General features: G+C 70.9%; 55 protein-coding genes and 1 rRNA gene. 30 read left to right on the forward strand and 26 right to left on the reverse strand.

Going from position 1 to position 54,660, the window contains the following annotated elements; all coding sequences use genetic code 11:
- From rrf to ACFZBT_RS15075, 9 genes are all read left to right on the forward strand, one after another.
- Positions 1 to 88 (forward strand): 5S ribosomal RNA (gene rrf / locus ACFZBT_RS15035); the annotation flags it as partial.
- A 62-nt stretch (positions 89 to 150) separates the two neighbouring features.
- Positions 151 to 795, forward strand: a complete 645-nt coding sequence (locus tag ACFZBT_RS15040) for an HAD-IA family hydrolase (RefSeq protein WP_391102982.1) — start codon at positions 151 to 153, stop codon at positions 793 to 795.
- 75 nt (positions 796 to 870) lie between these two features.
- Positions 871 to 2,100: an MFS transporter gene (locus ACFZBT_RS15045; RefSeq protein ID WP_391102985.1), complete on the forward strand. Its 1,230-nt coding sequence runs from the start codon at positions 871 to 873 to the stop codon at positions 2,098 to 2,100.
- Positions 2,051 to 3,226: an acetoin utilization protein AcuC gene (locus ACFZBT_RS15050; protein WP_391102987.1), complete on the forward strand. Its 1,176-nt coding sequence runs from the start codon at positions 2,051 to 2,053 to the stop codon at positions 3,224 to 3,226. Before ACFZBT_RS15045 ends, ACFZBT_RS15050 begins: the two co-directional genes overlap by 50 nt.
- An 87-nt stretch (positions 3,227 to 3,313) precedes the next feature.
- Positions 3,314 to 4,129, forward strand: a complete 816-nt coding sequence (locus tag ACFZBT_RS15055) for a phosphatase (RefSeq protein WP_391102990.1) — start codon at positions 3,314 to 3,316, stop codon at positions 4,127 to 4,129.
- Positions 4,130 to 4,258: 129 nt separating this feature from the next.
- Positions 4,259 to 4,471, forward strand: coding sequence for a helix-turn-helix domain-containing protein (locus tag ACFZBT_RS15060; protein ID WP_004984898.1), 213 nt, complete (start codon positions 4,259 to 4,261; stop codon positions 4,469 to 4,471).
- 154 nt (positions 4,472 to 4,625) lie between these two features.
- Complete coding sequence (locus tag ACFZBT_RS15065) at positions 4,626 to 4,724, forward strand: 30S ribosomal protein bS22 (RefSeq protein ID WP_003948845.1); 99 nt, start codon at positions 4,626 to 4,628, stop codon at positions 4,722 to 4,724.
- A 212-nt stretch (positions 4,725 to 4,936) separates the two neighbouring features.
- Positions 4,937 to 5,998: an NAD-dependent epimerase/dehydratase family protein gene (locus ACFZBT_RS15070; protein ID WP_391102992.1), complete on the forward strand. Its 1,062-nt coding sequence runs from the start codon at positions 4,937 to 4,939 to the stop codon at positions 5,996 to 5,998.
- Positions 5,999 to 6,012: 14 nt separating this feature from the next.
- Positions 6,013 to 7,068 carry a 1-acyl-sn-glycerol-3-phosphate acyltransferase gene (locus ACFZBT_RS15075; RefSeq protein WP_391102994.1) on the forward strand — a complete coding sequence of 352 codons (1,056 nt, stop codon included), beginning with the start codon at positions 6,013 to 6,015 and terminating at the stop codon, positions 7,066 to 7,068.
- A 49-nt stretch (positions 7,069 to 7,117) separates the two neighbouring features.
- Here ACFZBT_RS15075 and ACFZBT_RS15080 read toward each other — a convergent pair whose 3' ends face one another.
- The 3 genes from ACFZBT_RS15080 to ACFZBT_RS15090 all read right to left on the reverse strand — a co-directional run bounded on the left by ACFZBT_RS15080 (position 7,118) and on the right by ACFZBT_RS15090 (position 10,640).
- Positions 7,118 to 8,365, reverse strand: a complete 1,248-nt coding sequence (locus ACFZBT_RS15080) for a DUF5667 domain-containing protein (RefSeq protein WP_391102996.1) — start codon at positions 8,363 to 8,365, stop codon at positions 7,118 to 7,120.
- Positions 8,366 to 8,602: 237 nt separating this feature from the next.
- Complete coding sequence (locus ACFZBT_RS15085) at positions 8,603 to 9,373, reverse strand: ECF subfamily RNA polymerase sigma factor, BldN family (protein ID WP_391102998.1); 771 nt, start codon at positions 9,371 to 9,373, stop codon at positions 8,603 to 8,605.
- 349 nt (positions 9,374 to 9,722) lie between these two features.
- Positions 9,723 to 10,640 (reverse strand): HAD-IB family hydrolase, encoded by a 918-nt coding sequence (locus ACFZBT_RS15090; protein ID WP_391103001.1) that lies wholly within the window; start codon positions 10,638 to 10,640, stop codon positions 9,723 to 9,725.
- A 127-nt stretch (positions 10,641 to 10,767) separates the two neighbouring features.
- Here ACFZBT_RS15090 and ACFZBT_RS15095 point away from each other — a divergent pair, with 127 nt between their 5' ends.
- The 5 genes from ACFZBT_RS15095 (at position 10,768) to ACFZBT_RS15115 (ending at position 16,480) form a co-directional block, all read left to right on the forward strand.
- Positions 10,768 to 11,046 (forward strand): glutaredoxin family protein, encoded by a 279-nt coding sequence (locus tag ACFZBT_RS15095; protein WP_391103004.1) that lies wholly within the window; start codon positions 10,768 to 10,770, stop codon positions 11,044 to 11,046.
- A 313-nt stretch (positions 11,047 to 11,359) separates the two neighbouring features.
- Positions 11,360 to 12,124: a redox-sensing transcriptional repressor Rex gene (locus tag ACFZBT_RS15100; protein ID WP_391103007.1), complete on the forward strand. Its 765-nt coding sequence runs from the start codon at positions 11,360 to 11,362 to the stop codon at positions 12,122 to 12,124.
- Positions 12,121 to 13,821 carry a glutamyl-tRNA reductase gene (locus ACFZBT_RS15105; protein WP_391103009.1) on the forward strand — a complete coding sequence of 567 codons (1,701 nt, stop codon included), beginning with the start codon at positions 12,121 to 12,123 and terminating at the stop codon, positions 13,819 to 13,821. Before ACFZBT_RS15100 ends, ACFZBT_RS15105 begins: the two co-directional genes overlap by 4 nt.
- Positions 13,818 to 14,777: a hydroxymethylbilane synthase gene (gene hemC, locus ACFZBT_RS15110; RefSeq protein ID WP_391103012.1), complete on the forward strand. Its 960-nt coding sequence runs from the start codon at positions 13,818 to 13,820 to the stop codon at positions 14,775 to 14,777. The genes ACFZBT_RS15105 and hemC overlap by 4 nt, the downstream gene beginning before the upstream one ends.
- Complete coding sequence (locus ACFZBT_RS15115) at positions 14,774 to 16,480, forward strand: uroporphyrinogen-III synthase (RefSeq protein ID WP_391103015.1); 1,707 nt, start codon at positions 14,774 to 14,776, stop codon at positions 16,478 to 16,480. The genes hemC and ACFZBT_RS15115 overlap by 4 nt, the downstream gene beginning before the upstream one ends.
- 45 nt (positions 16,481 to 16,525) lie before the next feature.
- On the opposite strand, the gene ACFZBT_RS15120 is transcribed toward ACFZBT_RS15115, so the two are convergent.
- Positions 16,526 to 17,914, reverse strand: coding sequence for an FAD-binding protein (locus ACFZBT_RS15120; protein WP_391103017.1), 1,389 nt, complete (start codon positions 17,912 to 17,914; stop codon positions 16,526 to 16,528).
- 263 nt (positions 17,915 to 18,177) lie between these two features.
- Here ACFZBT_RS15120 and hemB point away from each other — a divergent pair, with 263 nt between their 5' ends.
- Positions 18,178 to 19,176 (forward strand): porphobilinogen synthase, encoded by a 999-nt coding sequence (gene hemB / locus ACFZBT_RS15125; protein ID WP_391103020.1) that lies wholly within the window; start codon positions 18,178 to 18,180, stop codon positions 19,174 to 19,176.
- Between the two features lie 13 nt (positions 19,177 to 19,189).
- Here the strand turns inward: hemB and ACFZBT_RS15130 are convergent, their stop codons facing one another.
- The gene (locus ACFZBT_RS15130; RefSeq protein ID WP_391103022.1) at positions 19,190 to 19,831 is read right to left on the reverse strand and encodes a DUF4232 domain-containing protein; all 642 of its coding nucleotides are present in this window, start codon (positions 19,829 to 19,831) and stop codon (positions 19,190 to 19,192) included.
- Positions 19,832 to 20,058: 227 nt separating this feature from the next.
- Between ACFZBT_RS15130 and ACFZBT_RS15135 the strand changes: the two genes are divergently transcribed.
- Positions 20,059 to 21,429 (forward strand): helix-turn-helix domain-containing protein, encoded by a 1,371-nt coding sequence (locus tag ACFZBT_RS15135; protein ID WP_391103024.1) that lies wholly within the window; start codon positions 20,059 to 20,061, stop codon positions 21,427 to 21,429.
- 27 nt (positions 21,430 to 21,456) lie between these two features.
- On the opposite strand, the gene ACFZBT_RS15140 is transcribed toward ACFZBT_RS15135, so the two are convergent.
- A complete protein-coding gene (locus ACFZBT_RS15140) occupies positions 21,457 to 21,822 on the reverse strand; it encodes a hypothetical protein (RefSeq protein ID WP_391103026.1) in 366 nt (121 codons plus the stop codon).
- Between the two features lie 135 nt (positions 21,823 to 21,957).
- On the opposite strand from ACFZBT_RS15140, the gene tnpA reads away from it, so the two are divergent.
- The 3 genes from tnpA (at position 21,958) to ACFZBT_RS15155 (ending at position 24,631) form a co-directional block, all read left to right on the forward strand.
- Positions 21,958 to 22,401, forward strand: a complete 444-nt coding sequence (gene tnpA, locus ACFZBT_RS15145; protein WP_391103028.1) for an IS200/IS605 family transposase — start codon at positions 21,958 to 21,960, stop codon at positions 22,399 to 22,401.
- A complete protein-coding gene (locus ACFZBT_RS15150) occupies positions 22,398 to 23,606 on the forward strand; it encodes an RNA-guided endonuclease TnpB family protein (protein WP_391103031.1) in 1,209 nt (402 codons plus the stop codon). The genes tnpA and ACFZBT_RS15150 overlap by 4 nt, the downstream gene beginning before the upstream one ends.
- Before the next feature lie 122 nt (positions 23,607 to 23,728).
- A complete protein-coding gene (locus tag ACFZBT_RS15155) occupies positions 23,729 to 24,631 on the forward strand; it encodes an SAM-dependent methyltransferase (RefSeq protein ID WP_391103034.1) in 903 nt (300 codons plus the stop codon).
- A 24-nt stretch (positions 24,632 to 24,655) separates the two neighbouring features.
- On the opposite strand, the gene ACFZBT_RS15160 is transcribed toward ACFZBT_RS15155, so the two are convergent.
- Positions 24,656 to 25,441, reverse strand: a complete 786-nt coding sequence (locus ACFZBT_RS15160) for a DUF4253 domain-containing protein (protein ID WP_391103036.1) — start codon at positions 25,439 to 25,441, stop codon at positions 24,656 to 24,658.
- Between the two features lie 79 nt (positions 25,442 to 25,520).
- Between ACFZBT_RS15160 and ACFZBT_RS15165 the strand changes: the two genes are divergently transcribed.
- On the forward strand, positions 25,521 to 26,021 hold the full coding sequence (locus ACFZBT_RS15165; protein ID WP_391103039.1) for a DUF664 domain-containing protein: 501 nt from the start codon (positions 25,521 to 25,523) through the stop codon (positions 26,019 to 26,021).
- Positions 26,022 to 26,079: 58 nt separating this feature from the next.
- Here the strand turns inward: ACFZBT_RS15165 and ACFZBT_RS15170 are convergent, their stop codons facing one another.
- Positions 26,080 to 26,910, reverse strand: coding sequence for a DUF2690 domain-containing protein (locus ACFZBT_RS15170; RefSeq protein WP_391103041.1), 831 nt, complete (start codon positions 26,908 to 26,910; stop codon positions 26,080 to 26,082).
- Entirely contained in the window at positions 26,907 to 27,680 is a 774-nt protein-coding gene (locus ACFZBT_RS15175) for a peptidoglycan-binding protein (RefSeq protein WP_391103043.1), read from the reverse strand. The genes ACFZBT_RS15170 and ACFZBT_RS15175 overlap by 4 nt, the downstream gene beginning before the upstream one ends.
- A gap of 308 nt (positions 27,681 to 27,988) precedes the next feature.
- On the opposite strand from ACFZBT_RS15175, the gene ACFZBT_RS15180 reads away from it, so the two are divergent.
- Entirely contained in the window at positions 27,989 to 28,372 is a 384-nt protein-coding gene (locus ACFZBT_RS15180; RefSeq protein WP_391103045.1) for a peptidase inhibitor family I36 protein, read from the forward strand.
- A gap of 87 nt (positions 28,373 to 28,459) precedes the next feature.
- Here ACFZBT_RS15180 and argS read toward each other — a convergent pair whose 3' ends face one another.
- Positions 28,460 to 30,214, reverse strand: a complete 1,755-nt coding sequence (gene argS, locus ACFZBT_RS15185) for an arginine--tRNA ligase (RefSeq protein ID WP_391103047.1) — start codon at positions 30,212 to 30,214, stop codon at positions 28,460 to 28,462.
- A 295-nt stretch (positions 30,215 to 30,509) separates the two neighbouring features.
- Between argS and lysS the strand changes: the two genes are divergently transcribed.
- Positions 30,510 to 32,252 carry a lysine--tRNA ligase gene (lysS, locus tag ACFZBT_RS15190; protein ID WP_391103049.1) on the forward strand — a complete coding sequence of 581 codons (1,743 nt, stop codon included), beginning with the start codon at positions 30,510 to 30,512 and terminating at the stop codon, positions 32,250 to 32,252.
- Positions 32,253 to 32,295: 43 nt separating this feature from the next.
- Here the strand turns inward: lysS and ACFZBT_RS15195 are convergent, their stop codons facing one another.
- The 3 genes from ACFZBT_RS15195 to ACFZBT_RS15205 form a co-directional block, all read right to left on the reverse strand.
- A complete protein-coding gene (locus ACFZBT_RS15195) occupies positions 32,296 to 33,513 on the reverse strand; it encodes a DUF2637 domain-containing protein (protein WP_391103052.1) in 1,218 nt (405 codons plus the stop codon).
- A 112-nt stretch (positions 33,514 to 33,625) separates the two neighbouring features.
- A complete protein-coding gene (locus ACFZBT_RS15200; protein WP_391103054.1) occupies positions 33,626 to 34,504 on the reverse strand; it encodes a DUF3558 family protein in 879 nt (292 codons plus the stop codon).
- A gap of 134 nt (positions 34,505 to 34,638) precedes the next feature.
- Positions 34,639 to 35,484, reverse strand: a complete 846-nt coding sequence (locus ACFZBT_RS15205) for a DUF3558 domain-containing protein (protein ID WP_391103056.1) — start codon at positions 35,482 to 35,484, stop codon at positions 34,639 to 34,641.
- 171 nt (positions 35,485 to 35,655) lie between these two features.
- On the opposite strand from ACFZBT_RS15205, the gene ACFZBT_RS15210 reads away from it, so the two are divergent.
- A complete protein-coding gene (locus tag ACFZBT_RS15210) occupies positions 35,656 to 36,849 on the forward strand; it encodes an RtcB family protein (protein ID WP_391103058.1) in 1,194 nt (397 codons plus the stop codon).
- Here ACFZBT_RS15210 and ACFZBT_RS15215 read toward each other — a convergent pair.
- Together ACFZBT_RS15215 and ACFZBT_RS15220 are read right to left on the reverse strand one after the other, a co-directional pair.
- Entirely contained in the window at positions 36,759 to 37,280 is a 522-nt protein-coding gene (locus ACFZBT_RS15215) for a hypothetical protein (RefSeq protein ID WP_391103060.1), read from the reverse strand. The two genes, ACFZBT_RS15210 and ACFZBT_RS15215, sit on opposite strands and share 91 nt — an antisense overlap.
- Before the next feature lie 49 nt (positions 37,281 to 37,329).
- Positions 37,330 to 38,109, reverse strand: coding sequence for an SDR family NAD(P)-dependent oxidoreductase (locus ACFZBT_RS15220; RefSeq protein ID WP_391103063.1), 780 nt, complete (start codon positions 38,107 to 38,109; stop codon positions 37,330 to 37,332).
- Between the two features lie 141 nt (positions 38,110 to 38,250).
- On the opposite strand from ACFZBT_RS15220, the gene ACFZBT_RS15225 reads away from it, so the two are divergent.
- Positions 38,251 to 38,688, forward strand: coding sequence for a nuclear transport factor 2 family protein (locus ACFZBT_RS15225; protein WP_391103065.1), 438 nt, complete (start codon positions 38,251 to 38,253; stop codon positions 38,686 to 38,688).
- Between the two features lie 19 nt (positions 38,689 to 38,707).
- Here the strand turns inward: ACFZBT_RS15225 and ACFZBT_RS15230 are convergent, their stop codons facing one another.
- A complete protein-coding gene (locus ACFZBT_RS15230) occupies positions 38,708 to 39,043 on the reverse strand; it encodes a YnfA family protein (protein WP_391103067.1) in 336 nt (111 codons plus the stop codon).
- A 5-nt stretch (positions 39,044 to 39,048) separates the two neighbouring features.
- The gene (locus ACFZBT_RS15235; RefSeq protein WP_391103069.1) at positions 39,049 to 39,915 is read right to left on the reverse strand and encodes a DUF6597 domain-containing transcriptional factor; all 867 of its coding nucleotides are present in this window, start codon (positions 39,913 to 39,915) and stop codon (positions 39,049 to 39,051) included.
- A gap of 62 nt (positions 39,916 to 39,977) precedes the next feature.
- Between ACFZBT_RS15235 and ACFZBT_RS15240 the strand changes: the two genes are divergently transcribed.
- The 4 genes from ACFZBT_RS15240 (at position 39,978) to ACFZBT_RS15255 (ending at position 44,044) form a co-directional block, all read left to right on the forward strand.
- Complete coding sequence (locus tag ACFZBT_RS15240) at positions 39,978 to 40,610, forward strand: TIGR03086 family metal-binding protein (protein ID WP_391103071.1); 633 nt, start codon at positions 39,978 to 39,980, stop codon at positions 40,608 to 40,610.
- Between the two features lie 22 nt (positions 40,611 to 40,632).
- Positions 40,633 to 41,733, forward strand: a complete 1,101-nt coding sequence (locus ACFZBT_RS15245) for a CE1758 family FMN-dependent luciferase-like monooxygenase (RefSeq protein ID WP_391103073.1) — start codon at positions 40,633 to 40,635, stop codon at positions 41,731 to 41,733.
- A gap of 73 nt (positions 41,734 to 41,806) precedes the next feature.
- Complete coding sequence (locus ACFZBT_RS15250) at positions 41,807 to 42,601, forward strand: response regulator (protein WP_391103074.1); 795 nt, start codon at positions 41,807 to 41,809, stop codon at positions 42,599 to 42,601.
- Positions 42,602 to 44,044, forward strand: a complete 1,443-nt coding sequence (locus ACFZBT_RS15255) for an ATP-binding protein (protein WP_391103077.1) — start codon at positions 42,602 to 42,604, stop codon at positions 44,042 to 44,044.
- A gap of 1 nt (position 44,045) precedes the next feature.
- Here ACFZBT_RS15255 and ACFZBT_RS15260 read toward each other — a convergent pair whose 3' ends face one another.
- The 5 genes from ACFZBT_RS15260 to ACFZBT_RS15280 form a co-directional block, all read right to left on the reverse strand.
- A complete protein-coding gene (locus ACFZBT_RS15260; protein WP_391103079.1) occupies positions 44,046 to 44,630 on the reverse strand; it encodes an antibiotic biosynthesis monooxygenase in 585 nt (194 codons plus the stop codon).
- Between the two features lie 85 nt (positions 44,631 to 44,715).
- Complete coding sequence (locus tag ACFZBT_RS15265) at positions 44,716 to 46,356, reverse strand: alpha-amylase family glycosyl hydrolase (RefSeq protein ID WP_391103082.1); 1,641 nt, start codon at positions 46,354 to 46,356, stop codon at positions 44,716 to 44,718.
- 27 nt (positions 46,357 to 46,383) lie between these two features.
- Positions 46,384 to 47,217, reverse strand: a complete 834-nt coding sequence (locus tag ACFZBT_RS15270) for an ABC transporter permease subunit (protein WP_391103085.1) — start codon at positions 47,215 to 47,217, stop codon at positions 46,384 to 46,386.
- On the reverse strand, positions 47,214 to 48,200 hold the full coding sequence (locus tag ACFZBT_RS15275) for an ABC transporter permease subunit (RefSeq protein WP_391103088.1): 987 nt from the start codon (positions 48,198 to 48,200) through the stop codon (positions 47,214 to 47,216). Before ACFZBT_RS15275 ends, ACFZBT_RS15270 begins: the two co-directional genes overlap by 4 nt.
- A gap of 11 nt (positions 48,201 to 48,211) precedes the next feature.
- Positions 48,212 to 49,486, reverse strand: coding sequence for an extracellular solute-binding protein (locus ACFZBT_RS15280; protein ID WP_391103090.1), 1,275 nt, complete (start codon positions 49,484 to 49,486; stop codon positions 48,212 to 48,214).
- Between the two features lie 273 nt (positions 49,487 to 49,759).
- On the opposite strand from ACFZBT_RS15280, the gene ACFZBT_RS15285 reads away from it, so the two are divergent.
- Entirely contained in the window at positions 49,760 to 50,773 is a 1,014-nt protein-coding gene (locus ACFZBT_RS15285; RefSeq protein WP_391103632.1) for a substrate-binding domain-containing protein, read from the forward strand.
- Between the two features lie 141 nt (positions 50,774 to 50,914).
- On the forward strand, positions 50,915 to 51,151 hold the full coding sequence (locus tag ACFZBT_RS15290) for a hypothetical protein (RefSeq protein WP_391103093.1): 237 nt from the start codon (positions 50,915 to 50,917) through the stop codon (positions 51,149 to 51,151).
- A gap of 31 nt (positions 51,152 to 51,182) precedes the next feature.
- Here the strand turns inward: ACFZBT_RS15290 and ACFZBT_RS15295 are convergent, their stop codons facing one another.
- From ACFZBT_RS15295 to ACFZBT_RS15310, 4 genes are read right to left on the reverse strand one after another with little or no spacing between them, the layout of a single operon-like run.
- Positions 51,183 to 52,496 carry a cation:proton antiporter gene (locus tag ACFZBT_RS15295; protein WP_391103095.1) on the reverse strand — a complete coding sequence of 438 codons (1,314 nt, stop codon included), beginning with the start codon at positions 52,494 to 52,496 and terminating at the stop codon, positions 51,183 to 51,185.
- Positions 52,497 to 52,525: 29 nt separating this feature from the next.
- On the reverse strand, positions 52,526 to 52,945 hold the full coding sequence (locus tag ACFZBT_RS15300) for an SHOCT domain-containing protein (protein WP_391103098.1): 420 nt from the start codon (positions 52,943 to 52,945) through the stop codon (positions 52,526 to 52,528).
- On the reverse strand, positions 52,945 to 53,292 hold the full coding sequence (locus ACFZBT_RS15305) for a carboxymuconolactone decarboxylase family protein (protein WP_391103100.1): 348 nt from the start codon (positions 53,290 to 53,292) through the stop codon (positions 52,945 to 52,947). Before ACFZBT_RS15305 ends, ACFZBT_RS15300 begins: the two co-directional genes overlap by 1 nt.
- A gap of 1 nt (position 53,293) precedes the next feature.
- Positions 53,294 to 54,592 (reverse strand): hypothetical protein, encoded by a 1,299-nt coding sequence (locus ACFZBT_RS15310; RefSeq protein WP_391103103.1) that lies wholly within the window; start codon positions 54,590 to 54,592, stop codon positions 53,294 to 53,296.
- Between the last annotated feature and the right edge of the window lie 68 nt (positions 54,593 to 54,660).

Consider the following 54,660-nt stretch of genomic DNA (forward strand, 5'->3'; position numbering starts at 1 on the left):
CGGTTACATTCCGAACCCGGAAGCTAAGCCTTTCAGCGCCGATGGTACTGCAGGGGGGACCCTGTGGGAGAGTAGGACGCCGCCGAACAATCATTCAAAGGAAACCCCGCATCTTCGGATGCGGGGTTTTCTGCGTTTAGGGTCGTGCCTGTGAACTACGATCTCGTCATCTTCGACAACGACGGCGTCCTCGTCGACAGTGAGCCCATCTCCAACCGGCTGCTGGCCGCGTATCTCACCGAGCTCGGGCACCCGACCTCGTACGAGGAGTCCATTCGGGACTACATGGGGTCGGCGATGCACCGCATTCATGAGCTGGTTCTCGAGCGGACGGGACAGCGGTTGCCGGAGAGCTTCGACGATGTCTTTCACGCGCGGGTGTTCGCGGCCTTCGAGCAGGAACTGGTCGCCGTGGCCGGGGTATCCGGCGTTCTGGAGAAGCTCGCCGCGGACGGGGTGCCGTACTGCGTGGCCTCGTCCGGGAGCCATGAGCGGATTCGGGTGGGGCATCGGACGACCGGGCTCAGCCAGTGGTTCGACGAGCGGCGGATCTTCAGTTCGCAGGACGTCGGAAGGGGCAAGCCGGCTCCCGATCTGTTCCTGTATGCCGCCGAGCGGATGGGGGTCGCGCCGGAGCGGTGTGTTGTCGTCGAGGACAGCCCGTTGGGGGTGCGGGCGGCGGTCGCGGCCGGGATGGACGTGTACGGGTTCACCGCCATGACTCCGGCGGAGAAGCTCGCCGACGCCACCCGGCTCTTCTCAGACATGGGGGAACTGGCCGATCTGCTGGTGTGAGCCCGTGGAAGATGAGGCAAATTCATCTTTGGCTGGATCTACCCACGGGTAAGCCGGGGCCCTACGCTCGCCGCCATGACTGATGTGCTGCGGCGCGGCAGAGGTTCGTTGGCGTTCAGCTTCTTGGTGCAGGGGGTCGCCTTCGCTCTGCTCGTGACGCGGATCCCGGCCATCCAGGACCGGTACGGGGTTTCTGACGCGCTGCTGCCCGCCTTCCTGGCTGCCGTGCCGATCCTCGCCGGCGTCGGGAGCGTCAGCACCGAGCGGCTGGTGAAGCGGGTGCCGCCGAGCCGGCTGCTGCGGTGGTCCCAGCCCGTGGTGCTGCTGGCGCTGCTCGGGGTCGGGGCCGGGGAGCGGATGGTGGAGCTGGGGGTCGCGCTCGCCGCGTTCGGGCTCGCCGTCGGGATGCTGGACGCATCGATGAACATGCTCGGGGTGAGTCTGCAGCGGTCGTACGGGCGCAGCATCATGCTCAGTTTTCACGCGGCCTACAGCCTGGGCGGGATCGTCGGGGCCTCCCTGGCATGGGTGGGGGCGCACTGGGATCTGGCGTTGTGGGTGTCATATCTGCCGGTCGTGGTGGTGCTGTTGCCGGCTGTGCTGGTGGGGAGCCGGTGGTATGTCGATGGCGGCGATGCGGGGCCGGCGGCGGAGTCCGGGGTGGGAGAGAAGGCGGAGGAGGGGCATGCCCTCGCCTTCAAGTTGCTGTTGCCGCTCTGTCTGGTGATGACCGTCGCGTACATCGGGGACTCGACGGTCTCCAACTGGAGTGCGAAGTATCTGCAGGACGTGCTCGGCAGCTCGGAGCAGATGGCGACGGTGCCGTACAACGTGTACATGGTCACCACGCTGGTGGGGCGGGCCCTGGGGGACTTCGGGGTGCGGCGGTTCGGGGCGGTCGCGGTCGTGCGGGCCGGGGCGCTGGTCGCGGCGGGTGGGTTCGCGGTGGTGGCGGGGGCGCCCGGGGCGTGGGTCGGGATGCTGGGGTTCACGCTGCTGGGGCTGGGGCTGTGTGTGCTGGTGCCGCAGACGTTCGCGGCGGCCGGCAGGTTGTTCCCCGGGGCTTCGGATGCTGCCGTCGCGCGGCTGAATGTCTTCAACTATGTGGGGTTCTTGATCGGTTCGCCGTTGGTGGGCGCGCTCGGGGATCTGTGGAGCTACCGCGGGGCCATGCTGGTGCCGATGGTGTTGGTGCTGGTGACGCTGGTGTACGCCCGGTCGTTCGCCGCTCAACCGGACCGATACGGTGGCGGTCATGAGCGGCCGCGCACAGCTGATGTGGGACGAGGCAGTAACGGGCTATGACTTCGGTCCCGGGCATCCGATGGACCCGGTCCGGCTCGCGCTGACCCGGAGACTGGTCGACGCCTTCGGGCTGGACCGTGAGGTTGAGGTGGTCGCCGCCAAGGCGGCCGGGGAGTCGACGCTGCGGCTCGTCCACCGGGAGGACTACATCGAGGCGGTGAAGGCCGCGTCGGCGGCGCCCGGGGCGGCGGACCAGTCGTACGGCCTTGGGACGATGGACGATCCGGCCTTCGCGGGGATGCACGAGGTGTCGTCGCTGATCGCCGGGCAGTCGGTGGGGGCGGCGGAGGCCGTGTGGCGCGGGGAGACGTCGCACGCGGTGAACTTCGCGGGCGGGCTGCATCACGCGATGCCGGGCGGTGCGTCCGGGTTCTGCATCTACAACGACGCGTCCCTGGCGATCGCCCGGCTGCTGGAGCTCGGGGCGGAGCGGGTCGCCTACATCGACGTCGACGTGCATCACGGCGACGGGGTCCAGGCGGCGTTCTGGGACGACCCGCGGGTGCTGACGATCTCGCTGCACGAGCATCCCCGGACGCTGTTCCCGCAGACCGGGTGGCCGGAGGAGACCGGGGCGGACTCCGCGGAGGGTTCGGCGGTGAACGTGGCGCTGCCGGCCGGGACCGGGGACGCCGGGTGGCTGCGGGCGTTCCATTCCGTGGTGCCGGAGCTGATCGCCGACTTCCGGCCGCAGGTGCTGGTGACACAGCACGGGGCCGACACGCACTTCGAGGATCCGCTCGCGCATCTGGCCGTGTCGCTGGACGCGCAGCGGGCCGTGCAGGTGACCTGTCACGACCTGGCGCACGAGTACGCCGACGGCCGGTGGGTGGCCCTGGGCGGGGGCGGCTACGCGGTGGTGGACGTCGTGCCGAGGTCGTGGACGCATCTGGTCGCAATCGCGGCGCACCGGGAGGTCGAGCCCGAGGCGATGATCCCCGAGGGGTGGCGTCAGGAAGTGTTCGCGCGGACACGGCAGTTGGCCCCGGCGCGGATGACGGACGGGCGCTGGCCCGTGGAGTGGACCGGCTGGGAGGCGGGGTACGACCCGGCGGACCGGCTGGACCAGGCCGTGCTGGCGGCCAGGCGGGCGGTGTTCCCGCTGCGGGGGCTGCTGCCGGGGTGAGGCGCCTTTCGTGGTGGGGGTAGGCCGACCGAGCGGTGTTCCGCGGTTCCCGGGACAGGTGAGGAGCTGGTCGCGGACGATCTTCTCGTGCTGACCCCCGAAGTCCTGCGTACGCACCTGGTGGGTGCACGCCTCGCCGGTACCGTGGCCACATCGCGTGAGGAGAGCCTGCGCAGCTACCGGCTCTTCGCCGCCCGGGACCCCCGGGTACTGCTCGGCATCGATCCCGAAGGGCCTTGGAAGCAGCGGGAATTGCTCGAGCTGATGGCGGACAGGTGCGGGGTTTCGGCCGATTCCAGGTGTACTTCCGGCCAGGACGTGATCGATCCGCTGCGGACCGTGGCGGCGCTGGACGCCTTCGCGGACCGTCTCGCCGATGCCGCCAGGCGGGGTGCTCCGGTGCTTCTCGGTACCGGGCACCCGCACCGGCTGCTCGGCTTCTACGCCGCTCTGGCAGACGCGCTGTCGGCGGCGGGGTGTGCGGTTCTCACCCCCGCGCAGGGTCGCTGTGTCGACATAACGACCCGGTTCGGCCTACGCACGTACAACCTCGACTACGTACGAGGAGTCGCGCTGGTGCGGGCGCCCGCGGCGGAACGCCCCGGTTGTGAGCCCGGCGCACATACCCACTCGCCGCTCCCGGTTCGTACCGCGCTGGCCGCGGCGGCGGAGGCCGGCGGGCCTCTGCCCGAGCTGGTGATCGGGGATCACGGGTGGGTCTGCGGGGCAGGTCAGCTGGGGTTCGAGGCGATCGGGCCGGCCGATACGGACGACCCCGCCCCGTTCGTCGGGCAGGCGGAGGGGCATGTGTCCGTCGTCGTTCCACTTGATGACGGCGTGCGATCTGATTACTACCTGCCGCTTACCCGCTACGTACTCAATCGGGCGTGTCTGTCACAGTAGGCCGTTGATGGGTGCACCTCTTCCCCACTCGCATCACTGGCACCTACATTGGGGAGTGAGCACGCAGCGACGAAGAGTCACCGGAAGGGGAAGCCGGTGGCCGTCGAGTGCGGAAGGTTCAGGTGTGTCATGGCTGCAGCTGGCGAGAGGCCTCTGAACGAGGTTCAGTTCCTTACCGTGGCGGAAGTCGCCTCGGTGATGCGAGTGTCGAAGATGACCGTGTACCGGCTGGTGCACAGCGGTCATCTGCCCGCGATCCGTGTGGGGCGGTCTTTCCGCGTCCCGGAGCAAGCGGTTCACGAGTACCTTCGCGAGAGCTACGTGGGGGTGGAAACCGCCTGACGGCTGGGGCGGGGCGATCCCTCTCAGGGCACTCGGGATCACCCTGGCCCCCTCGATTACGACCTCAGCGCTCGGGCGGGTAGGCTAGCCCCTCGTAGGTCGTATGGGCCCATGGCGCCCAGCACCGAGTGATGAGAAGTGAGCGAGGGTAGTCGTGGGCTCTGTTATCAAGAAGCGGCGCAAGCGGATGGCCAAGAAGAAGCACCGCAAGCTGCTCAAGCGCACGCGCGTTCAGCGTCGCAACAAGAAGTAAGTCTGCGACGCGGACGCCGCGAGAGCGTCGTTGTGGCCCCCCACTCAACGGTGGGGGGCCACACGTGTATCGCCAGGTACGTCCCCGCGTCCCGTCGGTGTTCCCGTCACATCGCGCATCGGGCGGTCATCACAGCGCAACACCGAACCGCTAGGTTGGCCCCACGGGGGAACGCGGCGGGGACAAGAGGCTGTGGAAGGAAGGCGCTGATCTTGGGCAAGGTCGTGCTCGTGACCGGAGTGGCCCGCCAGCTGGGGGGCCGGTTCGTGAGGCGGATCCAGCGTGACCCCGAGGTGGACCGGGTGATCGCCGTGGACGCGGTGCCGCCCGAGCACCATCTGGGCGGCGCGGACTTCGTCCAGGCCGACATCCGGCAGCCCACGATCGCGCGGGTGCTCGCCGAGACGGCCGCCGACACGATCGTCCACCTGGATGTGACGGGCACGCCGCTGGGCAGCGGCAACCGGGCCTCCCTGAAGGAGACCAACGTCATCGGCACCATGCAGCTGCTCGGTGCCTGCCAGAAGTCACCGGCCGTGCAGCGGCTGGTCGTGAAGTCCAGCACCAACGTCTACGGTTCCGCGCCCCGCGACCCGGCCGTCTTCACCGAGACGACCCCGCCCAAGTCCCTGCCCAGCGGCGGCTTCGCCAAGGACACGGTGGAGGTCGAGGGCTACGTGCGCGGCTTCGCGCGCCGGCGGCCCGATGTGGCGGTGTGCGTGCCGAGGTTCGCCAACATCCTGGGCCCGACCGCGGACACCCCGCTCGCCTCGTACTTCGCGCTGCCGGTCCTGCCGACCGTGTTCGGCTACGACCCCCGGCTGCAGTTCGTGCACGAGGACGATGTGATCGAGGTGCTGCGGATCGCGTCCCACGAGCCCCGGCGGGGCACGCTCAACAGCGGCACCTTCAACATCGCCGGCGACGGCGTGCTGCTGCTCTCCCAGTGCTCCCGGCGCCTCGGGCGCCCGACCATGCCCCTGCCGCTCCCGGCCGTCACCTGGGCGGGCTCGCTGGTGCGTACGCTGGGGATGTCGGACTTCTCGCCCGAGCAGATCCGGCTGCTCACCCACGGCCGGGTCGTCGCCACGGGCCAGATGCGCGAAACGCTGGGATTCCAGCCCAAATACACGACCGCGGAGACGTTCGCGGACTTCGCCCGCAGCCAGGGGCCCGGACTTCTTCCGCCGGAGGCCCTCGCGGGGGCCGTCGACCGGATCGCCGCACTGCCCCTCGCGGGCGACGGCCACCCCCCGACGCAGAGCGCCAACTGAGGAGCGCATCAACGATGGCGGATGCCAAGGTCATTCCGTTCGACGACGACCGGTCCCGCGGAAGCGCCGTGCAGCGCCCGCAGCGGCGCCGGAGCGCGGGCAACCGTCGCTCGGGCACGGAGTCGGCGCCGGTCGGTGAGGTGCAGCCCCTGCCCACCAGGGCTGTTCCGCAGGATGATGTTCCTGTGACTTCTGAGGAGCAGCCGCCGGAGCGGTCCCGGGACGGCGACGGCGGTCTGGAACGGCGGATCGCGGGCGGGCTCGCGTTCCTGCGCCGGCGCCTCACCGGGGACTACGAGGTCGACGACTTCGGCTACGACGAGGAACTCACCGACCAGGTCCTGATGTCCCTGCTGCGCCCGCTGTACGACACGTACTTCCGGGTCGAGGTGAAGGGCATCGAGAACATCCCGTCCGAGGGCGGGGCGTTGATCGTCGCGAACCATTCCGGGACGCTGCCGATGGACGGCCTGATGATGCAGGTCGCCGTGCACGACAACCATCCGGCGGGACGGCATCTGCGCCTGCTCGCCGCCGACCTGGTGTTCATGCTGCCGGTGGTCAACGAACTGGCCCGCAAGCTCGGCCACACGCTGGCCTGTGCCGAGGACGCGGCACGGCTGCTGGAGCAGGGCGAACTGGTCGGGGTGATGCCGGAGGGCTTCAAGGGCCTCGGCAAGCCCTTCGCGGACCGCTACAAGCTGCAGCGCTTCGGTCGCGGGGGGTTCGTCTCGACGGCCCTGCGTGCCGGGACGCCGATCGTGCCCTGCTCGATCGTCGGGGCCGAGGAGATCTACCCGATGATCGGCAACGCCAAGACCATCGCCCGCCTGCTGGGCTTTCCGTACTTCCCGGTCACGCCCACGTTCCCCTGGCTCGGGCCGCTCGGCGCGATTCCGCTGCCGACCAAGTGGACGATCCAGTTCGGCGAGCCGATCCCCACGGACGGCTATCCGCCGGAGGCGGCCGAGGACCCGATGCTGATGTTCAACCTGACCGACCAGGTCAGGGAGCAGATTCAGCACACGCTGTACAAGTTGCTGGTGCAGCGGCGGTCGGTGTTCTTCTGATGGTTCGGCTACGACGCTGGGCGCCCCGCACAGGGGCGCCCAGCGTCGTCTAGCGCGCGGCGTCCTCGCCGTCGATGCCCAGGCCGGGCAGCAGGCCGGGCAGGAGCGGTGGGAGCGTCACGTCCGGCTTGGGGACGGCCGGGCTGCCCTCGGCGGACGGGGAGGTGCTCGCCTCGCTGTCCTTGGGTGGGTCGAGCAGGCCGCCGGTGCTGCCGCCGAGCAGGCCGTCGCTGTCGCCGCCGGAGCCGGCCGAGCGGCTGGGGCTGCCGCTGCTTCCGCCGGTGCCGCCCTTGTCGGTGCGCCCGCCGCCGCTCTTGCCTGGCTGGGCGGACCGGTCGGTGGCGGAGGAGCCGGTGGAGGCCGACTCGGAGGCGCCCCGGTGCTTGCCTTCGCCGCCGTTCTTCGCCGGGGGCTCGGGGAGCAGGGAGCGCAGCGGGGCGACGTCCTCCTCTATGGCGTCGAACACCGACGACACCTGCTCACTGACGTCCCCGAGCTGGACGGGGAGCCTCTCGCGCAGTTCGCCCCAGGCCTCGCGGTGGGAGCGGGAGAACGCCGACAGGGCCTGGATGGGGCCCAGGGAGTCCGGGTCGTGTGCGTAGGCCTCGCTCAGCAGCCGATGGCCTTCCGACGCGTCGTGCCGCATGCCGGACAGGGCGCGGCGGATCTCGCCGAGGGCCTCGTGATCCAGGGGGCCGCTGCGGCCCCGCTCCATCAGGCGGCGGGCTTCGCCGAGCCGGGTGGAGGCCTGGTCGAGGTAGGCCCGGCCCCGTTCGTCGGAGCCGTCGGCGAGGCCGAGTTTCACGTCCTCGATGCCGCGCTTGAGGCCGTAGAGCGAATCGCCGGGCAGGGCGTCGGAGCTGGCGGCGGAGACCCCGCCGAAGGCGCTCGCGGCCACTCCGACGCTGAGCCCGCCCGCGGTGAGGCCCTTGGCGAGCCGGGAACGCGGCCGGAGCTTCTTCAGTGAGTCGGCGCGGTGGGCGCCTCGGGAGCGCTGTCCGGGGACCGCTCGGTCTGTCGCCTCGCCTCCCGCGGTGCCCTCCTGGAGCATGGCCTCGAAGGCGGCCACCAGCTGGGCCCGCTGGACGACCTTGACCTCAGGGTCGAGCTCCGGCTTCGGCAGCGCGTCCAGACCGGCGGCGATCGCCGTCAGGCGTACCGGTTCGGTCTGTTCCGCGGGTGCCGGGGCCGGTGCCGAACCTTCGGACTGCTCGGCCGCCGTGCCCTGCTCGGACTGCTCCTCCAGGGCTTGGGCGAAGGCGTTCGCCCGCCGGTGTGCCGATACGTTCGCGATCACAGGCGGCACCTCCTCTCGTCATGACGGTCGACTCCCCAGGGGGTCCTGAGGGTTGCACACCATGACCACAACCACACGATCGAGTGATCGGGGTCGGCCAGGGGGTGACCACAGGGAGCCTGCATCCCTCACAACGAGCAGTGCGGCACTTGGGTTACGGACGTCGGCCGATCGGATGCCGAAGCCAACGGACTGTCACGGAACGTGAGTTGGGAGTCGCCGAGAGTGCGGGTCCGGTCAGCGGGCGTCTTCCGGGAGGAGCCGGGCGAGGGTGCGGACGGCCCGGTACTGGAGGGTCTTGATGGCGCCCTCGTTCTTGCCCATCACGCGGGCGGTCTCGGCGACGGAGAGGCCCTGGAGGAAGCGGAGCGTCACGCACTCCTGCTGCTGGGGGTTGAGCCGCCGTACGGCGTCGAGCAGGGCGGCGTTGGAGAGGGACTCCAGGACGGAGTCCTCGGGGGAGCGCTCGACCTCGTTGGCGTCGAGCATCTCGCCGGTGGTGACCTCGAGGCGGAAGCGGCTGGACTTGAAGTGGTCCGCGACGAGGTTGCGGGCGATGGTGACCAGCCAGGCGCCGAAGTCGCGGCCCTGCCAGGTGAACGTGCCGATCCTTCTGAGCGCCCGCAGAAAGGTCTCGCTGGTGAGGTCCTCGGCGGTCGCCTTTCCTCCGACCCGGTAGTAGATGTACCGGTAGACGGTGTCGCTGTACTGGTCGTAGAGGCGGCCGAAGGCGTCGGCCTCGCCGGCCTGGGCGCGCTCCACGAGGTCCATCATGCGGGCGCTGTCGCTGTCCGCCGCGGGCCGTCGGGCGGTGGCCCCGCCGGACGGGCGCCCTCGTCTGCCGACCGCGGCGCTGCCGTCGGCCAGTGCGTAGCAAGGGCCTGCGGGTGCGGCGGTGGCGAATGCGGGGACGGTGTACGCGGTGGGGACGAGGCCACGCAGCAGGTCGAGGACCGTTGCGCGCAGCGTAGCCAGGCCCGAGGCGTCAACCCCGACGTGTGGGTACACGGGACTCCCAGAGGCAGAGCTTCCATCACGTGCAGTGCGGGACCTTTCACCCGTCGTAGCGACGGAGGGGTACCGGTTTGCGTCTGAGGAGAATAACGCTTCGTGCAGGCTCTGCTACACCGAGTTGCTCAAATCATCGATTACGTCGCTTCCGTAACCGATTGACGCCGGATCAAGTGCCGAATTGTGAACGGTTGTTGATCGGGAAGGTTCGGATTGCTGCTGAGTCCAGGGCGTGTTGTGGCCGTGTGCAGCCAAGAGGACTGGATACGGGGTTTTGGGGGTACGCCAGTTGGATTTACGGGGGTTGTCATCCCGTAGACGCCGGTGTCCCGGATTGATCGGGTCGTCAGCGGCGACGGCGGTGCAGGGCGATCGCGGCCGCGGTGCCGCCGGCCACGGCTCCCACGCCGGCCGCCGCGGGGATGCCGACCTTGGCCGCCTTGCGGCCCGTGCGGTAGTCGCGCAGGCGCCAGTCCAGCTCGCGGGCGTGCCTGCGCAGCTTGGAGTCCGGGTTGATGGCGTAGGGGTGGCCGACCAGGGACAGCATCGGGATGTCGTTGTGCGAGTCGCTGTAGGCGGCGCAGCGGGTCAGGTCCAGGCCCTCCGCCGCGGCCAGCGCGCGGACCGCCTCGGCCTTCGCGGGGCCGTGCAGCGGTTCGCCGACGAGCTTGCCCGTGTAGACGCCGTCGACGGACTCGGCGACCGTGCCCAGGGCGCCGGTCAGGCCCAGGCGGCGGGCGATGACCTGGGCGATCTCGACGGGGGCCGCCGTCACCAGCCAGACCTTCTGGCCCGCGTCCAGGTGGGCCTCGGCGAGGGCGCGGGTGCCGGGCCAGATGCGCTCGGCCATGTACTCGTCGTAGATCTCCTCGCCGATCGACTGGAGTTCGGCGACACGGTGGCCCTGGACGATCGACAGGGCGGAGTCGCGGGCCTCCTGCATGTGCTCGGGATCCTCGACGCCGGCCAGCCGGAACCACGCCTGCTGCCAGGCGAACCTCGCGAGGTCGCGGGTCTCGAAGAACTTCCGCTTGTACAGGCCCCGCCCGAAGTGGAAGAGCGCGGCGCCCTGCATGACGGTGTTGTCCAGGTCGAAGAAGGCGGCGGCCCGGTCGTCGCCGTGGACCGGGAACTGCGGTTCCTCGGTCGAGGCGGAAGCTTCCTGCGTGGATTTGCGGGCTGCCTCCGCCGAGGCCTCGCCTGCCAAAACGCTCCGCGCCGTGGCGGAGCGCCTACGGGGAGTGAGCCATCCGAGAGCGGCCATGGCGTGAGCATAGCCAGTTTGTTCGGGGGTTCCGGAGTCGAGAGGTTCGGAGCCTGTGAACTCTCGGCGAGCGTGTCGTTAAAGATGCTCCGGAGGAGTGGGGCGAGTGGGTCCCGGGCGCGCGAGAATGGCCGGCATGAGTCCCCTCTTTCGTCGTACGCCCCCTCGGGAGCGGCTCGTCACCCTGATCCGGAAGCCCGGGTGTCATCTGTGTGATGACGCACAGGTCGTTGTGGAGAAGGTGTGCGGTGATCTCGGGGTCCCCTGGGAGCAGAAGGACATCACCGAGGACCGGGAGCTGCACGACCGGTACTGGGAGCAGATCCCGGTTGTGCTGGTGGACGGCAGGCAGCACACGTTCTGGCGCGTGAACGAGGGCCGCCTGCGCAAGGCCCTGACCGGCTGAGGCCGGCCGTCGGGCGACTGACCGAGCAGTCCAAAGTGGCCGTAAGGGTCGCTTAGGATCGAGGGTGACTGGTCTCGGGGGCGGGATTCACAGAGGAGAGTGTGCGGTTTTGCCCCGAGAAGCGAAGGAACGGCGGTGCTTGTGCGCCGGTTCCCCGGGAGTGCGCCGGGGGCGCGTGAGCCCGGTCACGTTGGGCGGGCAAAACGGACACCATCTTTGTGCACGCGTTCACAAAGACATAGCCTGCTTTCGACGGGGCGGTCATGTAGGGACGTATGGCCGCCTACAGCCCCGCTCTACCCGCAGGAGCACCGTGGCAACTGGCCGAACTCACCGACCGGCGACCCGCAGCCGAGGGATTCCCGAGGCCACCGTCGCCCGGCTTCCGCTGTATCTCCGCGCTCTGACCGCGCTGTCGGAGCGCTCGGTACCCACGGTCTCCTCCGAGGAGCTCGCGGCCGCCGCGGGGGTCAACTCCGCGAAGCTGCGCAAGGACTTCTCCTACCTCGGCTCCTACGGGACCAGGGGTGTCGGCTACGACGTCGAGTATCTCGTCTACCAGATCTCCCGCGAGCTGGGCCTCACCCAGGACTGGCCGGTCGTGATCGTCGGTATCGGTAACCTCGGCGCCGCGCTCGCCAACTACGGCGGGTTCGCCTCCCGCGGTTTCCGGGTCGCCGCGCTGATCGACGCCGACCCGGCCATGGCCGGGAAGCCCGTCGCCGGGATCCCCGTGCAGCACTCCGACGACCTGGAGAAGATCATCCAGGACAACGGCGTGTCGATCGGTGTCATCGCCACCCCCGCCGGCGCCGCCCAGGCCGTCTGCGAGCGGCTCGTGGCCGCCGGTGTCACCTCCATCCTGAACTTCGCGCCGACCGTGCTGTCCGTCCCGGACGGGGTCGACGTGCGCAAGGTCGACCTCTCCATCGAGCTGCAGATCCTCGCCTTCCACGAGCAGCGCAAGGCCGGCGAGGGGGCCGCCGCCTCCGACGGTGGCGTCCCGGCCGCCGCCGCCCGCAACGAGTCCGCCGACCAGGGGCCTGACGGGGACATGCCCGCCGTGATGCCCGCATGAGCCTCCTCGTCGTCGGACTCAGCCACCGCAGCGCCCCGGTCAGCGTCCTGGAACGGGCCTCGCTGAACGCGGACGCGCAGGTCAAGCTGCTCCAGGACACGGTCGCCGCCGAACCGGCCGGCGAGGCCGCGCTGCTCGCCACCTGCAACCGCATCGAGCTCTACGCCGACGTGGACAAGTTCCACGCCGGTGTCGCCGAGCTGTCCACGCTGCTCGCCCAGCACAGCGGGGTCGGCCTCGAGGAGCTCACCCCCTACCTCTACGTGCACTACGAGGACCGGGCCGTCCACCACCTGTTCTCGGTGGCCTGCGGGCTGGACTCGATGGTCGTCGGCGAGGGACAGATCCTCGGCCAGATCAAGGACTCCCTGGCCCGGGCACAGGACCTGCACTCCGCGGGCCGGCTGCTGAACGACCTGTTCCAGCAGGCCCTCAGGGTCGGCAAGCGGGCCCACTCCGAGACCGGCATCGACCGCGCGGGCCAGTCCCTGGTCACCTTCGGCCTGGAGCAGCTCGCGCGGGGCGGTGACATACAGGAATGGGCCCGGGGTAAGACGGCCCTGGTCATCGGGGCCGGATCGATGTCCTCCCTGGCGGCGGCGACGCTCGCGCGTGCCGGTGTCTCCGAGGTCGTCGTCGCCAACCGGACCTTCGACCGGGCCGAGCGCCTCGCCCAGATCCTCATGGAGGGCGACGACACGGACGTGGCGGCCCGCGCGGTCCCGATGGAATCGGTGCCGGCCGAGCTGACACGTGCCGACGTCGCCGTCTCCTGCACCGGCGCGACCGGCCTGGTCCTGACCGCCGAGGCCGTCGCCGCCGCGGTGGAGGGACGCACCGGACAGCCCGCCGCCGAGATCGAGGACGACCGGCGCGCGGAGCCCCGGCAGGCCGAACCGCAGCCCGCGTCCGTCGGCAACGACGAGAACTGCCCCCTCGACCTGGCCGCCGTGCAGCCCGGCTTCTCCGTCATGGGGGAGGCCGCCGTGGCCGGTATGGACGCCGCCACGCTGGAGCAGCACGCCGCATGGGTCGCGGGCGGCACCGTCGACCGCCGGGAGGGCGCCCGCATCGGCCCCGAGGCCGACGCCGAGCTGATCGGCGCGCTCGCCGCGACCGCGGCCACCGTCGGGCGGATCCCCGAGCGGCGCAGGCCCGAGCCCGTCGAGGAGCCGCAGCGGCCGCAGCCCGTGCTCTTCCTGCTGGACCTGGCGATGCCGCGCGACATAGACGCGGCCGTGCACCGGCTCGCCGGGGTGCGGCTGGTGGACATCGAATCGCTGGCGGAAGCCTCCGCGGGCGCTCCGATGGCTGCCGATGTGGACCAGGTCCGGCGTATCGTCTCCGACGAGGTCGCGGCCTTCGGGGCGGCACTGCGGGCCGCGCACATCACGCCGACCGTGGTCGCCCTGCGCACCATGGCCGCCGATGTGGTGGCAGGCGAGATCGCCCGGCTGGACGGACGGCTGCCCGGCCTCGACGACAAGCACCGCGCGGAGATCACCCAGACCGTGCGGCGCGTGGTCGACAAACTGCTGCACGCGCCGACCGTACGGGTCAAGCAGCTCGCGGCCGAGCCCGGCGGCGCCGGGTACGCGGACGCGCTGCGGACCCTGTTCGACCTCGACCCCGAGACGGTGGCCGCCGTCTCCCGCGCCGAGGACAGCATCACCGAGAAGAACCGAGGGCCGGCATGAACGACAAGGCACTACGGCTCGGTACCCGCCGGAGCAGGCTCGCCATGGCCCAGTCCGGGCAGGTGGCCGAGGCCGTGACCCGGGTGACCGGGCGGCCCGTGGAGCTCGTCGAGATCACCACGTACGGCGACACCTCGCGCGAGCAGCTCGCCCAGATCGGCGGCACCGGCGTGTTCGTGACCGCCCTGCGCGACGCGCTGCTCAAGGGCGAGGTCGACTTCGCGGTGCACTCGCTGAAGGACCTGCCGACCGCGCAGCCCGACGACCTGGTCGTGGCGGCCGTACCCGTGCGGGAGGACCCGCGGGACGTGATCGTCGCCCGGGACGCGCTGAAGTTCACCGACCTGCCGAGCGGGGCCCGCATCGGTACGGGTTCGCCGCGCCGCATGGCCCAGCTCAACTCGTACGCGCGCGGCCACGGACTGGACATAGCGACGGTCCCGATCCGCGGCAACGTCGACACCCGGATCGGATACGTGCGGGGCGGTGAGCTCGACGCCGTCGTGCTGGCCGCCGCCGGACTGAACCGGATCGGCCGCGGTGACGAGGTGACCGACTTCCTGTCGGTCGACACGGTTTTGCCCGCCCCCGGCCAGGGGGCACTGGCGATCGAGTGCGCCGCAGGCAATGCGGACCTCGTCGCCGCGCTCGCCGAGCTCGACGACCCGTTCACACGGGTCGCCGTGACGGCCGAGCGGTCACTGCTCGCCGCCCTGGAGGCCGGCTGCAGCGCACCTGTGGGCGCGTTGGCCGACCTTCTGGCCGACGGGCAGACTGTCAAGGAAATGCGCCTGCGCGCCGTCGTCGGTACGACCGACGGCACGCGCATGGTGCAGCTGTCCACCACCGGTCCCGTGCCCGAGACGCACGACGGGGCAATGGCGCTCGGTCGCGAACTCGCGGCCGAGATGCTCGCCCAGGGCGCGGCCGGTCTGATGGGGGAGCGAGCACATTGAGCCCCACCACCCTTTCCGCCGGTCCTGAACACGGGCACGTCACCTTCCTGGGTGCCGGACCCGGAGATCCGGGACTGCTTACTCTGCGCGCCGTAGAGGCGCTGGCGAGCGCGGACGTCCTCGTCGCCGAGCACGAGGTGCTCGACGTCGTACGTCAGCACGCCAGGCAGGGCGTCTCCGAGGTGCACACGGATACGGATCCTTCCCAGGAGCCGGCTCCGGGCACAGGAACGCCCCAGCTGACGGTAGTTGACGGCACGTCAACCGCCGCCGCTGTCCCCGCGGTGCGGGATGCCGCACATCTTGTCATGGAGGCCGCACGGGGCGGCAGGCGGGTCGTGCGTGCGGTGTCCGGTGACCCGGGCCTCGACACGTACGCCGCCGAGGAGATGCTGGCGTGCGCCGCCGCCGGGGTGCCCTTCGAGGTCGTCCCCGGCATCGCGAGCGCCGTCGGTGTGCCCGCGTACGCCGGTGTGCCGCTGCGTGACGCGCAGGGCGCGGACGTGCGGTTCGTGGACGCGCGGACGGCGTCGGACCGGTGCTGGACGGAGGTCGGGGCGTCGGACGGCACGGTGGTCGTGTCCACCACGCTGGACTCCGTCGCCGCGGCGGCCGGCGAGCTGGTCTCCGCGGGCCGCAAGCCGGACACGCCGATGACGGTCACCGTCGCCGGTACGACCACCCGGCAGCGCACCTGGACCGCCACGCTCGGCACGATCGCGCAGACGCTGAAGCAGGCCAAGGTGCTGCCCTCGCCCGACGGCGGCCGGCCGGTGATAGCCGTGGTCGGTGATCGTTCCGCCGCCGCCCAGCGCGACCAACTCGCGTGGTTCGAGTCCAAGCCGATGTTCGGCTGGAAGGTGCTCGTGCCGCGCACCAAGGAGCAGGCGGCGTCGCTCTCCGACCAGTTGCGCTCGTACGGGGCCGTACCGCACGAGGTGCCGACCATCGCCGTGGAGCCGCCGCGCACGCCCCAGCAGATGGAGCGTGCGGTCAAGGGGCTCGTGACGGGCCGCTACGAGTGGATCGCCTTCACCTCGGTGAACGCGGTCAAGGCCGTGCGGGAGAAGTTCGAGGAGTACGGGCTCGACGCCCGGGCCTTCGCCGGGATCAAGGTCGCGGCGGTGGGCGAGCAGACGGCCAAGGCGCTGATCGCCTTCGGCGTGAAGCCGGACCTGGTGCCGAGCGGGGAGCAGAGCGCCGCCGGGCTGCTGGAGGACTGGCCGCCGTACGACCCGGTCTTCGACCCGATCGACCGGGTGTTCCTGCCGCGGGCCGACATCGCCACGGAGACGTTGGTCGCCGGGCTGATCGAGCTGGGCTGGGAGGTCGACGACGTCACGGCCTACCGGACCGTGCGGGCCTCGCCGCCGCCGGCGGAGACGCGCGAGGCGATCAAGGGCGGCGGGTTCGACGCCGTGCTGTTCACGTCGTCGTCGACCGTGCGGAACCTGGTCGGTATCGCCGGCAAGCCGCACAACGTGACCGTGATCGCGTGTATCGGCCCGGCCACGGCGAAGACCGCCGAGGAGCACGGGCTGCGGGTGGACGTGATGGCGCCCGAGCCGTCCGTGCACAAGCTGGCCGAGGCGCTGGCCGACTTCGGCGCGAAGCGCAGAGCTGCCGCTGTCGAGGCCGGGGACGCAGTCACCCGGCCGAGCGAGCGGCGGCCGGGGGCGCGGCGGCGGCGTTCGACGACGTGAACCTGGGCCGGTAGGGCGACGGCGGACCGAGGATGTGGGCTGCGGCTACGCGGGAGTCACCGCGTGGCCGTAGCGCAGCAGGTTGGCCGGGTCGTAGGTGGCCTTGTCGTGGCGCAAACGGTCGTAGACCTCCGGGGTCCAGGCGCGGGCGATGTCCTGTTCGTCGCCCGGGGTGCCGTGGATGTTGACCATGGTGTGGCCCGTGCCGTAGGGGGCCATCGCGGTGTAGAGCCGGGCCGTCGCCTGTTCGATGGCCTCGGCGGCGGGTGGGGCGGCCAGGATGCCGACCGAGTCGACGAAGTACCGGGCGTCGCGGGAGCAGACCGCGTCTTCGACGGCCGACGGGCGGGACATCGCGCCGCCCATGTGGCGCACCTCGACCATCAGCAGGGGGTAGTCGGCACCGGCCGTGGGGCCGGCCTGGTCCAGGAACGTGCGGATGGCGTCGGGGGACAGGTCGCGCAGCAGCAGGCAGGACTCCCTCGCGGGGAGCGGGTCCTGCGGTTCCATGTGGATACGGTCCAGGGCCGCGTGGTCCATGACCTCGACCGTGTCGACGGCCACGGGGACGGCTTCGCGGAGCGGTGCGATCAGGGCCTCGCCCTCGGCCGGGAGGCCGGGCCAGGCGAGCGCCACGCGGGCCCAGAAGCCGCCGCGCAGGGGCTCCGGGATCTGCGGGATGGGCGGCAGTCGCAGGATCGTGAACGCGCTGCACATCTCGTCCGGGACGGTGCGGGTCCAGTCGGCCCATGTCCGCAGCAGGGTCTCGGTGTGTTCGCCCGGGGTGTAGATGCCGCCGCCGTAGAGGCGCGGGAGGGGGAGCAGGTCCGTCATGAGTGAGGTGACGACGCCTACGTTGCCCTTGCCTCCGCGCAGGGCCCAGAACAGTTCCGGTTCGTGCCGGGGGTCCGTCTCGCGCAGGTGTCCGTCCGGGGTGACGACCTGGAAGGAGCGGACCAGGTCGGCGGCGTAGCCGTAGGCGCGGCCGAGGACCGGGAGCCCGCCGCCGAGGGTGTAGCCGATGACGCCCGCGTCCGTGGAGGTGCCGCTGAGGCCGGCCAGGCCGTGCGGGGCGGCGGCGGCCATGACGTGGCTCCACTTCGCGCCCGCGGCGACGGTGGCCGTGCGGGTGGTGGGGTCGACCTGCACGTCGGTCATACGGGCGGTGTTGATCAACAGGCCCTGGTCGATGGGGAAGTTGGCGCCGTGGCCGGTGGCCTGGACTGCTACGGGGGTGCCGGTGGCCTTCGCCCAGCGCATGGCGGTGACGATGTCGTCGGGGCCGGTGGCTCCTATGACGATGTCGGGGGTGTGGAGGGCGGCCAGGTTGAAGCCGGTGACCTCGTCGGCGTAGGCGGGGTCGCCGGGGCGTAGGACCGGGCCGTGGATTTCTGACAGGGCGAAGAGGTCGGGGGTGTGGTGAGGGGCGGTCATCGCGTCCTCCGTGGATGGGCGTACGGAGGGACGGCGGCGGCGGGGTCGTAGGCCTGGGCCTGGGCCGTCGGGGTCCTGTCCTTTGGTTTCAGGATGGACCTGGGTGGGTGGGGGCGCATTGTGGGGCTGTGGGCTTCGGAGGTGCTCGGCGTGGGTGGCTGGGTGCGGGGGGTTTCGCAGCCCGGCGGAGCGGGGTGCCTGAGCAGCTTCGCTCCGACATCGCGTCGGCATCGGGAGGTTTCGGGCGGGCGTAGCGTTGGGGTATGACGACGTACGGATCTTTTCCCGGTACTCGGCCGCGGCGTTTGCGGAGTAGCCCCGTCATGCGTCGGATGGTGGCCGAGACCAGGCTGCACCCCGCCGATTTCATTCTTCCGGCCTTCGTGCGCGAGGGCGTCAGTGAGCCGGTGCCGATCGGGGCCATGCCCGGGGTCGTGCAGCACACGCGGGACAGTCTGAAGAAGGCCGCCGCCGAGGCGGTCGCGGCGGGGGTCTCCGGGATCATGCTGTTCGGCGTGCCGGAGGAGTCGAAGAAGGACGCCCTCGGGACGCCGGGGACCGACCCGGACGGGATTCTGCAGGTCGCCCTCCGGGACGTGCGGGCCGAGGTCGGGGACGACCTGCTGGTCATGTCCGATCTGTGCCTCGACGAGACCACCGACCACGGGCACTGCGGGGTGCTGGACTCCGAGGGGCGGGTCGACAACGACGCGACCCTGGAGCGGTACGCCGAGATGGCCCAGGTACAGGCCGATGCCGGGGCCCATGTGGTCGGGCCCAGCGGGATGATGGACGGGCAGGTCGGAGTCATCCGTGACGCCCTCGACCAGATCGGGCGGGAGGATGTCGCGATCCTCGCCTACACCGTGAAGTACGCCTCCGCGTTCTACGGGCCGTTCCGGGAGGCTGTCGGCTCGTCCCTGCGGGGGGACCGGAAGACGTACCAGCAGGATCCCGCGAATGTGGGTGACGCGCTGCGGGAGCTCGCCCTCGATCTCGAGGAAGGCGCCGACATGGTGATGGTCAAGCCCGCCGGGCCCTACCTGGACATCATCGCCCGGGTCGCGGACGCCGTGGACGTGCCCGTCGCCGCGTATCAGATCTCCGGCGAGTACTCGATGATCGAGGCTGCCGCCGAGCGGGGCTGGATCGACCGGGACCGGGCGATCATGGAGTCCCTGACCGGCATCCGGCGGGCCGGTGCGCGGAACATCCTCACCTACTGGGCCACGGAGGCGGCCCAGAAGCTGAACCGTCAGTAGGACTCAGTAGGGATCAGTAGGACAGCGCGTCGTCCATGTCCCGCAGCCAGTACGTGGCCGCCAGCGAGCTGTCGTAGTACACGCCCTCGGCCGGGAGGGACGGGAGCGCCGAGGGGCCGCCGCTGCTGTTGGGCGTGCGGCCCTGGAAGCCGACCGTGAGCTTGCGGGCGGTGGTGCCGCCGTCGCCGCTTCCGTCGGCCGCCGACAGCGTCACGCCCGCGTAGCCGGACTCGCCGGGGGCCAGGGTCGTCACCGCCTGCGGCTTCGAGTCCTCGACCGGCCGAGGGGCCCACTGCATCTCGTCGAAGCGCAGCACCGGGTAGTAGGTGAGGTCGCACATCTTCGAGCCGGTGTTCTTGACCGTGATCAGCATGTGGTTGAGCGGGCGGCGGACCGGCTGGGCGGTGACGGTGGTGTTGGTGCCGTTGCAGGAGACACCGGCGGCGGGGGCCGCTTCGGACTTCGTGCCCTCCTTCCTGCCCTCAGTCGTGCCCCTCGCGTCGGCGGCCGTCTGTTCGGGGGCGGTCGTCGCCGTAGACGATGACGTCACCTGGGGCTTGGCAGCGCCCTCGTCCTGTGTGCCCGTGCCGTCCTCGCACGCCGTGAGGGCGAGGACGGCCAGGAGGGCTGCGGGGAGGGCGTGGTGCTTGCGCATGGGTGGGTTCCCTTTCGGACAAAGGCGGTTGGCGAGAAGGCCCGAGCGAGCCGCCGGCCGTCCGGCCGGGAGCGGCGTGCTTGGATGACCAGAGCTTGTGCGGTGAGCCGTCCCGGCCGCCGCACCCGGCGGACCATCCGGGACGCTGGAACGCCCGTACACGCTGTGAACTGGGGAAACGTCCCTGCTCTGGAACGGGTGAACGGGACATGGGGGATGGAGGAAGGGTGTCGGAAGGCACGGCCGCGGCGGAGTTCGCCGCGCTGCTGGGGGAGTTGAAGGAGCGTTCCGGGCTGAGCTACGGGGTGCTCGCCAAGCGGCTCCACATGAGTACGTCGACGCTGCACCGGTACTGCAACGGAGATGCCGTGCCCGCCGACTACGCGCCGGTGGAGAGGCTTGCCCGGCTGTGCAAGGCGTCGCCCGGGGAACTCGTCGAGCTGCATCGGCGGTGGGTGCTGGCGGATGCCGGGCGGGGGCGCAAGGGGGGCGGGGGGCCGGCCGAGCCCGTGGGGCCGGCCGAGCCCGTGGCGGCAGCCGAGCCAGTGGTGGTGGCCGAGCCCGCAGGGGCAGCGCCTCCGGTTGCCGACCACCCGGCCCCGGTTGTCGACACCTCGCCTTCGGAGGCGGTGTCCGCGCGGGAGTCCCGGTCACGACGTCCTCGGCCCGCCCTCCTCGCCGGTATCGCCGCGGCCGTCGTCCTCGGTGGGGTCGGACTCGCCGTGGCCGTTCCCTCCGGTGGGGCGGATGACGACGGGCGTCGCGGTGCGGCCGCGGTGTCCGAGAGTGGCCGGACGCCGGACGGTGGAACGGCCGCCTCGGCGTCGCCCTCGGGCAGTTCCTCCGCCGACAGCCGCAAGGAGAAGGGCAAGAGCGGGGGCAAGGGCAGGGAGGAGGATGCCGCCTCGGCGACTCCCGGCTCACGTGCCCCCGCCACCGGCTCCGACGGCGGCCGGCCCCGTCGTACCACCGACCCTGCCGCCGGCCCGACCCCCCTCACCGTGAACACCACCCCGCACGCCTGGGAAGACCCTTGTTCCCAGCGCTACTTGGTGAACCGTCCGCCGGGGCAGGTCGGGCCGCCGCCGCTGGAGCAGGACGCGCCCGCCTGGGTGGCGGCGAACGGGGCCGTTCCGTCGGGACAGCAGTTCCTGAAGCTCACCGTGCAGGGCACCGGCAAGGAGACGGTGGTCGTCGACGGGCTGACGGTCCGTATGGCGGGCAAGCGGACGCCGCTCGCCTGGAACGACTACGCCATGGGCTATCCGGGCGTCGGCTGCGGCGGTGGCGTCCCGACACGCTTCTTCACGGTCGCCCTCGACGCCGCGCGTCCCTCCGTCGTCCCCGAGGCGGGCCATGACGACTTCCCGTTCTCGGTGAGCCAGTCCGACCCGGAGGTCTACTACATCCGGGCCGACGCCTCCGCCTACGACGTCAGCTGGTACCTGGAGCTGCGCTGGTCCAGCGGCAGCCGCAGCGGCACGCTGACGGTGGACGACAAGGGGCGGCCCTTCCGCACGAGCGGGAACAACGGGCGTCCGGCGTACGAGTTCCCGCTGGGCGGTGACAAGTGGGTCGAGGAGGGGACCACGCGGTGACCGGCTGACTGGCTGCCTGACGGGATCTCAGTGGAACTCGTGGACCAGCTCGATCTGCCCGACGATGTGGGCGTTGAACTCGTCGAGTTCCTCGGCCGGGACCCACAGTTCGAGGATCGTCCGCCCGCCGGCCCGCTGGACCGGGTACCGACTCAGGAACTCGGAGTCGACCTCGAACCGGGTGACGAAGCCTGCGCCGTCGTGCTTGACGTTCCAGTCGCGCGCGATCTTGACGGCGTAGTCCTCGTCGAGGACCGGGTAGAAGATCGGCTGCTCGGGGAGCCGGGGTGGCCAGGCGCGCCAGTCGAGCTCCCGCAGCAGGTCCAGTTCCCTGGGACCGGTAGGGCGCCACAGGGTTGTCGTCGCTCGCTCGCCGGTCTCCACGGGCACCATCAGGACCTAGCCAGGGGACGTCCCGCTTTAGCGGGGTGGGGAATGGCTTCTGAGCCCTGCTCTGACCTCAACTGGGTGCACGGATCCGCACTGTTCACCTGAGCCGACCTCTCTGCCGCACTAGACCTGTGGCGCATGTATAGTGATCGCGTGGTCGTGACCAGGAAAGTTCGCCAATTCTCCGGCGGCGTGTACGACCTCGGGCTCCACGTGGTGTGGTGCCCGAAGTACCGCCGTCCGGTCCTCGGCGGCCGGGTCGCGGAACGGCTGGACGAACTGATCCGGCAGAAGGCAGACGAACGCGGGTGGGAGATCATCGTCCTTGAGGTGATGCCCGACCACGTGCACCTGTTCGTCAAGCACGACCCGAAATCGTCGGCCTCGTACGTGGCGAACCAGTTCAAGGGCTTCACGTCCCGCGTGCTGCGCGAGGAGTTCCCGCACCTGAAGTCGCGGATGCCTACGCTGTGGTCGTCGTCGTACTTCGCGGCCTCGGTCGGCGCCGTGTCGGCGGCGACGGTCGAGAAGTACATCAACACCCAGTGGGAACGCCCCGGGAAGAAGGGGGACGGCTCGTGATCCGCGCGTACAAGTTCCTCCTGCGCCCCACGGCCCGTCAGAGGGCCGCGCTCGGCGAGATGCTGCGGGATCACTGCTCCCTCTACAACGGCGCGTTGCAGGAACGCCGGGACGCCTACCGGCACACCTCGAAGACCACTGTCCGCTATGGCGACCAGTCCGCCCAGCTCAAAGACATCCGCGCGTTCGATCCCGAGCGGCAGGGCCGCTGGTCGTTCTCCTCCCAGCAGGCCACCCTGCGCCGCCTGGACAAGGCGTTCTCCGCGTTCTTCCGCCGCGTCAAGGCCGGACAGACACCTGGCTACCCCCGGTTCAAGGGCGCCGGCCACTTCGACACCGTGACCTTCCCCAAGGACGGCGACGGCTGCCGCTGGGACTCCACTGCCCACGACGCGCAGACCCGCGTCCGCCTCCAAGGTGTCGGACACGTCCGCGTGCACCAGCACCGGCCCGTACAGGGCCGCGTCAAGACGATCTCGGTGAAGCGTGAGGGGAACCGCTGGTACGTCGTCCTCTCCTGCGACAACGTGCCCGCCGAGGAACTGCCGCCCACCAAGGCGATCGTCGGTATCGACATGGGCGTCACGCACTTCCTGACCACCTCGGACGGCGAACACGTCGCTAACCCGCGCTTCCTCCAGGCGATGGCCGACGAACTGGCCGAAGCCCAGCGGCACCTCGCGACGTTCCCCAAGCGGACCCGGCAGCGCACCAAGGCACACCGGGCCGCCGCCCGGAAGGTCGCCAAGCTGCACGCCAGGATCCGCCGTCAGCGCGCCGACTTCCACCACAAGACCGCCCGTACGCTGATCGCCGGCCACGACGTGATTGCGCACGAGCGGCTCAACACGGCGGGCATGACCAAAGCCCCCGCACCCAAGGCCGACCCCGAGCAGCCCGGCAGCTTCCTGCCGAACGGTGCTGCCGCGAAAGCCGGACTCAACCGCAGCATCCTCGACGCGGGTTGGGCGCAGTTCCTCGCAATCCTGGCGAACAAGGCTGAGAGTGCCGGTCGCCTGGTGGTTCCGGTGGACGCGCGCAACACCTCCCGCACGTGCCCCGAGTGCGGGCACGTCGCGAAGGAGAACCGCGCCACCCAAGCGAAGTTCCAGTGCACGGCGTGCGGGTTCGCGGCGAACGCGGACCACGTCGGCGCGACGAACGTCCTCAGCAGGGCCGGGCTGGTCCTCTGCGTGGCGGCTTAGCCACCGACGCAGGAAGCCCGCGCGTATACGCGTGGGTGGAGTCACCAAATCACTTGAGGCGTTGAGTTGTTGACCGTCGAAGTGGTTGCTGATTGAACCACCTACTCTTCAGGGAGACGTCCATGTCCGGTGACGCGCTCAGCCAGGATCCCGCCGAGCTGCGGAGGAGGATCGACAGCGGCAAGGCGCACCCGGCGCGGGTCTACGACGTCTTCCTCGGGGGCAAGGACCATTACCCGGCCGACCGGGAAGCGGCCGCCGCCGGGCTCGCCGCCAACCCGCGCGGGTACCTCGACGTCCGGCACAACCGTGACTTCCTGCGCCGCGCGGTGACCACGCTGGTGGAGCAGGACGGCATCCGGCAGTTCCTGGACATCGGCACGGGGCTGCCGACCGCCGAGAACGTGCATCAGATCGCGCAGCGCGCCGCCCCCGAGTCGCGGGTCGTGTACGTCGACAACGACCCGGTCGTGCTCGCGCATGCGCGGGCCCTGCTGACCAGCGGCCCCGAGGGGCGTACGGACTACATCGACGCCGATCTGCGGGACCCGGCCCGCATCCTCGAACAGGCCGCCAAGACCCTGGACTTCGACCAGCCGGTCGCGCTGTGCCTGGTCGCGATCCTGCACTTCGTCGAGGACGGGGAGGCGTATCCGCTGGTGCGGGAGCTGCTCGACGCGCTGCCCGTCGGCAGCCGGCTGGTGCTCAGCCATCTCACCGAGGACCTCAACCCCGAGAAGATCCGCGCGGTCCAGCGGACGTACACCGAGCGGGGGTTCACCTTCGTGCTGCGGTCCCGGGCGGAGGTCGAGCGGTTCTTCACCGGCAACTTCCTGGAGATCGCCGAGCCGGGCGTCGTCCCGGCGCACCGCTGGCGGCCCGACCACGCGGCCCCCGTCCCCGAGCAGCCGGAGGAGTCCTTCCTCGACGGCCTCGACGACATCGAGAAGGTCCGCTACCGCGACATCAACGACGTCACGGACGCGGACATCAACGTGTACGCGGGGATCGGGGCCAAGGGCTGAGCCGGTACGGCCGAGGGGCGGGGCTCAGTCCCACCAGAAGTGCCAGGTCGGCTGATCCTTGACCTGGCGCTCGGCGTAGGCCCGAAGGGTGGAGTCGGTGCTCTGCCAGATGTTGTCCGGGCAGAACGCGAAGTGCTCGGCGGCGACGGCCTCGGCCTCCGCGAGGGTGGCGGGCGGGGCGGCGACCGACACCAGCAGATGGTCGAAGCCGAGGGCCACGACCCGTATGCCGAAGCGGTCCTCCCAGGAGCGCAGCACCGCGCTGACGCGGGCCGTGTCGCCCTCGTGGTTCGCCGGGCCCGTCCAGCCGATCGCCGTCGGGATGTCGGCGCTGCGGCGGGCCGGGACCAGGGCGAGGCGGGGGTCCTTGAGCGGACCGCCGGCTTCGAGCAGCGAGTCCGCGACGGCCGTGGCGACCGTGTCGGGGTCCTGGTCCCGGACGGTCGGGGCGGCCGGCCCGGGCCATGCGTCGCCCTCCGCCGCGTACTCCTCCCAGTACTCCGCCAGCACCTCCTCGGCGTCGTGGTCCCCGGGATACGACACCTCGCCGGGCGTCAACTCCCAGCTGTCCGGCCCGCCGTGCCCGTCCGCCACATCGAGCACGACCGGCAGCAGCCCGACCCGTCGCGTCGGCTCCAGCGCCGTCCAGCCGCCCGGCACGGCCCGGTCCTGCGCGCACCACAGCAACGGCTCGTGCCAGGGGCCCTCGTCGGTGGTGTCGATCAAGATCCCGGCGGGGAGTTCAAGCCCCAGCGCACGGCCGCTCGGGTCGGCCGCCAAGGTCGGGAGCGGGTTCGGAAGTGTCGCCATGGTGCGACTGTAGATCCGACCACTGACAAGGAGACATCAGCGGACACCTGCTGACCTGTTCGCTCCGTACGGTCCTCGCATGAACGGTTCCTCGGAGAAGACCGACCTGGCGTACGCGCTCGCCGAGCAGCGGGAGTTGCTGCTGATCACCGTGCGCGGACTCGACGACGCGCGGGCCGCCCGGCGTACGACCGTGAGTGAGCTGACCCTGGGCGGGATCGTGAAGCATCTCGCCCAGGGGGAGGCGGCATGGACGCGGATCATGGTCGAGGGCGACGGCGAACTGCCGGACGGCATGCTCGGCATGGGCCAGTACCGCATGGCCCCGGACGACACGCTCGACGGGCTGCTGGCGGCGTACACCGCGGCCGCCCGGGCGACCGACGAGGCCCTGGCCGGGCTGCCGGACCTGGACCGCGGCGTGCCCCTGCCGATGACGCCCTGGTCGCCGCCGGAGCGCGAGTACTGGTCGGCGCGCCGGATCCTGCTGCATCTGATCCGGGAGACGGCCCAGCACGCCGGGCACGCGGACGTGATCCGGGAGGCACTGGACGGCGCGAACAGTACGGCTCAGCGCTGAGACGGAAGCGGGTCGGGCGTGGGCGGGCGAGGGGGCGGTGATGGTCAGCCTGCGACCGTCAGACGCGGGCATCGAAGCACTCGCGGCTGCCTCCCGTCACCGGGCGGAAGCAGGCCCGCACGGTCGCGCCGGGGGTCGCCTCGGTCATGGGGGTGTAGACGTAGGACTGCGCGGCGACACCGTCCGTGATCCGGACGGTGTGCGGGCGGTCCGTGCCTTCGCCGGCCGGGTCCATCTCCAGGCGGTCGCCGATGCGGGTGCTCCACATCCTCGCCCAACTCGCCCCGCACTCCCTGCTGTAGCGCAGTTCGAGGTGGGCTCCGGTGGCGGTGCGGTGCGCGGCGAGGGTGAGCGGGTGCGTGCCGCACTTCATCGGCATCGGGTCCCGGCCCTCGCAGGTGGCCCCCAGACAGCGGGGCGCCGGAGCGGAGGAAGGCGGTGCGGAGGGGCGGCTGTCGCCGGTGTGGCCCGCGACGAGGACCAGGGCGACCGAGAGGCCGCCGGCCGCCAGCGCGCAGACCGAGGCGAGGATCGCCATGACCGTGCCCCTGCCGCCCGCGGGATGCCCGGCGTCCGTGTCCGGGGAGCCCGCGGGCCCTGGCGTGTCCGTGGGCCGCGCCGCCGCCCGGCCGCTCCATGCCGACTCCGCCAGCTCCCACAGCGCCAGGCAGCGGCCGTCCGGTTCACCGGCCAGACGGCACAGCTCCCGTACCGCCTGGCGGGGCGGAAGCGTCTTGCCGTTGAGGTAGCGCTCCCAGGACGACTTGCTGGAGGTGGTCTTCGCCGCGAGGGCCGCCAGGCTCAGGCCTGTGCCGGTCCTCAACTCCCGCAGCGCGGCGGCCAGTCGGGCGCGTTCCGGCGGCGGTGCGTGCCGCGGGGCCCGCGTCATCGCCGTAGCGCCTTCCAGGTGTGCGGGCCGATGATGCCGTCCACGACCAGGCCGGAACGCTTCTGCAGGTCCTTGACCGCGCGTTGGGTGTGCGGGCCGAAGATGCCGTCCACGGCTCCCGGCGAGAGGCCCGCCTCGCGCAGCAGGCACTGCGCCTCGGCGACCTCCGGCCCGGCGTGGCCCTTCGCCAGGATGGCCTTCCGGGTGCGGCTGTTGCCCGCGTACCAGCGGCCGTCGAGCCGCTCCGCCCGGCAGGTGTAGGTGGGACGTTCGCGCTCCGACTGCTGCGGCGACCCCGGTGGTCGGGTCGCCGCGGACGGGGTGAGGGGCGTCGCGGCAGCCCTGCCCTCGCCGTCCGTGAGCCGTACGGCCAGCAGGACCGCGGCGGCGACGGCCAGCACCAGGGCCACCGACCCGGCGACGAGGGTGACGCGCAGCGCCCGGCCGTGCGGGCGGGGTGTGCCGGTGCCGGGCCCGGCAGGTCGTCCGCGGTGCTCGGCGACCGTGCCCCAAGCCTCGGCGGCGACCTCGTGCAGCGCGAGCAGCCGGGTCGGATCGTCACCGCCCAGCCGGGCCATCGCCTCGACGGCCTCCCTCGGCGGGAGTGACCGGCCGGAAAGGTAGCGCTCCCACGACGACGCGCTGTAGCCCGTCCTCGCCGCGAGCCCGCGCAGACTCAGTCCGCTGTGGTCCTTGACCCGGCGTAATCGCACCACCAACTGCCGCACACGCGGGTCGAGTTCTTCGGGCAGCCCTTTCCAACGCGACATGTTCCCCCCACTCGCGTTCGCGGACCGTGGTCAGCGGTCCCGTTACCGCCGCATTCTGCATCAGCATCCACGCGGTGCCCCCTACATCGGTTCCGATCCCTTTGCCGCCCCCTACCGATTCGGCCACCGCCCGCCGCGAGCGTCCCGCCGCACCGTCCCGGCGGCTGGTGTCCGGGCAGGTCAGGGGGTGGGACGTCCCGTGCGGGCGTCACTTCCGGGGCGGGTGTGGTGGAGCGGGGCTCACGGCCCGCAGTCTCGTCGTGGAGCCGGCCGGTGCGGTCGGCCCGCCCACGAAGGGGGAACAGCACATGCGTATGACCAGGAAGCTCGCCGTCATGGCCGGGGGGATCGCGCTGACCGGTGGTCTGCTGGCCGGCAACGCGGGTACGGCCGGTGCGGCGGAGGCCTCGCCGCAGGCGGCCTCGGACTGTCCGTCGGGCTGGTTCTGCGTCTGGGCCGGCAAGAACTACACCGGCCGCATGCAGAAGGTCGAGGGGAAGAACGCGGACCTCACCCCGTTCGTGGTCTTCCAGGGCTTCAAGTCCTGGTACAACCACGGCCGGTCCTGTGACTACAAGTGGTACACGGAGAAGAACCACCGCGGCGACAGCGGAGTTCTCGCACGGGGTGTCAAGGGGACCGGCGACGCCGTCTGGTTCCAGAAGTCCAACGAGTGGGTCAACTGCCGCTGACCGGCGGCTCTCCACAACGCCCGAGGGCGGCACTCCACGGGGGAGTGCCGCCCTCGGCCTGTCGTCAGGGTCCGGTTCCGGCCCGGCTCAGAGCCGCTCGGGCGTCCGGATGCCCAGCAGGCCCATGCCCTGGTGCAGCGTCCGGGCCGTCACGTCGCACAGGAGCAGGCGGTTCTCCACCTGCTCGGGCGTCTCGGCCTTCAGCACCGGGCACTTGTCGTAGAACGTCGTGTACAGGGACGCCAGCTGGTACAGGTACGCGGCCAGCTTGTGCGGGGCGTACTCCGCGGCGGCTTCGAAGACCGTGTCGCCGAACGCGTCCAGGTGCAGACCGAGAGCCCGCTCCGCCGGGGCGAGCCCGAGCTCCGGGTGCGCGACCGGCTTCGTCTCGCCCGCCTTGCGCAGGATCGACTGGATCCGGGCGTACGCGTACTGGAGGTAGACGGACGTGTCGCCGTTCAGCGACACCATCTGGTCCAGGTCGAACTTGTAGTCCCGGTTCGGCGACGTCGACAGGTCGGCGTACTTCACCGCACCGATGCCGACCTGCGCGGCCCGCTCCTGGATCTCGTCCTCGGTGAGGTCCCGTGCCTTCTCCCGCACGACCTCGGCGGCCCGCTGCACCGCCTCGTCCAGCAGGTCCTCCAGCCGTACGGTCTCGCCCTCACGCGTCTTGAACGGCTTGCCGTCCGCGCCCAGCACCGTGCCGTAGCCCATGTTGTGCGCGGTGACGCCGTCGCTCAGCCAGCCGGCCCGGCGAGCCGTCTCGAAGACCATCCTGAAGTGCAGCGACTGACGGACGTCCACGACGTAGAGCAGGGACGTGGCGCCCAGGTCCTGGACCCGGTTGCGGATCGCCGTCAGGTCGGAGGCCGCGTAGCCGAAGCCGCCGTCGGCCTTCTGCACGATCAGCGGGACCGGCTGGTCGTCCTTGCCGCGGATCTCGTCGAAGAAGACGACCAGCGCGCCCTCGGAGCGCACCGCGACACCCTGCTCCTCCAGGAGGCGGGCGGTCTCGGGCATGCCCTCGTTGTAGGCGGACTCGCCGACGATCTCCTCGTCGCGGATCTCCATGTCGAGCTTCTCGAAGACGGAGTAGAAGTAGACCTTCGACTCGTCCACGAACTGCTGCCACAGCTCGAGCGTCTCCTTGTCGCCGGACTGCAGGGCGACGACCCGCTTACGGGCCCGCTCCTTGAACTCCTCGTCCGCGTCGAAGAGTGCGCGCGACGCCTTGTAGACCCGGTTCAGGTTGCTCATCGCCTGCTCGCCGTCGACGTCGGCCGCGGGGGCCAGCTCGCCGGGGTGCTCGAACAGGTACTGGATGAGCATGCCGAACTGGGTGCCCCAGTCGCCGATGTGGTGCCGGCCGATCGTCTTCTCGCCGGTGAAGTCGAGCATGCCGCGCAGGGCGTCGCCGATGACCGCCGACCGCAGGTGACCGACGTGCATCTCCTTCGCCACGTTCGGCTGGGCGTAGTCGACGACCGTGATGCCCGCGTTCTCCTTCAGCGGCACGCCGAGACGCTCGCCGTCCGCCTGCCGCGCGGCGAGGTTCTCGGTGATCGCCCGGTCGGCGATCGTGATGTTGAGGAAGCCTGGGCCGGAGACCTCGACGTCCTTGATCACGTCACCGGTGACGATGTTGCCGACGACCTCCGCCGCCAGTTCCCGGGGGTTCGACTTGGCCTTCTTGGCGAGGGCCAGGATCCCGTTGGCCTGGAAGTCGGCCCGGTCGCTACGTCGCAGCAGGGCGTCTCCGACGGTTCCCGGGAGGGTGGCCGTGAGGGCGTCGACGAGGTGCTGGTTGACGGAGGCGCTGAGGGGCGTGACCGGGGCCATAGGAGTGGGTGCCGTTTCTCCTCGTGGGGATGGATAGACACGGTCAGTATCCCATGGGGGGTAAAGGGGTTTTCGCGCAGAGCTCGGGGGTGCGGGGCGATCACGGGTGCGGCCGGTGGGGGCTGGTCGCGCCCACGCGGCGGAGCCGCAGATCGATACCGCCCCGCGCCCCTGAGCAGGCGGCCGCGCCGTCTTTCGGGGCGCTCGTGAAAAGGCGTTTTCGTCGTTGCCGCCCTTGCTGGGACAATGAGGGCGCCAGCCGTTGACCGTACGGCTGCCCTGGAGAAAGAAGGACGTGCCGATCGTGGCTCAGAGCACCGAGACCACCGACTGGGTCTCCCGTTTCGCGGATGAGGTCATCGAGGAGTCGGAGCGTCGGGCCCCGGGCAAACCCGTCGTCGTCGCGTCCGGACTCTCACCGTCCGGCCCCATCCACCTCGGCAACCTGCGCGAGGTCATGACCCCGCACCTCGTCGCCGACGAGATCCGCCGCCGGGGTCACCAGGTGCGGCACCTCATCTCCTGGGACGACTACGACCGGTACCGCAAGGTCCCGGCCGGGATCGCCGGCGTCGACGAGTCGTGGGCCGAGCACATCGGCAAGCCGCTGACCTCCGTCCCGGCGCCGGAGGGCTCGCCGTACCCGAACTGGGCCGAGCACTTCAAGGCCGCGATGATCGAGTCGCTGGCCGAGCTGGGCGTGGAGTTCGACGGGATCAGCCAGACCGCGCAGTACACCTCCGGGGTGTACCGCGAGCAGATCCTGCACGCCATCAAGCACCGCGCCGACATCGACGCGATCCTCGGCCAGTACCGGACGAAGAAGGCCCCGGCCAAGAAGCAGGGGCAGAAGCCGGTCGACGAGGCCGAGCTGGAGGCCGCCGAGGGCTCAGGCGCGGCCGGTGAGGACGACGGCAGCTCCACCGCCGCCGGCTACTTCCCGTACAAGCCGTACTGCGGCAACTGCGAGAAGGACCTCACCACCGTCACGTCCTACGACGACGACTCCACCGAGCTGACGTACGCCTGCACCGCGTGCGGCTTCTCGGAGACGGTCCGGCTCAACGAGTTCAACCGCGGCAAGCTGGTCTGGAAGGTCGACTGGCCGATGCGGTGGGCCTACGAGGGTGTCGTGTTCGAGCCGAGCGGCGTCGACCACTCCTCTCCCGGGTCGTCGTTCCAGGTCGGCGGGCAGATCGTCGGGATCTTCGGCGGGCAGCAGCCCATCGGGCCGATGTACGCGTTCGTCGGCATCAGCGGCATGGCGAAGATGTCGTCCTCGCGGGGCGGCGTGCCGACCCCGGCGGACGCCCTGAAGATCATGGAACCCCAGCTGCTGCGCTGGCTGTACGCCCGGCGCCGGCCCAACCAGTCCTTCAAGGTCGCCTTCGACCAGGAGATCCAGCGGCTGTACGACGAGTGGGACCGGCTGGACGCCAAGGTCGCCGACGGCAGCGTCCTGCCGGCCGACGCCGCCGCGCACGCGCGTGCGGTGGGTACGGCCGCCGGTGAGCTGCCGCGGACGGTCCGGCCGCTGCCGTACCGGACGCTGGCGTCCGTCGCGGACATCACCGCCGGGCACGCGGACCAGGCGCTGCGCATCCTCAGCGAGCTGGACCCGGAGCAGCCGCTGACCTCGCTGGACGAGGCGCGGCCGCGGTACGACAAGGCCGAGGCCTGGATCAACACGCACGTGCCCGCCGACCAGCGGACCATCGTGCGGGACGAGGCCGACGCCGAGCTGCTGAAGTCCCTCGACGAGGCGTCCCAGCGGTCGCTGCGGCTGCTGCTCGACGGGCTCGCCGAGCACTGGTCGCTCGACGGGCTGACGCATCTCGTCTACGGCGTGCCGAAGGTGCAGGCCGGGTTCTCCGCCGACGCCACGCCGAAGGAACTGCCGCCGGAGATCAAGACGGCCCAGCGGTCCTTCTTCGCGCTGCTCTACCACCTGCTGGTCGGGCGGGACACCGGGCCGCGGCTGCCCACGCTGCTGCTGGCGGTGGGGCAGGAGCGGGTTCGGACGCTGCTCGGGGAGTAGTCGCCGGTGTGGGAGAGGGGCCCTGTTTCCAGGGCCCCTTTTCTCATGCGATGTGCTCGTCCGTCATCTCCGCGTTGAGGCGGTTGGAGAACCGGTTCACCATGCGCTTGGACTCGGCCTCTTCCAGGGTGACGCCGTAGGTCGCCTCGACGTCGGCGATCAAGCCGCGCGGGGTGGGAGCGCCGTTTCCGCCCTTCGTCGACTCACGGAAGATCTGGTAGTAGTCCTCCTCGGTCGGCTCAGGGGTGCCGCCGCCGTCGCCGAGGTCCCGGGTGCGGTTGGGGCCGACCGGGATTTGGAAGCTGCCGGTGTCCTCCGGGGTGAGTTCTTCGTACGGCTCGTCGAGGTACTGCTCAGCCTGTTGTTGCTCGGCGAACCACTGGTCGTACTGCTCGGGGTCGTAGGCCGGGTCGTAGCCGCCCTGGTACTCGACCTCGCGCTGGGCGTTGAACCACGGGCTCTGGTCGGGTTCGGGCGCTTCTTCCGTGTACTCGGCGCGGGGGCTGCTGTCCAGCTCCAGGCGCTGCTCGCGCCCAGCGGCCCGATTGCCCGCGGCTGAACTTGTGTCGAGCTGCGGGGGCGGGGGGATCAAGGCCGGTTCGATCCCCGCCGCCGCCAATCCCGCCGGGGCCGTCTCCGCCAGCGGTACCCCGTAGCGCGCCAGCCTCAGCGGCATCAGGGACTCCACCGGGGCCTTGCGGCGCCAGCTGCGGCCGTAGCGGGAGCGCAGGCGGGCCTGGTAGACGAGACGTTCCTGCTCCAGCTTGATGACCTGGTCGTAGGAGCGGAGCTCCCAGAGCTTCATGCGGCGCCACAGGAGGAACGTGGGCACGGGGGAGAGCAGCCAGCGGGTGAGGCGGACGCCCTCCATGTGCTTGTCGGCCGTGATGTCGGCGATCCGGCCGATCGCGTGGCGGGCCGCCTCGACCGCGACCACGAAGAGGATCGGGATCACCGCGTGCATGCCGACGCCGAGCGGATCCGGCCAGGCGGCCGCGCCGTTGAAGGCGATCGTCGCCGCCGTCAGGAGCCAGGCCGTCTGGCGGAGCAGGGGGAAGGGGATCCTGATCCAGGTGAGGAGCAGGTCCAGGGCCAGCAGGACGCAGATGCCCGCGTCGATGCCGATCGGGAAGACGTAGGAGAAGTTCCCGAAGCCCTTCTTCAGGGCCAACTCGCGGACCGCCGCGTACGAACCGGCGAAGCCGATACCGGCGATGATCACGGCGCCGGCCACGACCACGCCGATGAGAACGCGGTGCATCCGAGTCAGTTGTGGCGCGGCCACCCGTCTTCCCCTCCCCTTGCGTGCTGTTGCGCGCAACAGGGTGGCACATGCGTGCGGAGGACGGGTGGCCGGATCCGGTCGGTGGTGTTCAGCTCTTCTTGGCGGGCGACTTCGACGGCGACGCGGAGGAGTCCTTCGAGGCTTCCTGCGAAGCGCCCTTCGAGGGCTCCTTGGACGGGGACTTCGAAGCCGGCTTCGAGGGTTCGCCGCTCGCCTTGCCGCCGCCCGCGCCGTTCGCCTCGGACACCGCGGCCACCGCTTCCTTCGCGGCCTTCTTCGCGTCCTTCGCCAGGTCGTCGGCGCTCGGGGACTTGTCGCCGGCCAGGCCCGCGCCGTTGTAGTCCAGCGTCACGACGACGTTCTCGACGCGTGCCACGACCGTCTGCTGCTTGAAGGTGCCTTCCTTCTTCTTCAGGTCGTAGCGCACGGCCGTCGCCTGGTCGCCCGTGTCGGGCACCGGCTCCGACTTGACGCCCTTGGCGCCCTCGGCGGCCTGGACGTCCTGAACCTGCTTCTCGTAGTACTGCTGGGCCAGCTTCTCGCCCGAGCCGCGCGTGGCGTCCGACTCGAAGCGCAGCATCGACACGTTCAGCCAGCGGAACTGCGAGCCCTTCACGCCGTTGTTGTCGAGGCTGTTCCAGGAGCAACTGCCGCGTGTAGAGATATCGTCCGACTTGCCCTCCTTGCCGGACTTGCTCTCCGGAACGAGGTCCTTCAGCGTCTTCTTCGACAGTGCCTTGCAGGACTCCGGAAGCTTGCCGTACGCCGCCGCCTCGACGGTCGGGGACGGGCTCGCCGACGCCGAAGCCGCCGCGTTCGCGGCCTTGTCCGTGGTGTCGCCGGAGCCGGAGTCCGAGGAGCAGCCGGCGGCGACCAGCATCACGGGGACGGCGGCCGCGCAGACAAGGACGCGGTTGAGTCGCTTCGCTCGCTGGTCCTGCTGGTCTCGCTGTGCTCGTCGCTGCATGGTTCCTTCACTCATGACGCTCGTGGTTCCCTGCGGTCGGAACGGGGCCGAGTGGTCACCGTACGCGGTGAGGCGGAGGTGTGGCCTTCCTTCGGGTGCTTTGCGGGTGTGCGTGAAGGGCGCGTGAAGGGGCCTCAGTCGCTCAGTGAGTCGGCCAGCTGGGAGGCCAGTTTCTGGGCCCTGTCCTGCAATTCCTTGCTGTCCGGGACGACGCCGACGGTGGCCGGCTGTTCGACGTACTCGATGGTCACGATGACGTTGGACGTGCGGAACGCCACAGTCACCGTCCGCTGCTTGGCAGTCGAACCGGAGCTGCTCAGCTCGTCGTCGATGAAGGCCTCGTCGCCGAAATCCTCCAGCACGCGGGGCTGGAGTTCGGTGGGGGTGGCGGAGGCGGACGTCGAGGGCGACGAGGAGCCGGTGGGGGAGGAGGTCGGGCTGGGGGAGCCGCTCGGGGCGGCGGAGGTACCGCCGGCCGGGGTGCTGCCGGCGGCGGGGGAGTCCGTGGCGGCCGACTCGGTGGCCGTCGGCTCGGGGAGGTGGGCCGCGGCCTCCCGCTCCGCGAAGAGCTGCTCGGCCTGGTTGTCGTCGCTGACGGCGTTGTCGTAGGAGACGACCCGTTCGAAGTCGATGAGCAGGTGGTCGGTGGCCTGCGTGCCGTCGACCTTCCACTGGCAGCCGACCTTGCGGTCGGTGTCGAACGTGACCGTCGGCTCGCCCTCGTAGGCCTTCTCGCGCTGCTCGCCGTCGGTGATCTGCCGGATGCCGGGCAGGAGTTCGTCGAGCGCGCTCTGGCCGACCGCGGTGCAGGGCTCGGGGAGCGTGCGGTAGCGGCCCGGCTCGGCGGCGGGCGAAGCCGTGCCGGTGTCACCGGGGTTGGAGTCGTCCGTCGGGCCGTCGTCGCCCGAGCCGCCGGTGCAGCCGGCCAGCAGGGCCGCGAGGAGCGCGGCGATACCGGGTGCGTACGCCTTCCGTTGCACGTGGTGGCTCCTCTCGGGGCGGATATTGGCTTGCCGTCGCCGGGCAGCCGATGAACACAATGTGTATCGCACGCACTGCCGTGAACGCCGGTCCGGATTCCCTTTCGTAGACCTTGGCTCCGGTATTTGCTCTTGAAGACTTCTGCTTGCTTACGGGGGATTGAGGACGTTATGTCGTATGTAGAGGTACCTGGTGCGAAAGTGCCGATCCGGATGTGGGCCGACCCCGCCTCGGTCGAGGAGGGCGCGCTCCAGCAGCTCCGGAACGTCGCGACGCTGCCCTGGATCAAGGGCCTGGCCGTCATGCCCGACGTGCACTACGGCAAGGGCGCGACGGTCGGCTCGGTCATCGCCATGCAGGGTGCGGTGTGCCCGGCGGCGGTAGGGGTCGACATCGGCTGCGGGATGTCGGCGGTGAAGACGTCCCTGACGGCGAACGACCTGCCCGGGGATCTGTCGCGGCTGCGGTCGCGGATCGAGCAGGTGATTCCGGTGGGGCGGGGGATGCATGACGATCCCGTCGATCCGGGGCGGCTGCATGGGTTCGGTACGGCCGGGTGGGACGGGTTCTGGGGGCGGTTCGACGGGGTTGCCGAAGCGGTCAAGTTCCGTGCGGAACGCGCCACCAAGCAGATGGGAACGCTCGGCGGGGGAAACCATTTTGTTGAAGTTTGCACAGATGCGACCGGTTCTGTCTGGCTGATGCTGCACTCCGGCTCCCGGAACATCGGCAAGGAACTGGCCGAGCACCACATCGGCATAGCCCAGAAGCTCCCGCACAACCAGGGGCTGGTCGATCGCGACCTCGCCGTCTTCGTCGCGGACACCCCGCAGATGGCGGCGTACCGCAACGACCTGTTCTGGGCGCAGGAGTACGCGAAGTACAACCGCTCGATCATGATGGCGCTCCTCAAGGACGTGGTCCGCAAGGAGTTCAAGAAGGCCAAGCCGGTCTTCGAGCCGGAGATCAGCGCGCACCACAACTACGTGGCCGAGGAGCGCTACGAGGGGATGGACCTGCTCGTGACCCGCAAGGGCGCGATCCGGGCCGGCTCCGGCGAGTACGGGATCATCCCCGGCTCCATGGGCACGGGTTCGTACATCGTGAAGGGCCTCGGCAACGACAAGTCCTTCAACTCGGCCTCGCACGGCGCGGGCCGGCGCATGAGCCGAAACGCCGCCAAGCGGCGCTTCTCGACGAAGGACCTGGAGGAGCAGACCCGGGGCGTGGAGTGCCGCAAGGACTCCGGCGTCGTGGACGAGATCCCGAGCGCCTACAAGCCCATCGAGCAGGTCATCGACCAGCAGCGGGACCTGGTGGAGGTCGTGGCGAAGCTGAAGCAGGTTGTTTGCGTGAAGGGCTGACACGTCGGCTCATGCAACAGGCACTCCCGCAGGGTCGCCGAGAAGGCCGGCGCGTCCAGTTCCAGGGCGTCGGTCACATAGCCGGTCGTCGAGCCGTAGCGGTTCGTCAGGTCCGTCAGGAACAGGTGCATGACCTCGGCGGGGGCGCGGCCGAACGACGGCCAGGTGGGGGAGCGGCCGTCGTTGCGGGATGTCCAGTCGGCGAGGAGGGCGGGGGCCGCCTGGTTGTAGGGGCGGTCCTCGATGCTGAGGTTGTGGTAGGTGAAGGCCGGGTCGTCCGGGACGCGGCCCCGGGAGTCGGCGCGGTAGAAGCGGGCCCGGCGGACGCGGTGGCCGTCCGCGGTGGTGCGCCGCCCAGGTCGCGGAAGTCGTGCAGGGCGTCGAACGGTATGTGTCTGTCGATGTCCACGAGGGGGGGACCCTACGAGCACCCCCGCTCGGTGCCTCCGCTTCACGGCTGTGGGTATGTCCCCGCCGGCGTCACGGCTCCCGGTGGACCTTCGTGTTCGAGGCCTGGGCGCGGGGGCGCAGGACCAGGAGGTCCACGTTGACGTGGCTGGGGCGGGTGATGGCCCAGGTGATGGTGTCGGCGACGTCGTCGGCGGTGAGCGGCTCGGCCACGCCCTCGTAGACCTTTTCGGCCTTCTCCGTGTCGCCGGAGAAGCGGGTGAGGGCGAACTCGTCCGTCTTGACCATGCCGGGGGCGATCTCGATGACGCGGACCGGCCGGCCGACGATCTCCAGGCGCAGGGTCTCGGCGAGGACGTGGGCGCCGTGCTTTGCGGCGACGTAGCCCGCGCCGCCCTCGTAGGTGCCGTGGCCCGCGGTGGAGGAGACGACCACGACCGTGCCGTCGCCGCTCGCGTCCAGCTTGGGCAGCAGGGCCTGGGTGAGGTTGAGGGTGCCGATGACGTTCGTCTCGTACATCTGGCGCCAGTCGGCCGGGTCGCCGGTCGCGACCGGGTCGGCGCCGAGCGCGCCGCCCGCGTTGTTGACCAGGACGCCGATGGTCTTGAACGCCGTCGCGAACTCGTCGACCGCCGCGCGGTCCGTGACGTCGAGGGCGTAGGCCGTGGCCTGGTGGCCCGCCTTGTCGATCTCCTCCGCCAGCGCCTCGATGCGGTCCTTGCGGCGCGCGGTGAGGACGACGCGGTAGCCCGCCGCGGCGAGCTGCCGGGCCGTGGCGGCGCCGATTCCGCTGCTCGCACCCGTGACGACGGCGATGCGGGAGGCTGCGGGCGGGACGGCGGCGGTGGCCATGGGAGCTCCTCGGGCGTGGGTGCGTGCGGTGTGCGGGGCCGGCAGGGCCCCCAGCGCTTCCGGCCAGGATAGGCGGGGCTCGCGGTGGGAGAATGAGGGCGGGTGCTGCCCTGGTTTTCCGGTCTTACCTGGAGGTGGATCATGGGCGAGGCACGTGAGGTCATGGACCGGCTCACGGACGCGATCACCACGCACGCCGATCTGAAGGTCATCGGCGAGCTGTACGCCGAGGACGCGGTCGCCTTCACCCCCGACGAGGGTGAGCTGCGCGGGCGCGACGACATCGTCGAGTACTGGCGGACGATGACGGAGGCGGTCCCCGAGGCGACGTTCCAGCCGCTGCACTCCTACGAGGTCGGCGACACGGCCATCGACGAGGGGTTCTTCAGCGGGCGCAACACCGGGCCGCTGGAACTGCCCAACGGCGAGACGCTCCCGCCGACGCAGAAGGAGATCAGGATCCGCGGGGTGGACATCGCCACCGTGCGGGACGGGCGGATCGTCGATTACCGGCTGTACTTCGACGAGATGGACTTCCTGGGGCAGTTGGGTCTGCTGCCGCCCGACGAGCCGTTCTGAGCCGGGCCGGGAGGGCCGGTCAGTCTCCTCGCGGGGCGTACATGATCACCGCCATGCCCGCGAGGCAGACCAGCGCGCCCGCGATGTCCCAGCGGTCCGGGCGGTAGCCGTCCGCGACCACGCCCCAGAGGATCGAACCGGCGACGAAGATCCCGCCGTACGCGGCGAGCACGCGGCCGAAGTGGGCGTCGGGCTGGAACGTCGCGACGAAGCCGTACGCGCCGAGCGCGAGGACGCCGCCGGCCGCCCACAGCCAGCCCCGGTTCTCGCGCACGCCCTGCCAGACCAGCCACGCGCCGCCGATCTCGAACAGGGCGGCGACGACGAAGAGGGCGGCGGAGCGGAGCACGAACATGGTCGTCAGCTTCGCATGTCCTCGCCCGGGCCTTCGCGCCGGTGGGGCGGCTCCGGGCGCCTGGCCTCCGCCGCGTAGGCCGTGGGAGGCACTCCCACCGTCGTCGTGAAGTCCCGTACGAGGTGGGCCTGGTCGGCGTAGCCGAGGTCGGCGGCGAGGGCGGCCCAGTCGACGTCGTCGCGGTGGCCGGCCTGTTCCAGGGCCTCGTGGATGCGGTAGCGGAGGATGACCCACTTGGGGCTGACGCCGACCTGGGTGGAGAAGAGCCGTTGCAGCGCCCGTACCGAGAGGCCGTGTGTGTCGGCGAAGTCGCCGACGCGGCGTACGGTGCGGTCCGCGCGGATGCGTGCGACGAGGTCGATCGCGAGGTCCGCCTGCGGGTCCGGGGTGCGGGGCAGGGAGAGCAGGAAGCCGTCGAGGGCGGCGACCCGGGCACGGTCGTGGGAGGGGCTGACAACCGAGTGGGCGGTGTCGGCGGTGACCTGCGGGAACACCTCCTGGGCGGGCAGTGTGCGGCCCGTCCAGCGGGAGACCGGTTCCTCGGAGGCGTACGGCCGGAAGCCGCCTGGGCGGAACTTCGCCCCGCAGACCCGGCCCCGGCCGGTCAGCTTCCTGGTGTAGAGGCCGAGTGCGACGCCGGTGACCTCGCCGTAGGGCGGGCTCTCGTCCTCGTCCCACTGGAAGGTGAGGTTGACGGACGGATGGGGGACGACGTGGGAGGCATACGGCTCGGGCAGGTCCCAGTCGATGAGCCAGTACCACTCGACGTAGCGGCGCAGCGGCTCGGCGGGCTCGTGGCGGCGGAAGCGCACGCGGTTCAGCAGCCCGGACGGGTCGACGATCCCGCGGGTGTCGTGGCGGGGTGCCTCCATGGCCGGATGGTACGTCGCGTTTCTTCAAGATGGGCGGTTACGGATGTCCCTACGGTCGGGGCATGGACACCAACCCTGTGAAGACGTACGGCATGGGTGAGCTGCTGGGCCTGGCGCGGGAGCGCGCGGTGCCGGTGGTGCGGGGCGTTCCCGACGCGGCGCTCGCCGCGCCCACGCCCTGTGCCGAGTACGACGTGCGGGCGCTGGTCGATCACCTCTTCCAGGTGATCGTGCAGTTCCAGCGGCTGGCCGCGAAGGAGGCGTCGGACTTCGGTGCGGCGCCCGAGCCGGTCGCCGGGAGTACCGAGTGGCGTGAGCGGCTCGCCGAGGAGGCTGACCGGCTGGTGGCGGCCTGGTCGGCGCCGGGGGCCGAGGAGGGCACGACAGGCGGGATGAACATGCCGGCGCGGCTGGTCGGCTCGATGGCGCTGCTCGATCTGACCGTGCACGTGTGGGATCTGGCGCGGGCGACGGGCCAGGAGTACCCGGGTGCCGACGAGGCGGTCGTGGCGGAGCTGTCCGGCGCGGTGGACGAGCTGGCGCCGACGGCCAGGAAGATGGGGGTGTTCGGGGAGCCGGTGCCGGTGGCGGAGGGTGCGTCGGCCCTGGAGCGGCTGCTCGGGCGGACCGGCAGGGACCCCCACTGGAATGCCCCCGCGCCCGCTGTCGTTCCCCCGAGTACTGTTGAAGGGTAAACAACCTGGAGGGTGAGCGACCATGCAGTTCGGGATCTTCAGTGTCGGCGACGTCACGCCCGACCCGACCACGGGCCGGACACCGACCGAGCGCGAGCGGATCAAGGCCATGGTCGCCATCGCCCTCAAGGCCGAGGAGGCCGGGCTCGACGTCTTCGCGACCGGCGAGCACCACAACCCGCCGTTCGTGCCCTCCTCCCCGACCACGATGCTCGGCTACATCGCCGCCCGCACCGAGCGGCTGGTCCTCTCCACGGCCACCACCCTCATCACCACCAGCGACCCGGTGAAGATCGCCGAGGACTTCGCGATGCTCCAGCACCTCGCCGACGGCCGGGTGGATCTGATGCTGGGCCGCGGGAACACCGCGCCGGTCTACCCCTGGTTCGGGCAGGACATCCGGCAGGGCATCCCGCTCGCCGTCGAGAACTACGCCCTGCTGCACCGGCTGTGGCGCGAGGAGGGCGTCGACTGGGAGGGGAAGTTCCGTACGCCCCTGGAAGGCTTCACGGCGACGCCCCGGCCGCTGGACGGCGTACCGCCGTTCGTCTGGCACGGGTCGATCCGCTCGCCGGAGATCGCCGAGCAGGCCGCGTTCTACGGCGACGGCTTCTTCCACAACAACATCTTCTGGCCGGCCGACCACACCAGGCGCATGGTGGAGCTGTACCGGGCCCGGTACGCCCACTACGGGCACGGCACGCCCGAGCAGGCGGTCGTCGGGCTCGGCGGGCAGGTGTTCATGCGGCGGAACTCGCAGGACGCCGTGCGCGAGTTCCGGCCCTACTTCGACGTCGCCCCGGTGTACGGGCACGGGCCGTCGCTGGAGGACTTCACGGCCCAGACGCCGCTGACCGTCGGCACCCCGCAGCAGGTCATCGAGAAGACGCTGGCCTTCCGCGAGTACGCGGGCGACTACCAGCGCCAGCTGTTCCTGGTCGACCACGCCGGGCTGCCGCTGAAGACCGTGCTGGAGCAGATCGACCTGCTGGGCGAGGAGGTCGTACCGGTGCTGCGCAAGGAGTTCGCCGTGGGCCGCCCGGCGGACGTGCCGGACGCGCCGACGCACGCGGACCGGCTGGCGCGCGCCCGGGGGGTGAGAGGGGAGCGCGCGCCCCGGTGAGAGGGGAGTAAGAAGGACGCCCCGGCGCACCTCATCCCGTCCCGGGGTGCCGGTCGCCAGGCACACTGGACGCGTGCCCCACACCGTGCTGCTCGCCGAAGACGACCGCGCCATCCGCCACGCCCTGGAGCGCGCCCTGACCCTGGAGGGCTACCAGGTCATGGCGGTCGCCGACGGTGTCGAGGCACTGGCGCAGGCCCACCGCAACCGTCCGGACGTGCTCGTCCTGGACGTGATGATGCCCGGTATCGACGGGCTCCAGGTATGCCGGGTGCTGCGCGCCGAGGGCGACCGGACGCCGGTGCTGATGCTGACGGCCCTCGTGGAGACCGCCGACCGGATCGCCGGGCTGGACGCGGGCGCCGACGACTACGTGGTGAAGCCCTTCGACGTGGAGGAGGTCTTCGCCCGGCTGCGGGCGCTGCTGCGCCGCACCAGCCCGGTGGGGGTGGGCGAGCCCCTCGGCAGCCCGCAGGCCGGGGGCCCGCAGGTCGGCGGCGCAGCCGTCAGTGGCGCACCCACCGGCGGCCCGCCCGTGCCGGAGTCGCCCGGGCAGCGGCTCCCCGACCGGTTCATCGAGGCCGCCGGCATCCGCATGGACCCGCAGGCGCGCCGGGCCTGGCGGGGCGCGCGCGAGCTGGAGCTGACCCGCACCGAGTTCGAGCTGCTGGAACTGCTGGTCCGCAACGCGGGGATCGTCCTCGACCACTCGACGATCTACGACCGCATCTGGGGCTACGACTTCGGCCCCGGCTCGAAGAACCTCGCCGTCTACGTCGGCTATCTGCGCCGCAAGCTCGACGACCCGGACGGACCGCAGCTGATCCACACGGTGCGGGGCGTGGGTTACGTGCTGCGGGAGGACTGAGTGGGCCGCCGCCTCCGCCGGCTGCTGAGCGGGCGGCGGCCGAAGCTGGTCTCGCTGCGTACGACGCTGGCGGTGTCGTTCGCGGCGGTGACCGCGGCGGTGACGGTCCTGGTCGGCATCCTGTCCTACAGCGCCGCGGCCCGGCTGGTGCGGGTGGACCAGCAGACGGTGTTCGACGAGGTCGTGCAGGACCTGCGGGACGAGGTGCGGGAGAACCGGATGACGCCCGGCGACTTCTCCTCCGCCGCACCCGGCCACGACCTGGTGCGGCCCGCCCGTACCGATGTGCAGGTGCTCGGACCGGACGGCCGTGTCGTCGACGCGGGCAGTCCGGGACTGCCGGTGACGGGGGCCGATGTGCGGATCGCCGCCGCGTCGTCGTCCGGGCGGGTGGTCGAGCACGCGGACGTCGACGTGGGCGACGACGTCTACCGCGTGGCGACCGTCTCCCTCGGCGGCGGGCGGGGCGCGGTGCAGGTCGCGCAGGAGTTCAGCGACGTGGAGGACCTGCTGCGGGCGCTCCAGCGGCGGACACTGCTGCTGATGGCCGCCGTCGTGATCGCCGCCGGACTGCTCGGCTGGTGGCTCGCCCGGCGCATCACGCGGCGCCTGGTCGTCCTGACCGACGCCGCCGAGGACGTGGCCCGGACCCGGCGGCTGGGCATCCAGGTGCCGGTCGCCGGCCATGACGAGGTGGGCCGGCTGGGCCGGGCCTTCGACCGCATGCTGGGCCGGCTCGCGCAGTCCGAGGAGGACCAGCGCCGGCTGGTCCAGGACGCGGGCCATGAGCTGCGGACACCGCTGACCTCGCTGCGGACGAACATCTCGATGCTCCGCCGGATCGACGAACTGCCCCCCGGGACCCGGGAGGAACTGGTCGCCGACCTCGGCCAGGAGGCCCGCGAGCTGACCGACCTGGTCAACGAGCTCGTCGACCTCGCGGCCGGGCAGTCCGACAGCGAGCCGCCCCGGCGGGTCGATGTCGCCGACCTCGCCGAGGAGGTGGCAGGGCTGGCCCGGCGCCGCAGCGGCCGGCGGATCACGCTCCGCGCGAGCGGCGACACCACGACCGACGGGCGGCCCGGGATGCTGACCCGGGCCCTGTCCAACCTCGTCGAGAACGCCGTGAAGTTCGACCAGCGCGGCACGGCTCCCATCGAGATCGTCGTCGCCGGTCCCGCCCGGCCCGGCACGATCCGGGTCGAGGTCCTCGACCGCGGCCCCGGCATCACCGACCACGACCTCGCCCGCGTCTTCGACCGCTTCTACCGCGCCGCCGACGCCCGCTCCCTGCCGGGCTCGGGCCTCGGCCTGTCCATCGTCCGCGAGGTGGCCCTCGCGCACGGGGGAGCGCCGTTCGCGGTCCGGCGGGAGGGAGGCGGGACGGTGATCGGGTTCACGGTGGGCGGGTTCCCGGTGGATGACGGGCGCCCGGCACACTGAGTCACCGCAGGTCGTGACAGAGCCGGAACCGCCCGCCGTGCGTGAGCCGAACCCCGGGCGTTCCCGAGAACAGCGCGTGCCCCTGGTCGTGATCGCCTGCCTCGGCCGCCTCCTGGTGGGCCTCGGCGCTGGTCCACTCCGTGTACAGCAGTACGCGGCTGCCGTCGACGCTGTGCAGGAAGTGGGCCGAGATCGCCCCGGGATGTCCGCCCTCCCGGGGCTGGGCCGCGATCACCGCGTCGGTGAACGACCGCTGCCGCTCGGGCCCGTCGACGTCGAACGCGGCGGTGATCAGACAGCCCGGGACGCGGGTCTCCCGCTCCTCGGCCAGGCTGCGGTAGAGGCGGTACCGGGGCGGGCCGAAGGGCGGGATCTCGGCGTCCTCGTCCCACCGCGCGAGCGTCAGCACGGTCTCCCCGTCCGTGCTCAGGAACCAGCTGACGGCGGTGAGACCGACGGGCGGCGGCTTCAGTAACGCCGACTCCTCCTCAACGAGAGCCTGTTGCCGGTCGGGACCGGCGGCATACCGGGTGCCGATCACCCACGTACCGGGGGCGGACAGGTCCGGGAAGAGCGCTGAGGGCACGGACGGAACTCCTTCGTGGAAGCGAGCAGAACCGTGATCGTGCCCGGGAGCGGCCGGGAGCGGTCAACTGCTTTACGTCGACGCCCTACACCGCCAGCCACACCGCCTGGTCCGGCCCCAGCCTGCCGTCCTCCAAGGGGCCGCTCGCCAGCAGGAGACCGGAGTGGCCGGGCAGCTCGTACGGCTCGGTGGAGAGGTTGACCACGCACACGAAGCCGGGGTCCCGGGCGAAGGCCAGCACCCCGTCCGGTGTGTCCAGCCAGGTCATCGTGCCGTCGCCGAGGGCGGGGTGGTCGCGGCGGACGCGCAGTGCCGTGCGGTAGAGCTCCAGCATGGACGCCGGGTCGCCGTCCTGGGAGTCGACGGTGTGCTCGGCCCAGAGGTCGGGCTGGGGCAGCCAGGGTTCGGCCGTGGCGCCGTCGGGGCTGAAGCCGTAGGGGGCGGTGCGGCCGGACCAGGGGATGGGGACGCGGCAGCCGTCGCGGCCCCGGTCGGTGTGGCCGGAGCGTTCCCAGGTCGGGTCCTGGAGGACGTCCTCGGGCAGGTCCTCGACCTCGGGCAGGCCGAGTTCCTCGCCCTGGTAGACGTAGGCACCGCCGGGCAGGGCGAGCATCAGCAGGGCGGCGGCCCGGGCCCGCCGGGTGCCGAGTCCGAGGTCCAGGGGGCCTTCCGGGCGGTAGCTCTCGTTCGCCACCCAGCGCTTGGCGGTACGGCGGCCGTAGCGGCTCGGGTGGCGGGTCACGTCGTGGTTGGAGAGGACCCAGGTGGCCGGTGCGCCGACCGCGCCGAGCATGGCGAGGGAGTCGTCGATGACCGCGCGCAGGTCCTTGGGGTCCCAGCTCGACATGAGGAAGTCGAAGTTGAAGGCGGTGTGCAGACCGTCCCGGCGGACGTACGCCGCCAGCCGCTCGGGGGTGTCGGCCCACGCCTCGGCGACGAAGGAGCGGTCGCCGGGGAACTCGTCGGCGACCCGCCGCCAGGAGCGGTATATCTCGTGCACCTCGTCGCGGTCCCAGTGCGGATGGTCGACGTGCCGCGAGGGCGGTCCGGCGTCCGGGTCCCGGCGGGGCGGCAGGTCCGGCAGCTCCGGGTGCTTGACCAGGCCGTGGGCGACGTCGATACGGAAGCCGTCCACGCCCCGGCCGAACCAGAACCGCAGGATCGACTCGAACTCGGCCCGCACCTCGGGGTGCCGCCAGTTCAGGTCGGGCTGCTCGGGTGCGAACAGGTGCAGATACCACTCCCCGTCGGGCAGCCGGGTCCAGGCCGGGCCGCCGAAGCAGGACACCCAGTCGTTCGGCGGCTCCTGCCCGTCGGCTCCGCGCCCGGCCCGGAAGACGTAGCGCTCGCGTTCCACGCTGCCCGGCCCGGCGGCGAGGGCCTCCTGGAACCAGGCGTGCCGGTCGGAGGTGTGGTTGGGCACGATGTCGGGGATCACGCGGATGCCGTGCGCGTGGGCTTCCTCGATGAACCGCTCGGCGTCGGCCAGGGTGCCGAACAGCGGGTCGATGGCGCGGAAGTCGGCGACGTCGTAGCCGTGGTCGGCCATGGGCGACTCGTACCAGGGGTTGATCCAGACGGCGTCCACGCCGAGGGACTTCAGATAGGGCAGGCGCGAGCGCAGGCCGGCGATGTCGCCGACGCCGTCGCCGTTCCCGTCGGCGAAGCTGCGGATGTACACCTGGTAGATGACGGCGCTGCGCCACCAGGGTGCGGTGGGGGACACGAGATCTCCTTCTGATGCGGGGCGGGTCTACTTCGCGGCGCCGGCGGTGAGCCCGGCGACGATACGGCGCTGGAAGAGCAGCACCATGACCACCAGCGGGACCGTGACGAGCACACCGGCGGCCATCTGGCTGCCGAACGGCGTCTCGTAGGTCGTGGCGCCGGTGAACTTGGAGATGGCGACGGTCGCGGTCTGCATGCCGGGCTTGTTGGTCATCGACAGGGCGATGAGGAATTCGTTCCAGGCGGCGATGAAGATGATGATCGCGGTGGTGAAGATGCCCGGCGCCGCGAGCGGCACGATGACCTTGCGGAATGCCTGGCCGCGGGTGCAGCCGTCGACCATCGCCGCGTGCTCCAGCTCGTCCGGCATCTGCCGGAAGAACGTGGTCAGGTTCCACACCGCCAGCGGCAGCGCGAAGGACATGCTCGGCACGATCATCGACTGGTAGGTGTTGATCCACCCGATGTCCGTGAACAGCTTCAGCAACGGCACCACGATCGAGACGACCGGGAACATCGAGGTGGCGATGATCAGCGTGAGGATGAGCCGCTTGAAGCGGAACTCCAGCCGGGCCATCGCGTAGGCGGTGAACGTGGCGAGCACCAGCGCCGCGACGGTCGTGATCCCGGCGACGACGAGGCTGTTGAGCAGCGCGCGCCCGAACCCCTGCGCGGGGTCGAACACGGCCCGGTAGTTCTCGAAGGACAGCGGGGCCGGGACGAGCGAGGTGTCGAAGATGTCCTCGGTGCGGCGGAGGCTGGAGACCAGCATCCAGTAGAACGGGGCCAGGCAGTAGGCCACCACCGCGGCGATCCCCAGATACGGCAGCCACTGCCGCCACTTGGCCGTGAGCGTCATGCCGCCACCTCCGTACGACGGCGGCGCCTTCTCCTGCTGTCGCCCCCGACGAGGTCGGCGCCGAGCAGCCGCACGAAGGCGAGCGCGATCAGGAACACATACAGGAAGAGGATCACCGCGTAGGCGGAGGCGGGCCCGAAGCGGACGTTGGCCGCCTCGTTCTGCGCGAGCATCGACAGCGTCTCCACCGAGTGCTTCCGCACGCCGACGAGGATGTAGGGCAGATCGAACATCCGCAGCGCGTCCATGCAGCGGAACAGCACCGCCACCAGCAGCGCGGGCTTCACCAGCGGCAGGGTGATGTGCCAGAACTGGCGCGCCGGCCGGGCCCCGTCCATGCGGGCCGCCTCGTAGACCTCCTTCGGGATCACCTGGAGGCCGGCCAGCACCAGCAGCCCGATGAAGGGCGCGGTCTTCCACACCTCGGCGACGATGACGGCGACCTTGGCGTGGAATCCCTCGGTGGTCCACAGGATCTGCTGCCCGAGCAGCGCGTTGGCGACGCCGTCGCTGTTGAAGATCCACCGCCACAGCAGCCCGGAGATGGCCGTCGGCACCGCCCAGGGCACCAGGATCCCGGCCCGCACCAGGGCCCGGCCCCGGAACGCCTTGTGCATGATCAGTGCCATGGCCACCCCGACCACCGTCTCCAGGCCGACCGTGACGACGGTGAAGAACGTGGTGTTCCAGAAGGCGTTCCAGAACCGCGCCCCGGCCTCGCCGAAGATCTCCGCGTAGTTCTGGAGGCCGACGAACGGCTCGGTGTCGCTGATGAACCCGGTCCTCGGGTCCAGTTCCTTCGGCCCGTACAGCGACCCCTTCAGCGCCATGAGCGTCGGGTAGAGCACGACGATCGTCAGCACCAGCAGCGTCGGCGAGACCAGCAGCGCGGCCAGCCGCCCGGAACCGGCGGTCGCCCGGCCGGGCTTCGGCGCCCGCGGAGGTCCCGTACGGACATCGGCCTCTGTTGGAGCCCCGGTCATGACCCCGGCCCTCACAGCGCCACCGCCTTCCGCAGCGCCCTCTGCAGGTCCTTCAGCGCCCGTGCGCTGCTCTTCTCCCCGGTCAGGGCGGCGTACGTCTCCTGCTGGACCGCCGAGGTCACATCGCCGTACCGCACCACCCTGGGACGGGGCACGGCCCGCAGGATGGACTCCTTGAGCACCGGCAGATACGGGTACCGCGCGATCAGGGCCTTGTCGTCGTAGAGCGAGGCGTACGGCGGGGCGACGGAGGCGTCCTCCAGGAAGGTCCTGGTGTTCTCCTCGCTGCTCATGAACCGGATGAAGTCCAGGGCGGTCGCCTTGTTCTGGGCGGAGGAGGACACGGCCATGTTGTGGCCGCCGAGGCTGGAGGAGCCTGGCCCGTCCAGACCGGGCAGGGGAGCGGTGGCGAACTTGCCCTTGACGCCGCTCTGCTGGGCCAGGGAGTACGCGTAGGGCCAGTTGCGCAGGAAGACGAGCTGGCCGGACTGGAAGGCCTGGCGGCCGTCCTCCTCCAGGAAGGTGATGGCCTTCTTCGGGATCGTCCCGTCCTTGAAGGATCCGGCGAGGAAGTCCAGGGCCTTCCTGGCCTCGGGGGTGTCGACGTCCGGCCTGCCGCCGGGGTCGGTGACGGTGCCGCCCGCGGAGTTCACCGCCTCGGCGAAGTTCACCGTGAGGCCCTCGTACTTCTGGAACTGCCCGGCGTAGCAGGACATGTTCCTCGCCTCGGGGAGCTTCCTCACCTCGGCGCAGGCGGCGGTCATCTGCGCCCAGGTCGTCGGGGGCCGGACGACACCCGCCTTCTTCAGCAGGTCGGTGCGGTAGTAGAGCAGGCCGCCGTCCGAGCTGCCCGGCACCGCGTACAGACCGCCGCGGTACCGCGAGGTCTCCACCACCGGCTTCAGCATCCTCCCCAGTGGGAACCGCCTCTCGGGCAGCCGGTCGATCCACCGGTGGGCGGCGAACTCCGAGGTCCACACGGCGTCGAGGGACAGCACCGTGTAGGCGTCGGACTTCGTCTCCGCGTTCTGGATCATCTGCTGGCGCTGCGCGTCCGGGTCCGTCGGCAGCTGGATGAAGGTGACCTTCTCCCTCGGGTGCGCCCTGTTCCAGCGGTCGAGCATCGGCTGGACGGTGCCCGTGGTGTCCTTGCCGGCCACGTAGGTGATGGGCCCGCGCCCTTCGAACGACGGTTTCCCGGGCTGCCCGGAGCCGCTGCCGCAGGCGGTGAGGAGAAGCCCGGTGGCGGCGAGCGCGGTGGCTCTGGTGATGGTTCTGGTCGTCATGCCTCTCCTGCTGAGACTGCGTTGTCATGGAATGAATGATGGAAATATGCAGGTCAGAAAGCTGATGAAGGGCCTTCCGGGAGACCCTTCAGGGCCTCTCGGGCAACGTTTGCAAGCTAGGGGCGCGTTTTACCGAAGTCAATGCGTTACGCGACGGTAATCAGCTGGGGGCTTGGGCTTCACTCTCATGAAAGCGCTGTCACGGAAAGGGACAGGGAAGCGAATCCCTGTGCTACCGTCCGGCTCATGCCTCCAGCTCAGCGGCACCCCACGATGGCCGACGTCGCCGAACGGGCCGGGGTCTCCACCTCCACCGTCTCGCGCACGCTGCGCGGCCTGTCCACGGTCTCGCCGGAGGTGCGCGCCCGGGTGGAGAAGGCCGCGCGAGAACTGAACTTCGCCGTGTCACGGCAGGCCGCGAGCCTGGTCACGGGCCGGACCGGGACGGTCGCGGTGATGGTCCCGACGCTCAGCTCGTGGTTCATGGGAGCCGCCCTGTCCAGCCTGGCCCCGCTGCTGCGGGCGGCGGGCCTGCAGCTCAACGTCTACGAGATCCCGGACCTGGCCGAGCGCACGGACTTCTTCGAACACCTCCCGGCGCGCCGCAACGCCGACGCGCTCCTGGTGTTCTCCTTCGACCTCACCGACGACGAGACGGCCCGGCTGGACGACCTCGGCATGCCCGTCATCTACGTCAGCCAGCACGTCGACGGACGTCCCAGCGTCTACGTCGACGACGTCGCCGGCGCCCTGCACGGCACCCGGCATCTGCTCAACCTCGGCCACCGCCGGATCGCCTTCGTCCAGACCCAGGGAGCGAGCGGCTTCACCTTCAGCTCCAACGAACGCCTGCTGGGCTACCAGCAGGCGCTCACCGAGGCCGGTGTCCCGCTCGACGGCGACCTGGTGGTCTCCACCCGGGTCGGCGACAAGCGCGCCGCCGCCGAGGTGCTCGGCACACTGCTGAGCCTGCGCGAACCGCCGACCGCCGTCTTCGCCGAGCAGGACGAGGTCGCCGTCGCCCTCATCTGGAACCTGCGCAAGTCGCAGATCCCCGTGCCCGAACGCATCTCCGTCCTCGGCTTCGACGACCAGCCGCTGGCGGACTGGTTCGACCTGTCCACGGTCGCGCAGTCACCGTCGGACCTGGGGCGGGAGGCCGGCGAACTGGCGCTGAAGCTCATCGGCGACGCCGAGGGGGAACACGGCCGGCACATCGTCCTGCCGACGCATGTGATCCCTCGGTCCACGACGGCGCCGGTGACGGATGACCACTCCTCAGAATGACGGTGTGGCAAGGGAGTTGCCGCACGGCGCACACAGCCCTCCACAGACCCTCCCCATCCACGCCCGCGAACATTCCCGATCATGAACTGACGGAGGCTCACCCCTACACTGAGCCGCGTTTTCTGATGATCGGAGCACGACATGCGTCGCCTCGCCACCGCTTTCGCGGCGGTCAGCGTCCTCGCACTCGCCGGATGCGCACAGGACTTCGACCAGGGCCCGGAGGGCAAGGTCACCGAGAAGGTCAAGGACGGGAAGAAGTTCTACCTGGTCGTCGATCCGGCCAAGGCCGGTGACGAGACGAAGTTCAGGGTGAGCAAGTACGACTACCACGACTGCGTCCGGGGCTCGAAGTACCCCAAGTGCGTCGGGGACTGAGACGCAGCCCTGGACGCCTGCCGGACACGGCCTAGGCCGGTGGTCCGTCGTCGGGCAGGTCTTCGCGCAGCCGGGGTCGCAGGGCGGTGGCCTTGAGGTACCAGGCGCCGTACCGCTTGGCGAGGACCACCGCCGACATGCCGTGCAGGAGGATGCTGAGCGCGACGGTGAGGGCGATCACCCGGCCGAGGAGCTGAAGGCCCGGGACGTGTTCCTCGACCAGGAGAAGCCCGAAGACGACGGAGGCGAGGCCGCGCGGCCCGAACCATCCGATGTAGGCGACCGTGGGAAGGGCCAGGCCGCTCCTGGTCAGGGAGAGGGCGACCGGCAGCATCCGGACCACGGTGAGGCTCAGCACGGCGTAGACGATGATCCGCCAGTCGAGGTCGTCCAGCGTCGGCCCGAGCAGGACGGCACCGAAGACCAGGAAGCTCAACGAGGCGAGCAGGTCGGCGAGATGGCCGGCGAGACCGGCGGAGTCGTCGACGGCGTCCGGTGCCGCATCCGGTGCCTCACCCGGTGCCGCCTCGTGCGCCTCCGCCGCTCCGTTCCGCCGCAGGGCCACGCCGAAGGCGAACCCGGCCACCCGGGCTGAGATGAAGCCGCTCCCGTCGAAGGCGACGGCCACGCTGTACGCGCCCGCGGCCACGGCCAGGACGAAGGTCTGCCGCCAGTCACCACTGATCCAGCCCCTCGCACGCGACGCGCGCGACAGCCATCCGCCGAGCCCTCCCACGGCCAGGCCCCAGGCGGTACTGAGCACGAGCGCGCGCCAGAAGACTCCGCTCGCTCCTTCCTCCGAGGCCGTCGTCCCGGGCACGGCCGCGAGGAAGAGCACGAAGAAGGGCAGCGCCATACCGTCGTTGAGGCCGGATTCGACGTTCAGTCCGCCGCGCACCAGCGGCGGGACCCGCCGGTCCGACACCGCCGTCTTGCCGAGAGCGGCGTCGGTCGGCGCGAGAACCGCACCGAGCAGCGCCAGTTCCCACAGGGTCAGCCCCGGCAGCAGCGGCCACGCCAGCAGCCAGCCCGCCCCGATGGTCAACGGCAGCCCGATGCCCAGCAGGCGGCCGGGGAGGAAACCGCCGAGGCGCAGATCCCGTCGCCGTACGGACATCGCGTCGGTGAACAGGACCAGTGTCAGGGCGGCTTCGACCAGGGTGAGCACCGGGCCCGAGTCGTGCTTCAGGTCGAGCAGATCGAGCCCGGCCGGGCCGATGGCGATCCCGCAGCCGGTGAACACCATCGGCGCCGACACGACGGTCGTGGCCAGTCGCCGGGAGAACAGGGCGTACCCCGCCGTCACGGCGGCCACGGCCGCCCCCGCCCACACGCTGCCGCTCACGGCGGCTCACCCGTCGGGGCGGCCCGCGGTCACGGGTGGAGGACCTTCTCCTTGGCCCGGCGGAACTCCTCGTCGGAGAGGTCGCCGCGGGCCCGGATCTGCGAGAGCTTGGCGAGCTGGTCCGCCTCGCTCGCCGGGCCGGTGGCGCCGACGGTCTCGCGGATGTAGCGGTCCGTCTCCTCCATCTTGGCCTTGACGTGGTCCTGTTCGCGCTTGCCCATGCCCTTGCCCCTGGCGACGACGTAGACGAAGACGCCCAGGAAGGGCAGGACGATGGTGAAGACCAGCCATCCCGTCTTGGCCCAGCCGCTCAGGGCGTCGTCGCGGAAGATATCGACGATGACGCGGAAGAGCAGGAAGATCCACATGACCCACAGGAAGATCCACATGATCGTCCAGAAGGCCCCGAGGATCGGATAGTCGTAGGCCAGGTTCACAGCACCGCCCATCACCGCTCCTCCTCTCCGGGGAGGTCGAGACCGAACGCCTCGCCGATGGCGCGCGCGGCGGACACCACGCGGGCGCTGCCCACCACGGGGGCGATGGCCACCAGCGTTCCCTGGATCTTCTCCAGCGGCACGCCGACGTCCGCGGCGGTGCCGATATTGAGGAGGTAGGAGGGGGCGGAGGCGTCCATGGCCACCAGAGCCGCGATGCGGGCCAGCAGATACGTTTCTTCGTCCAGCCCGGACCGCTCGTAGGTGTCGAGCGTCATCTGGACGAGCGTCTCGAACACGGGCGCGTTCGCCTCGGCGAGAGCGGCGACGCCGCCCGCCCCTGTCCCTTGTTCAGCCATGTCAGGCTCCTTTCCCAGGTGGTTGGTGCGACGTACGGCCCGGCCGCGCTGTGCCGGAGGCCGCGGCGAGGATTCCGAGAAGGACCAGCACGAGGACGACGATGCCGAGGACGAGTGCCACGGACCCGGGTGTGGGGTAGTTCCACAGCACGAGGGCGAGCGCTCCGCCGGCGATGGCGATGCCGGTGGTCCACTTGCGGTGCGTGTCCAGCCAGCGGCCGGGGTCCCCGGTGCGCATGCCGTGGCGCGCCATGGCCCGGCCCGTCGCCCCGGTCCCGCCCGCCGCGGCGCGTCTGACCCACCGGGCACCGCGTCCCGGCCCGTACAGGTAGGCGGCCAACGCGGTGATCACCGCGATGACCAGGACCGTGACCGTGCTGTTCTTGAGGAAGCGCAGGAAGGTGTCGTAGATGTCGGCAGCGGTGTCCTGCGGCAGGGCGGTCGCGGCGACGGAGTCCAGATAGACCTGGCGGGTCACGGCGAGGCCGACGAGCAGCACGATCATCATGACCCCGACGCCGATGGCCGTGGTCATCAGGGCGACGCGGTGCGCGGGCCCGCTCCAGACCGCGAGTGCCGCCAGCGCCAGGACCAGGACGGGGAGCCAGACGCCCAGGATGTTCAGCAGCCGCATGGCGCCCTGGGCCTCGTTGAGTTTGTCGGTCTGGAGCAGGGTGATCTTCTTGTCGACGTCGGGGATCTTCGAGGCCTGCTCGAACCCGGCGTCCACCAGCCTCTGCTTGACGTTGTCGACGACGGTGCCGATGTTCAGGTCGATGCTGTCGTCACCGGCCTGGACGGCGCTGTCGCCCTCCCCGGTGAGGACCTTGACCACGGCCGCGTGCGCCCGCCGGTTGGCGTCGTCCCACACCTCGGCGAACTGGTCGCTGGTCACCACCCTGCGCACGACGCTGTGGACGGCCGAGTCGAGCGCGCTCTTCAGCGGGACGGTCGGCGCGTCGGCGCCCTGGACCACCCGGGGCGGTGCGCCCTCCTTCCGCAACGTCCGCGCGACGGCGTCGGTGAAGGCGGCGACATCGACGTTGTCGACCACGCGCTTGGTGAGCCGGTCGGTCATGGTGTTCTGGACGGAGGGCTCCGTGGCGAGCGGAGCGACGGTCTGGACGTACCGGTCGGTGTCGGCGACCTGCGAGTCCACCCAGGCGGCGACCACGGCCAGCGGCGCGAGGAGGAAGGTCAGGACCAGCAGTACGGAGGTCGCCGTGCAGCGCAGACGGCGGTGGTGGACGGAGGCCGCTTTGCGCAGCCGTTCGTACTCTTCCCGTTCCGTGACGCTCAATGGAGGTCCGCCTGCCGGACGGTCGCGGCCTTCCGGGGCGGACGAGGAACCATCGGAGGAATCCATGA

Origin of the sequence: Streptomyces sp. NPDC008137, assembly GCF_042957035.1 — a bacterium.
Classification (GTDB): Bacteria; Actinomycetota; Actinomycetes; order Streptomycetales; family Streptomycetaceae; genus Streptomyces.

What these genes read in the sequence shown, in the direction of transcription:
- ACFZBT_RS15045 (WP_391102985.1), top strand. Translation starts at nt 871, where the DNA reads ATGACTGATGTGCTGCGGCGCGGCAGAGGTTCGTTGGCGTTCAGCTTC.
- ACFZBT_RS15050 (WP_391102987.1), top strand. Translation starts at nt 2,051, where the DNA reads ATGAGCGGCCGCGCACAGCTGATGTGGGACGAGGCAGTAACGGGCTAT.
- ACFZBT_RS15060 (WP_004984898.1), top strand. Translation starts at nt 4,259, where the DNA reads ATGGCTGCAGCTGGCGAGAGGCCTCTGAACGAGGTTCAGTTCCTTACC.
- ACFZBT_RS15075 (WP_391102994.1), top strand. Translation starts at nt 6,013, where the DNA reads ATGGCGGATGCCAAGGTCATTCCGTTCGACGACGACCGGTCCCGCGGA.
- ACFZBT_RS15090 (WP_391103001.1), bottom strand. Translation starts at nt 10,640, where the DNA reads ATGGCCGCTCTCGGATGGCTCACTCCCCGTAGGCGCTCCGCCACGGCG.
- ACFZBT_RS15095 (WP_391103004.1), top strand. Translation starts at nt 10,768, where the DNA reads ATGGCCGGCATGAGTCCCCTCTTTCGTCGTACGCCCCCTCGGGAGCGG.
- ACFZBT_RS15105 (WP_391103009.1), top strand. Translation starts at nt 12,121, where the DNA reads ATGAGCCTCCTCGTCGTCGGACTCAGCCACCGCAGCGCCCCGGTCAGC.
- hemC (WP_391103012.1), top strand. Translation starts at nt 13,818, where the DNA reads ATGAACGACAAGGCACTACGGCTCGGTACCCGCCGGAGCAGGCTCGCC.
- ACFZBT_RS15120 (WP_391103017.1), bottom strand. Translation starts at nt 17,914, where the DNA reads ATGACCGCCCCTCACCACACCCCCGACCTCTTCGCCCTGTCAGAAATC.
- hemB (WP_391103020.1), top strand. Translation starts at nt 18,178, where the DNA reads ATGACGACGTACGGATCTTTTCCCGGTACTCGGCCGCGGCGTTTGCGG.
- ACFZBT_RS15130 (WP_391103022.1), bottom strand. Translation starts at nt 19,831, where the DNA reads ATGCGCAAGCACCACGCCCTCCCCGCAGCCCTCCTGGCCGTCCTCGCC.
- ACFZBT_RS15140 (WP_391103026.1), bottom strand. Translation starts at nt 21,822, where the DNA reads ATGGTGCCCGTGGAGACCGGCGAGCGAGCGACGACAACCCTGTGGCGC.
- tnpA (WP_391103028.1), top strand. Translation starts at nt 21,958, where the DNA reads ATGTATAGTGATCGCGTGGTCGTGACCAGGAAAGTTCGCCAATTCTCC.
- ACFZBT_RS15155 (WP_391103034.1), top strand. Translation starts at nt 23,729, where the DNA reads ATGTCCGGTGACGCGCTCAGCCAGGATCCCGCCGAGCTGCGGAGGAGG.
- ACFZBT_RS15160 (WP_391103036.1), bottom strand. Translation starts at nt 25,441, where the DNA reads ATGGCGACACTTCCGAACCCGCTCCCGACCTTGGCGGCCGACCCGAGC.
- ACFZBT_RS15165 (WP_391103039.1), top strand. Translation starts at nt 25,521, where the DNA reads ATGAACGGTTCCTCGGAGAAGACCGACCTGGCGTACGCGCTCGCCGAG.
- ACFZBT_RS15170 (WP_391103041.1), bottom strand. Translation starts at nt 26,910, where the DNA reads ATGACGCGGGCCCCGCGGCACGCACCGCCGCCGGAACGCGCCCGACTG.
- ACFZBT_RS15175 (WP_391103043.1), bottom strand. Translation starts at nt 27,680, where the DNA reads ATGTCGCGTTGGAAAGGGCTGCCCGAAGAACTCGACCCGCGTGTGCGG.
- ACFZBT_RS15180 (WP_391103045.1), top strand. Translation starts at nt 27,989, where the DNA reads ATGCGTATGACCAGGAAGCTCGCCGTCATGGCCGGGGGGATCGCGCTG.
- argS (WP_391103047.1), bottom strand. Translation starts at nt 30,214, where the DNA reads ATGGCCCCGGTCACGCCCCTCAGCGCCTCCGTCAACCAGCACCTCGTC.
- ACFZBT_RS15195 (WP_391103052.1), bottom strand. Translation starts at nt 33,513, where the DNA reads ATGCACCGCGTTCTCATCGGCGTGGTCGTGGCCGGCGCCGTGATCATC.
- ACFZBT_RS15200 (WP_391103054.1), bottom strand. Translation starts at nt 34,504, where the DNA reads ATGCAGCGACGAGCACAGCGAGACCAGCAGGACCAGCGAGCGAAGCGA.
- ACFZBT_RS15210 (WP_391103058.1), top strand. Translation starts at nt 35,656, where the DNA reads ATGTCGTATGTAGAGGTACCTGGTGCGAAAGTGCCGATCCGGATGTGG.
- ACFZBT_RS15220 (WP_391103063.1), bottom strand. Translation starts at nt 38,109, where the DNA reads ATGGCCACCGCCGCCGTCCCGCCCGCAGCCTCCCGCATCGCCGTCGTC.
- ACFZBT_RS15225 (WP_391103065.1), top strand. Translation starts at nt 38,251, where the DNA reads ATGGGCGAGGCACGTGAGGTCATGGACCGGCTCACGGACGCGATCACC.
- ACFZBT_RS15230 (WP_391103067.1), bottom strand. Translation starts at nt 39,043, where the DNA reads ATGTTCGTGCTCCGCTCCGCCGCCCTCTTCGTCGTCGCCGCCCTGTTC.
- ACFZBT_RS15235 (WP_391103069.1), bottom strand. Translation starts at nt 39,915, where the DNA reads ATGGAGGCACCCCGCCACGACACCCGCGGGATCGTCGACCCGTCCGGG.
- ACFZBT_RS15240 (WP_391103071.1), top strand. Translation starts at nt 39,978, where the DNA reads ATGGACACCAACCCTGTGAAGACGTACGGCATGGGTGAGCTGCTGGGC.
- ACFZBT_RS15245 (WP_391103073.1), top strand. Translation starts at nt 40,633, where the DNA reads ATGCAGTTCGGGATCTTCAGTGTCGGCGACGTCACGCCCGACCCGACC.
- ACFZBT_RS15270 (WP_391103085.1), bottom strand. Translation starts at nt 47,217, where the DNA reads ATGACGCTCACGGCCAAGTGGCGGCAGTGGCTGCCGTATCTGGGGATC.
- ACFZBT_RS15275 (WP_391103088.1), bottom strand. Translation starts at nt 48,200, where the DNA reads ATGACCGGGGCTCCAACAGAGGCCGATGTCCGTACGGGACCTCCGCGG.
- ACFZBT_RS15280 (WP_391103090.1), bottom strand. Translation starts at nt 49,486, where the DNA reads ATGACGACCAGAACCATCACCAGAGCCACCGCGCTCGCCGCCACCGGG.
- ACFZBT_RS15285 (WP_391103632.1), top strand. Translation starts at nt 49,760, where the DNA reads ATGGCCGACGTCGCCGAACGGGCCGGGGTCTCCACCTCCACCGTCTCG.
- ACFZBT_RS15290 (WP_391103093.1), top strand. Translation starts at nt 50,915, where the DNA reads ATGCGTCGCCTCGCCACCGCTTTCGCGGCGGTCAGCGTCCTCGCACTC.
- ACFZBT_RS15300 (WP_391103098.1), bottom strand. Translation starts at nt 52,945, where the DNA reads ATGGGCGGTGCTGTGAACCTGGCCTACGACTATCCGATCCTCGGGGCC.
- ACFZBT_RS15305 (WP_391103100.1), bottom strand. Translation starts at nt 53,292, where the DNA reads ATGGCTGAACAAGGGACAGGGGCGGGCGGCGTCGCCGCTCTCGCCGAG.